The 57,671-nt window shown below is 74.1% G+C and carries 46 protein-coding genes, 1 tRNA gene and 2 pseudogenes (1 of these 49 running past the window's edge); 14 read left to right on the top strand and 35 right to left on the bottom strand.

Annotated features, from left to right (window positions below; genetic code table 11):
* Nucleotides 1-195 precede the first annotated feature (195 nt).
* From BJ968_RS21325 to BJ968_RS21315, 3 genes are all read left to right on the top strand, one after another.
* Nucleotides 196-360, top strand: a complete 165-nt coding sequence (locus tag BJ968_RS21325) for a hypothetical protein (protein WP_179755264.1) — start codon at nt 196-198, stop codon at nt 358-360.
* Between the two features lie 327 nt (nt 361-687).
* On the top strand, nt 688-1,143 hold the full coding sequence (locus BJ968_RS21320) for a hypothetical protein (RefSeq protein ID WP_218885214.1): 456 nt from the start codon (nt 688-690) through the stop codon (nt 1,141-1,143).
* 91 nt (nt 1,144-1,234) lie between these two features.
* The gene (locus BJ968_RS21315) at nt 1,235-1,372 is read left to right on the top strand and encodes a hypothetical protein (protein ID WP_179755262.1); all 138 of its coding nucleotides are present in this window, start codon (nt 1,235-1,237) and stop codon (nt 1,370-1,372) included.
* Between the two features lie 120 nt (nt 1,373-1,492).
* Here the strand turns inward: BJ968_RS21315 and BJ968_RS25205 are convergent, their stop codons facing one another.
* Nucleotides 1,493-1,687 carry a hypothetical protein gene (locus BJ968_RS25205; protein ID WP_246314178.1) on the bottom strand — a complete coding sequence of 65 codons (195 nt, stop codon included), beginning with the start codon at nt 1,685-1,687 and terminating at the stop codon, nt 1,493-1,495.
* Between the two features lie 618 nt (nt 1,688-2,305).
* Between BJ968_RS25205 and BJ968_RS21305 the strand changes: the two genes are divergently transcribed.
* On the top strand, nt 2,306-2,659 hold the full coding sequence (locus BJ968_RS21305; RefSeq protein ID WP_179755260.1) for a hypothetical protein: 354 nt from the start codon (nt 2,306-2,308) through the stop codon (nt 2,657-2,659).
* 103 nt (nt 2,660-2,762) lie between these two features.
* On the opposite strand, the gene BJ968_RS21300 is transcribed toward BJ968_RS21305, so the two are convergent.
* From BJ968_RS21300 to BJ968_RS21290, 3 genes are all read right to left on the bottom strand, one after another.
* Nucleotides 2,763-3,236: a hypothetical protein gene (locus BJ968_RS21300; RefSeq protein WP_179755257.1), complete on the bottom strand. Its 474-nt coding sequence runs from the start codon at nt 3,234-3,236 to the stop codon at nt 2,763-2,765.
* Between the two features lie 194 nt (nt 3,237-3,430).
* A complete protein-coding gene (locus tag BJ968_RS21295) occupies nt 3,431-3,838 on the bottom strand; it encodes a DMP19 family protein (protein WP_179755255.1) in 408 nt (135 codons plus the stop codon).
* Nucleotides 3,839-3,956: 118 nt separating this feature from the next.
* Complete coding sequence (locus BJ968_RS21290; RefSeq protein WP_179755253.1) at nt 3,957-5,066, bottom strand: LysR family transcriptional regulator; 1,110 nt, start codon at nt 5,064-5,066, stop codon at nt 3,957-3,959.
* On the opposite strand from BJ968_RS21290, the gene BJ968_RS21285 reads away from it, so the two are divergent.
* On the top strand, nt 5,035-6,171 hold the full coding sequence (locus tag BJ968_RS21285; RefSeq protein WP_179755251.1) for an alpha/beta hydrolase family protein: 1,137 nt from the start codon (nt 5,035-5,037) through the stop codon (nt 6,169-6,171). The genes BJ968_RS21290 and BJ968_RS21285 overlap by 32 nt on opposite strands.
* A complete protein-coding gene (locus BJ968_RS21280; RefSeq protein WP_179755249.1) occupies nt 6,171-6,617 on the top strand; it encodes a hypothetical protein in 447 nt (148 codons plus the stop codon). Before BJ968_RS21285 ends, BJ968_RS21280 begins: the two co-directional genes overlap by 1 nt.
* Before the next feature lie 149 nt (nt 6,618-6,766).
* Here the strand turns inward: BJ968_RS21280 and BJ968_RS21275 are convergent, their stop codons facing one another.
* Nucleotides 6,767-7,069, bottom strand: coding sequence for a hypothetical protein (locus tag BJ968_RS21275; RefSeq protein ID WP_179755248.1), 303 nt, complete (start codon nt 7,067-7,069; stop codon nt 6,767-6,769).
* A 269-nt stretch (nt 7,070-7,338) separates the two neighbouring features.
* Here BJ968_RS21275 and BJ968_RS21270 point away from each other — a divergent pair, with 269 nt between their 5' ends.
* A complete protein-coding gene (locus BJ968_RS21270; protein WP_179755246.1) occupies nt 7,339-8,016 on the top strand; it encodes a methyltransferase domain-containing protein in 678 nt (225 codons plus the stop codon).
* Between the two features lie 121 nt (nt 8,017-8,137).
* Here BJ968_RS21270 and BJ968_RS21265 read toward each other — a convergent pair whose 3' ends face one another.
* Nucleotides 8,138-8,515 carry an SdpI family protein gene (locus BJ968_RS21265; protein ID WP_179755244.1) on the bottom strand — a complete coding sequence of 126 codons (378 nt, stop codon included), beginning with the start codon at nt 8,513-8,515 and terminating at the stop codon, nt 8,138-8,140.
* 239 nt (nt 8,516-8,754) lie between these two features.
* Between BJ968_RS21265 and BJ968_RS21260 the strand changes: the two genes are divergently transcribed.
* A complete protein-coding gene (locus tag BJ968_RS21260; protein WP_343078197.1) occupies nt 8,755-9,228 on the top strand; it encodes an SRPBCC family protein in 474 nt (157 codons plus the stop codon).
* A gap of 86 nt (nt 9,229-9,314) precedes the next feature.
* Here BJ968_RS21260 and BJ968_RS21255 read toward each other — a convergent pair whose 3' ends face one another.
* Together BJ968_RS21255 and BJ968_RS21250 are read right to left on the bottom strand one after the other, a co-directional pair.
* Nucleotides 9,315-9,713, bottom strand: a complete 399-nt coding sequence (locus tag BJ968_RS21255) for a hypothetical protein (RefSeq protein ID WP_179755242.1) — start codon at nt 9,711-9,713, stop codon at nt 9,315-9,317.
* A gap of 650 nt (nt 9,714-10,363) precedes the next feature.
* Nucleotides 10,364-11,149, bottom strand: coding sequence for a peptidase (locus tag BJ968_RS21250; RefSeq protein ID WP_179755239.1), 786 nt, complete (start codon nt 11,147-11,149; stop codon nt 10,364-10,366).
* Nucleotides 11,150-11,605: 456 nt separating this feature from the next.
* On the opposite strand from BJ968_RS21250, the gene BJ968_RS21245 reads away from it, so the two are divergent.
* Nucleotides 11,606-12,952, top strand: a complete 1,347-nt coding sequence (locus BJ968_RS21245) for a nucleotide disphospho-sugar-binding domain-containing protein (protein WP_179755237.1) — start codon at nt 11,606-11,608, stop codon at nt 12,950-12,952.
* Nucleotides 12,953-13,287: 335 nt separating this feature from the next.
* Here the strand turns inward: BJ968_RS21245 and BJ968_RS21240 are convergent, their stop codons facing one another.
* Together BJ968_RS21240 and BJ968_RS21235 are read right to left on the bottom strand one after the other, a co-directional pair.
* Nucleotides 13,288-13,749, bottom strand: coding sequence for a hypothetical protein (locus tag BJ968_RS21240; protein ID WP_179755235.1), 462 nt, complete (start codon nt 13,747-13,749; stop codon nt 13,288-13,290).
* A 181-nt stretch (nt 13,750-13,930) separates the two neighbouring features.
* Entirely contained in the window at nt 13,931-15,211 is a 1,281-nt protein-coding gene (locus BJ968_RS21235; RefSeq protein ID WP_179755233.1) for an aromatic acid exporter family protein, read from the bottom strand.
* A 1,005-nt stretch (nt 15,212-16,216) separates the two neighbouring features.
* On the opposite strand from BJ968_RS21235, the gene BJ968_RS21230 reads away from it, so the two are divergent.
* Both BJ968_RS21230 and BJ968_RS21225 read left to right on the top strand, forming a co-directional pair.
* A complete protein-coding gene (locus BJ968_RS21230) occupies nt 16,217-17,545 on the top strand; it encodes a hypothetical protein (RefSeq protein ID WP_179755230.1) in 1,329 nt (442 codons plus the stop codon).
* Nucleotides 17,546-18,055: 510 nt separating this feature from the next.
* Entirely contained in the window at nt 18,056-18,790 is a 735-nt protein-coding gene (locus BJ968_RS21225) for a hypothetical protein (RefSeq protein WP_179755229.1), read from the top strand.
* 665 nt (nt 18,791-19,455) lie between these two features.
* Here the strand turns inward: BJ968_RS21225 and BJ968_RS21220 are convergent.
* The 23 genes and pseudogenes from BJ968_RS21220 to BJ968_RS21115 all read right to left on the bottom strand — a co-directional run bounded on the left by BJ968_RS21220 (nt 19,456) and on the right by BJ968_RS21115 (nt 52,974).
* Nucleotides 19,456-20,454 (bottom strand): GDP-mannose 4,6-dehydratase, encoded by a 999-nt coding sequence (locus BJ968_RS21220; protein ID WP_179755227.1) that lies wholly within the window; start codon nt 20,452-20,454, stop codon nt 19,456-19,458.
* A 1,183-nt stretch (nt 20,455-21,637) separates the two neighbouring features.
* The gene (locus BJ968_RS21215; protein WP_179755225.1) at nt 21,638-24,571 is read right to left on the bottom strand and encodes a DUF6519 domain-containing protein; all 2,934 of its coding nucleotides are present in this window, start codon (nt 24,569-24,571) and stop codon (nt 21,638-21,640) included.
* A gap of 80 nt (nt 24,572-24,651) precedes the next feature.
* Entirely contained in the window at nt 24,652-27,339 is a 2,688-nt protein-coding gene (locus BJ968_RS21210) for a hypothetical protein (protein ID WP_179755223.1), read from the bottom strand.
* Complete coding sequence (locus tag BJ968_RS21205; RefSeq protein WP_179755221.1) at nt 27,336-30,041, bottom strand: baseplate J/gp47 family protein; 2,706 nt, start codon at nt 30,039-30,041, stop codon at nt 27,336-27,338. Before BJ968_RS21205 ends, BJ968_RS21210 begins: the two co-directional genes overlap by 4 nt.
* Nucleotides 30,038-32,533 carry a baseplate J/gp47 family protein gene (locus BJ968_RS27015; protein WP_179755219.1) on the bottom strand — a complete coding sequence of 832 codons (2,496 nt, stop codon included), beginning with the start codon at nt 32,531-32,533 and terminating at the stop codon, nt 30,038-30,040. Before BJ968_RS27015 ends, BJ968_RS21205 begins: the two co-directional genes overlap by 4 nt.
* Nucleotides 32,530-32,940: a GPW/gp25 family protein gene (locus tag BJ968_RS21195; RefSeq protein ID WP_218885212.1), complete on the bottom strand. Its 411-nt coding sequence runs from the start codon at nt 32,938-32,940 to the stop codon at nt 32,530-32,532. The genes BJ968_RS27015 and BJ968_RS21195 overlap by 4 nt, the downstream gene beginning before the upstream one ends.
* Nucleotides 32,937-33,269, bottom strand: a complete 333-nt coding sequence (locus tag BJ968_RS21190) for a hypothetical protein (RefSeq protein ID WP_179755217.1) — start codon at nt 33,267-33,269, stop codon at nt 32,937-32,939. Before BJ968_RS21190 ends, BJ968_RS21195 begins: the two co-directional genes overlap by 4 nt.
* Nucleotides 33,269-33,790, bottom strand: a complete 522-nt coding sequence (locus tag BJ968_RS21185; RefSeq protein WP_179755215.1) for a phage baseplate assembly protein V — start codon at nt 33,788-33,790, stop codon at nt 33,269-33,271. The genes BJ968_RS21190 and BJ968_RS21185 overlap by 1 nt, the downstream gene beginning before the upstream one ends.
* Complete coding sequence (locus BJ968_RS21180; RefSeq protein WP_179755213.1) at nt 33,787-34,911, bottom strand: hypothetical protein; 1,125 nt, start codon at nt 34,909-34,911, stop codon at nt 33,787-33,789. The genes BJ968_RS21185 and BJ968_RS21180 overlap by 4 nt, the downstream gene beginning before the upstream one ends.
* Complete coding sequence (locus tag BJ968_RS21175; RefSeq protein WP_179755211.1) at nt 34,908-35,240, bottom strand: hypothetical protein; 333 nt, start codon at nt 35,238-35,240, stop codon at nt 34,908-34,910. The genes BJ968_RS21180 and BJ968_RS21175 overlap by 4 nt, the downstream gene beginning before the upstream one ends.
* A complete protein-coding gene (locus BJ968_RS21170; protein ID WP_179755209.1) occupies nt 35,237-35,893 on the bottom strand; it encodes a hypothetical protein in 657 nt (218 codons plus the stop codon). Before BJ968_RS21170 ends, BJ968_RS21175 begins: the two co-directional genes overlap by 4 nt.
* Nucleotides 35,890-41,286, bottom strand: coding sequence for a hypothetical protein (locus tag BJ968_RS26010; RefSeq protein ID WP_281372752.1), 5,397 nt, complete (start codon nt 41,284-41,286; stop codon nt 35,890-35,892). Before BJ968_RS26010 ends, BJ968_RS21170 begins: the two co-directional genes overlap by 4 nt.
* Nucleotides 41,287-41,313: 27 nt before the next feature.
* Nucleotides 41,314-41,520 (bottom strand): annotated as a pseudogene (locus tag BJ968_RS27195) (eCIS core domain-containing protein); the annotation flags it as partial.
* Nucleotides 41,521-41,719: 199 nt separating this feature from the next.
* Nucleotides 41,720-41,989 carry a hypothetical protein gene (locus BJ968_RS21160; protein WP_179755205.1) on the bottom strand — a complete coding sequence of 90 codons (270 nt, stop codon included), beginning with the start codon at nt 41,987-41,989 and terminating at the stop codon, nt 41,720-41,722.
* A complete protein-coding gene (locus BJ968_RS21155; protein ID WP_179755203.1) occupies nt 41,986-43,998 on the bottom strand; it encodes an AAA family ATPase in 2,013 nt (670 codons plus the stop codon). The genes BJ968_RS21160 and BJ968_RS21155 overlap by 4 nt, the downstream gene beginning before the upstream one ends.
* Nucleotides 43,995-45,275 (bottom strand): Pvc16 family protein, encoded by a 1,281-nt coding sequence (locus BJ968_RS21150; RefSeq protein WP_179755201.1) that lies wholly within the window; start codon nt 45,273-45,275, stop codon nt 43,995-43,997. The genes BJ968_RS21155 and BJ968_RS21150 overlap by 4 nt, the downstream gene beginning before the upstream one ends.
* On the bottom strand, nt 45,272-45,973 hold the full coding sequence (locus BJ968_RS21145) for a hypothetical protein (protein ID WP_179755199.1): 702 nt from the start codon (nt 45,971-45,973) through the stop codon (nt 45,272-45,274). Before BJ968_RS21145 ends, BJ968_RS21150 begins: the two co-directional genes overlap by 4 nt.
* Entirely contained in the window at nt 45,970-46,707 is a 738-nt protein-coding gene (locus tag BJ968_RS21140) for a hypothetical protein (RefSeq protein ID WP_179755197.1), read from the bottom strand. Before BJ968_RS21140 ends, BJ968_RS21145 begins: the two co-directional genes overlap by 4 nt.
* Complete coding sequence (locus tag BJ968_RS21135) at nt 46,685-47,200, bottom strand: phage tail protein (RefSeq protein WP_179755195.1); 516 nt, start codon at nt 47,198-47,200, stop codon at nt 46,685-46,687. The genes BJ968_RS21140 and BJ968_RS21135 overlap by 23 nt, the downstream gene beginning before the upstream one ends.
* A 28-nt stretch (nt 47,201-47,228) precedes the next feature.
* Complete coding sequence (locus BJ968_RS21130) at nt 47,229-48,830, bottom strand: phage tail sheath family protein (protein WP_179755193.1); 1,602 nt, start codon at nt 48,828-48,830, stop codon at nt 47,229-47,231.
* Between the two features lie 10 nt (nt 48,831-48,840).
* The gene (locus BJ968_RS21125) at nt 48,841-51,600 is read right to left on the bottom strand and encodes a glycosyltransferase (RefSeq protein ID WP_179755191.1); all 2,760 of its coding nucleotides are present in this window, start codon (nt 51,598-51,600) and stop codon (nt 48,841-48,843) included.
* Nucleotides 51,597-51,950, bottom strand: a complete 354-nt coding sequence (locus BJ968_RS21120) for a hypothetical protein (RefSeq protein WP_179755189.1) — start codon at nt 51,948-51,950, stop codon at nt 51,597-51,599. The genes BJ968_RS21125 and BJ968_RS21120 overlap by 4 nt, the downstream gene beginning before the upstream one ends.
* A gap of 70 nt (nt 51,951-52,020) precedes the next feature.
* Nucleotides 52,021-52,974, bottom strand: a complete 954-nt coding sequence (locus BJ968_RS21115; protein WP_179755187.1) for a LuxR C-terminal-related transcriptional regulator — start codon at nt 52,972-52,974, stop codon at nt 52,021-52,023.
* Between the two features lie 699 nt (nt 52,975-53,673).
* Here BJ968_RS21115 and rraA point away from each other — a divergent pair.
* Nucleotides 53,674-54,026, top strand: a pseudogene (gene rraA / locus BJ968_RS21110) (ribonuclease E activity regulator RraA); the annotation flags it as partial.
* 1,030 nt (nt 54,027-55,056) lie between these two features.
* Here the strand turns inward: rraA and BJ968_RS21105 are convergent.
* Nucleotides 55,057-55,365, bottom strand: a complete 309-nt coding sequence (locus tag BJ968_RS21105) for a hypothetical protein (RefSeq protein ID WP_179755185.1) — start codon at nt 55,363-55,365, stop codon at nt 55,057-55,059.
* A gap of 294 nt (nt 55,366-55,659) precedes the next feature.
* Nucleotides 55,660-55,744, bottom strand: a tRNA-Leu gene (locus BJ968_RS21100).
* Nucleotides 55,745-55,896: 152 nt separating this feature from the next.
* On the opposite strand from BJ968_RS21100, the gene BJ968_RS26005 reads away from it, so the two are divergent.
* Nucleotides 55,897-56,892, top strand: a complete 996-nt coding sequence (locus BJ968_RS26005; RefSeq protein ID WP_343078195.1) for an AAA family ATPase — start codon at nt 55,897-55,899, stop codon at nt 56,890-56,892.
* Nucleotides 56,889-57,671: the 5' portion of a DUF58 domain-containing protein gene (locus BJ968_RS27010; RefSeq protein ID WP_179755181.1), read on the top strand. 282 nt of this gene lie beyond the right edge of the window; 783 of the gene's 1,065 nt are visible here — the first part of the coding sequence; the start codon lies at nt 56,889-56,891; the stop codon falls past the right edge of the window. The genes BJ968_RS26005 and BJ968_RS27010 overlap by 4 nt, the downstream gene beginning before the upstream one ends.

Here is a 57,671-nt window from a genome sequence, read left to right as displayed (position 1 = left end):
GATCACGGCACGCCACCTGACTGGTAGCGGCCTACGGCCATCTCCATCGCCGCCGAGCACGAAGAGGACGCTCACCCCTGGGACCGCTCACCCGGCAGAACCGGCGGTCTGGATCCCTCTGTCCTCACCGACCTGGGCGCCAGTGCTGACCTGCTGGACCGTCTGACCACGTGGAACGACACCTCCGGCCAGCTGGTGATCACCGACTTCCAGTGGCGCGCCGAGCAGAGCGAAGCGGAACGGGGCCAGGAGGGGCTGCATCTGGCCCTGCAGCTGCAAGGGCAGCTGCAACGGCAGCTGCTGACATCGAGGTGCACCACGGCAACGACGGGGTCGTGGTTGAACGACGCCACCCACTGACCGCACGAGCCCGGTGAGACTTCACCCGAATGATCGATGGGCTTCGCCGCCTCACCACGTCCTTCCAGTCATGGCGCAGTCTGCGCAGTCGATCTGCGGCGATCGTCGATGCCTGGCAGTGCGGGTCTTCGAGCGCCCTGCAACGCCACTGACAGGGTGCCACCTCCCCTGCTGCTGGTCCCAGACCTCTTCGATCAGGCAGTCAACCGGTCGATGCGAAGGGTCGGCACTCGACGGACCAGCGGGCGCTTGTCATTTGGCGTCCTGGTCGCCACCCTTGCCGTCAACCGGACCCGTGATGGCCACAGCGACGACGGAGGCACCCCCATGCCGGGCAAGACTGTCCCTCACCAGGCCTCCGAAGTCCCCACCGGAGCGCAGGTCGATGACGAGCTGAGCGACGTCGCACCAGAAGGCAACCTTGCGACCATCGGCAGCAGCGCGGTGGTCGGCAGCGCTGCCACTGCGTACAGCGTTGCTGTCGTCGGTAGTGCTGGCAGCGCTGCATCGGTCGCTGTCGTCGGCAGCGCGGCCACCGCGGCGAGCACGGGGGTGGGGATGAGCGCCGGGGTCGTTGCCAGCGCGGCAGTGATTGGTAGCGCTGGTGTCGCACTCAGCATCGGCGTCGTCGGCAGCGCCGGCGTTGTCGCCGGTCTTGCCAACATCGGCTGCGCCGCGTGCGTGGGCTGCATCGCGTGCGTCGACTGCATCGGGTGCGTCGGGTGCGTCGGGTGCTCCGGTCTTCGCGGCGCCGTGGGCGCGATCGGAGTGCGGCGAGGGTAGGGCTCGACTCGCTGCTCCGGGCGGTCCTGCCCGGCCGCGGACCTGGACCCGCACCACCGCTGCCGTCGCAGGCGAGGACCACGCACTGCGGATGCACCGCACCGGCGAAGGCTTCGCCGCGTGCGCTGACCTGGGCCACGCCCTGCTCAGCGTGCACGGGGTGAAGCTGCCGCCGACGTTCGTCTTCCAGCGCCTCACCCCCGCGCAGACGGTGGCTGCTCCCACCTGACGTCTCGCCGTCTGGCCGTTCCAGGACCAGCGCGATCACGGCTGCCCGAGACGTCACGGTCATCCCGCGGTGCGCGCGGGCGCACGGTCATCCCGCGATGTGGGTAAGGTCGCGCCGCTCCTACCCCAGGCCGACAGCCACGCGGTCGTTCACCAGCACCTCCACCGAGGCCCGCGGCGGACGTGCGCTCATCACCGTCACGTTGAAGTCCGCAGCACCCTCACCGGCCCCGGGCCAGCGGTACGACCACGCCAACCGCGTCACCCCCCGCTGGTGCTGCACCCCCACGACGGTCGAACCCACCAGCACCGTCATCGAGTCACCACTGGTTGGATCGCGCCCGATCCCCGCCAACGCCCTCGTGCCCCCCGGCCAGGGCACCCCGTAGCCGGCCTGCAACCACAAGAACGTCAGCCCCTGCCGCCGGGCTTCGACGAAGGTCGTCCCCTAGGACCCACTCCACACCGGGTGGAAGGTAGAACACGTACACCGCCGCACTCTCCCCACGGCCCAGCTCAGTACGCGGGATCAGCTCCCAAGCTCCCCGGCGGGCGAAGTACCGGCTGAAACCGACTGCTTCCAGGCTGGGCAAGGTGGGCGGGTCGAACCCCAGCCATTGCCGTGCCGCGCCCTCGCTCACCGGCTTGAAGTTCCCCAACCGGCCCCGCTCTCCGGGCCCACGGGTGGGCCGTCCCCGCGGCGGCATCAACGACTCCAGCGCCACCGCCACGAGCCGCGGCAGCGGCAAGTCAAGGAGGGGCTGCGACCGGGCCTGCTCGCCGTCAGGACTCACATCCCCACCGTGCCAGTACGCGCGCACTCCAGAAAGGCGACTCCTCACCCGCTCCCGCCCATCCGGTCATGGCGCCGGCCGGGCGCTCACACCACAAGAGAGCGGCTCCGATGCAGAGCGGGCTGCCTCACACTGGACGCATGCTGGACTGGGGTGGCTACCCGCTGAGAGCCGGGGAACCGGACTACACCGAAGACGACCAGTTCTGGGATGGCGCCCGGGTGTACCAGCTCACCCACGGCGACGTCCGGAAGCGGCAGAGCCGAGTGCTCGACGAAGCCGACGTCATGGTCAACAACCTGCTCGACTGCACCCCCAACAGTTCCCGCCCGGGGTCCAAGCACCTGATCACTGAGTCGCAGCGCCGTCGAATCATCGACGCCGGCACCGTGCGCTTCGTCGAGCCGGAGGGATGCCTGCAGCGCTGGGAGAGCAGCGACGGTGCGGTGCTGGCTCTCTTGGTGGGCGAGATCCGCAGCCCGCGCCTGCACTGACTTCAAGCACCGCCTAGCAAGGCGCCGCTACGACGTCGCGGTCATGGCGCCCTCCGGGCGGTCAGCCACCTGCGGTCGGCAGACGAGCACCTCAGCGCCAGGCTCAGGGCCCTGTCACCGTCAGCGTCAGCACTACCTCTGCTCGCTGCGGGCCAGGTCCCCACTGCACCGGCGCGGTGGCGGTGAACGTCGCCGGTCCCGTGAAACCACTGGTGAAGTCCGCCCACACCCACCACCCGTCGAAGGGCCAGCGCATCCCCCAGTCCTCCGCATCCCAGCCCAAGGCTTTCGGTCGCGGCTGCCACGGCTCACCTCCTGAGGCACTGTCGAGCACCAACGCCGCCCCGGCCGAGGTCACCCGCTGCGACAACGTCTGGACCACCGCGTAGCGCCCCCCGCCTGAGGAGCTGGCGAAGTCCACGCTGACCGGGAAGGGCCACTCCCGCAGATCGTCCTTCTCGTCACGGTCGTGCTGCAGCGGCCGGTCTGGAGCGGCGATGAGCCCCACCCGCGGCAACGGTAGGTCAGGACCGGTGCCGCGCACCTGCACCGACGCCGTGACCGAGAAGCCGCTCATACCGGCCAGGCTGCCGCACCGGTCCGGTCCGTGGTGGGACGAGTCTCCATGAGGGCGACGTCACGGTCATGGCGCTGATCGGTTCGAGGCGAGCACCAGAACAACCACACGGTCATCCCGCTCTCCGGGCGACGTCGCGGTCATCCCGCCGTCCGCGCGGTCGCGCCAAGAGCCGGATCGGAGCTGGTGCCCTCTCAGCCGAGCGGGGCGAAGCTCTGCGGGGAAGCCTGCACGGTGGCGCGGACAGCGGCGCTGAGGGCGCCGCTGTCCAGCACGTACGAAGCGTTGATGCGCTCCTCCGCGACGTCACCGCGCGCGTCGTCGGCCATGGCGCTGAAGCCCTCGAACTCCTGGCGCGCCCGCGCGATGATCGAGGCGGCGTCCTCCAGACCCAGGAAGCGGTAGGCCTGCAGCACCCGGGGCAGGGGGTACTCGGGGTCCTCGCCGTAGGTCGCCACCGCGTTGAGCAGGCCACCGTTGTGGACGCTGCCGTCGAAGGTCAGGACCACGTGCAACGCCTCGTCCCCGCGGTGCGTCCTGATGGCTGGTGCGTCCCACTCGCAAGCCCGGTTCCACAAGGCGTCGAACTCCTCATCGGTCACGGACACGACGGTAGCGAGACATCCCTGCTCGAGGACGTGCTTCTCACGTGGAGATGGGTGAGGCCACCTACCAGGACAGTCCTCCCGGGACATCCGGTCATCCCGCCTTCCGGGGGATTCAGTCCAGCTCGAGGAACGCCCGGTCAGCTGCCGGCATCCAGATGTCGGGGTCTGGGCAAGGGGCCGGCGTGGCGAAGCCCATCCCCGTCAGGACCGCCGAGACGGTCTCGACGGGCAGCTCATCGCGCCACAGCAGGGACCACGGGAAGACCGGGGTGGGGTTCACGATGGGAACGGTGCGCATCCGCGGATCGGGTGTGCGCATGGCTTCGCCGATGAGCGAGGGAGCGCAGACACCAGTGCTGACATCCTCAGCCCACTGCTGGAAGCCGAAGGTGGAACCGGTGGTGTCCAGGTCGATGCCGGCGAGCAGGCACAGCTCGCTGGTGTAGCTGCGCCACTCCAGCGGCGCTGCAGCCATCGGGAACCACAGGTGCTGCCCGGTCAGCTGCTCCAGCGCGAGCTCCTCGAGCTGAGCCCACCGGTGGTGTCCGGGCACCAGGACGGCGAGGGGCTCCAGCAGTACCAGCCGGTGGTGGATGCCGGTGGGCCACGGGGTGGGCACGGCACCGGAACGGCCGAAGGCGAGGTCCGTGCCGCCCGAACGCAACAGGTGCTCGGCTGTCGTCTCCACAGGCCGGTGCACGACGTCGAGCGGGAGGCCGTGCGTGCGGGTGGCCCGGCGCACCCAGGCCGTCGTGGCGAGGTCGGCGCTCATCACGTCGACGCGGAGACGCCCGGCGCGCTCTCGAGCGAGGTCCAGACGGTCCACCGCGGCGAGGACCTCGCGCGCGGTGGGGAGAGCGTGCTGCCCCGCCGCGGTCAGGCGGATCCGGCGCCGGTCGTCACGGTCCACCAGCAGCGCACCCACCTCGGTCTCCAACCGCTTGATGCGCTTGGACAGCGCCTGCTGGGTGAGGTCCAGCCGGTCGGCCGCGCGACCGAAGTGCGACTCCTCGGCGAGGACGACCAGCGCACGCAGCAGCCCGGTGTCGATGTCCACCCCACGAACAAGCGCACGACAACCACCGGTTGTCAATGGCGGGAGGGGTTGTTGGACCCGCCTCGCCCTTGCTCGGTCTACTCGAGCGCGTGATCGGGAAGCCCGCAGCAACCGCAGCACCTGCGGTGTCGTCGTGAGGAGCACCCGCGCCAGCGGCGTCCTCATCGTGCTGGCCCTCACCCTGCAGGGCGCCGCACTGCTCAGCGCTCCTGCGGCACCCGTGCTGGCGGCCACGCCGATCACGCCGACCACGCCGAGCACGCCTCCGGTCCAGCGCCAGCTCCACGACCCCCCCGCGCGGGAGGACCTGCCCCACCGCTCCACCGAGACCACGGTCTCCACCGCTGCAGGAGCACTCGCGGCCACGGTGCTGCAACCCGAGACGAGCGGGGCGGTGCCGGGCGTGGTCCTGATCGCCGGCAGCGGTGCAGGCTCTCGCACGTCGCTGGCCCACGTCGCAACAGCCTTCGCCCGCCGCGGCATCGCGGTGCCGACCTACGACAAGGACCTGAGCGCCTACACGCCCTTCTCCCGCGACCACGCCGCGCTGGGTCGCGATGCCGCCGCCGCCGCAGTCGTCCTGCGGCAGCGGTCCGGCGTCGACCCGACACGCGTGGGCGTGTGGGGCATCAGTGAAGGCGGCTGGGTGGCCGCCGCAGACCCGGCGATCGCGTTCGCGGTGATGGTCTCCGCCCCGACCGTCACCCCCGGCCAGCAGCTGGAGCACACCATCGCCCGGTTCCTGCACGAGCACGGCCTGGGCGCCGTGCGCCGACCGCTCACGCTGCACCTGGCGCTGGGACGCCGTGTCGTCGACCACACCACCTGCACGCCGCCCCTGGCGCAGGTGCGGCAGCCGGTGCTGGCGATCTTCGGCGCCGAGGACGCGACCGTGCCGATCAACACCGCCGTGGCGATCCTGGCGCAGGAACTGTCGACGGCCCCCGCGATCGCCGTGCTGGCCGGAGTCGGGCACGACCTCACCACCAGCCCCGCAGCGGTCGAGCGTGCCGGCACCTGGATGCACCACCCCGACCAGGAACGCTCCTTCGACACCTCGGTCAGCCAGGGTGTGCCGGTGGTGGCCATGCCGGACCCCTCACCTGCCACTGCCGCGCTGCTGCACGGGGCGAACCTGCTGATGCTGGCCGGGCTCGGGCTCGCCGTGGTCACCGGGCTGGGTCGTGCTCTCGACCGCCTGACCGCGGCTCGCCTGGGTGCTGCTCGCCTCAGCACTGCTCCCCGCAATGCTTCTCAGGAGGCCACCTGATGCACGCTGTCCTGATCGCCGTCCACGCCGCCGCCGCCACCGTGGCCCTCGCCGCCGGCTTGGCCGCGTTGCGGTACCCCGTCCTCATCGGCACGCACGCGGTGGGGACCGTGCTGATGGGCGTCACCCTCGCCGGGGCCCTGTGGGTGGGGCGGGCAGGCAACACGACCGTCTTGAACGTGGTGTTCCTGGCTCTGCTCGTCCTGTCCCTGGTCATGAGCTGGCGCAGCGTCCGCGCCTGGCAGCACCGCCCAGCCGTCGGCGAGAGCACGTCCGCCAGCTACGTCGCTGCTGTTGGTTTCAACTGCATCAGCCTGGTCACCGGGCTGCTGGCCATCGCCGCGCTGCGCACCGACTGGGGGCCGGTCGCCATCATCGCCGCGGGTGTCCTGCCCACCCTCATCGGCCGCATCCCCCTCAACCGCGCTCTGCACGCCAGGCAGTGACCACCACTGCTGAAGGCCTGAGGGAGGACGACAGCCGTGAGCTACCCACTGAGAACCACTCACCTCCGGTCGTAGCACCGGGACGAACGCGCTCACGAAGCTCGAGGACGGCCAGTCAGGTCATGAGTGCCGGTTCAGCGACGTCACGGTCATCCCGCAGATGAGGACGTCCGCTCCCGTCCCCGACTCGTCTGCAGCACCGCGACGGTGAGCCCCGCGGCAACGACCGCAGCCAACATCCACGGCAAAGCTGGCCACGCCGGAGGGTGGTTGTCGCTGCTGTCCGCGATCACCACGCTCTTCGCCGTCCACACCACTAGCAACACCACGCTGAGCAGGTACAGCCCCACCACCCACAGGCTCCAGCAGCGCCAACGAACAACCGCCAGCACCGGCAGCCCCAGGACTCCTAGAGCCACCAGCCCCGGACCGACAGCATTGATCAGCTCCACAGTCCAGCCCTCCCCTTCGACACGACCTGCACGTCCTCACCGTGGCAGGAGCAACGCGTGTCAACCGGCGATCAAGCCCTCCTACACAGCTCCTCCGCTTCAGACAACCTCACGGTCATCCCGCTGTCGCGGACGCCAGCGACCGCTCTCACACGGCGATGTCCGCGTGACGGCGAAGCTGCCTGTGCCGGCCTTGCTGATCTTGTTCGTGGGTGCTCATGACTGCTTAGGTGATCCGGGATGCGACGTGGCAGCGGAGGTTCGGCACGGTGACGGCAGCGGTCGGTCAGCGCGCCTTGGCCTGGTGCGGTGCGTGGAACCAGGCGCACCCCTGGGACCACAACGCCCACCACCACGGCTGGATCGAGCGGCACCTGCCCTCCCACCTCAACGCTGCCCTAGATGTCGGCTGCGGCACCGGCGACCTGGTCCGCCGCCTCTCCCGACGCGCCAGCCACGTCACCGGTCTTGACGCCGACCCTGCCAGCATCGACACCGCACGACGCCTCTCCCACGAGCAGCACAACGTCGACTTCCGCTGCGAGGACCTGCTCACCGCCGACCTGCCCAGCGGGTACGACGCGATCACCGCCCTGGCGGTACTGCACCACGTGCCCTTCGAGCCGGCACTGGTCCGACTGCGGGACCTCCTGACCCCAGGCGGCACGCTGATCGTCCTGGGCGTCTACCGCGAAGAGACTCCCTCGGACTACCTGCTCAGCGCTGCTGCCGTCCCTGCCAACCTCGTGATGGGCACAGCGAAGACGCGCCAACGTCGATCCGCCCAGCGCCCCCTCGCGATGACCGCACCCACCGCCCCCACCACCACGACCCTGCGCGAGGTCCGCGAGGTCGCGCACCGGCAGACGCCAGGGGCCGCCCTGCGCCGGCACCTGTTCTGGCGCTACTCACTGCGCTACACCGCTCCGCTCCACGTCGGTCGGTGACCGCGCTCGGCAGTGACCAAGGCTCGGTCCGGGCGTCCTGCGGGCGAGTTCACGCTCATGGCCCCTCCCGGGCGCGATCACGGGCAGCCGGCGACGTCCTGACATGTCGAGAGACGCGCGGTCAGCGACGCGGGTGCAACGCCCGCGCGGCTCGACCAGCCGCCACCGCAGCCTGCAGCAGCACTCCCACCACGGCGATGTAGCTGACCCCGAAAGCCGTCACGGTCACCACCTCGCCCCACGAACGCCCGGAGCTGACCACGGCGAGCACCACGCACACCACCACAGCCACCGCCGCGACCCAGCCGGCACGACGCAGGCCCGGCTCCGCCGCCCGGTGAGCCAGCCGCCAGCACTCATCGCAGTGCATCGTCGCCTTGGTACGCACACCCATCAGGCCGTTGCGCTCCAGTCCCCTGGAGTGGACGGCCCGGGCCATGACCAGCAGCAGCCCCGCGAGCACCACCAAGCCCCACGCGGCCGAGACGACAGCTCCCACCGGCACGCTCGCACCCCTTCCAGCACCGTTGATCGACGACCCTCAGCCTGGCATCCGGGCGATCACCGTCCGCACTCACCCGTGCAGCGCCAACACCTCAAGCCTGGCGAAGGCCCCCGGACGCAAGACGGGTCGAACGCACGGTCATCCCGCGTTGTGCGCGCTCCTACCGGACGGCGATGACGCCGCGATCACGCCGACCCGCCAGCGGTCCGCGAGCTGACACCTAGCCTTCAGCGGTGCCCGTGCTGATCGAGGTCGTCACCGTCATCCACGCCCCACCCGCCGTCGTCTTCGACCTGGAACTGGACGTCGACGTTCACACCGCCTCCCTCGCCGGCAGCGGTGAGACGGCCACCACCAGCACCGGCCTGCGCCGGCTCCACCTCGACGACGAGGTAACCCTCCACGCCCGCCACCTCGGACTGCCCTGGCGCACGACCAGCCGCGTCACCGCCTACGACCGCCCGCACCGCTTCGTCGACGAGCAGACCCGCGGCCCCTTCCGCGCCCTGCACCACGAGCACCTCTTCGACGACCTCACGTCGGGAGGGACCCGCATGACCGACCGCATGAGCATCACCGCCCCCGCGGGCGCCCTCGGCGACGTCGTCGCCCACCTGCTGCTCGCGCCGTACCTGCGCCGGCTCCTGCAACGACGCGGGAGTCACGTCAAGGCTGTCGCCGAGGCAGGCCGAGAGCACCCCGCCTGACTGCGTCCGGACGTCACGGTCATCCTGCGTCATGCGCAGTCGCCTGGGGTCGGCAACGGGCTCTCGTGACGATGAGCAAGCGGGAGTCACCAGGTGCTGATGTCCGTGCTGATGTCCGTGGAGGCGGGGAACACCTTGATGCTGTCGCCCGCCAGGGGTGCGAGTTCCAGGTAGCTGAGTCGGTCCTCCTCGACGAAGAGCATCAGCAGTGCCCCGGGAGCTTCGGCTTGCAGCACGACGCGACCATCGACGGTGGCCGGGGTGTGGCCCTCGGCGTCGGTGAGCTCGATCGAGGGGCAGATGCCGCACCCGCACGAGCGGCCGGCCAGGGTGTGGGGCACCTGGCTCAGCCACCGGGCGCGGTCGGCGGTGGTGATGGGAAGGGTCCTGATGCTGCTGGTGCCCCGTTCCAGCAGGGCGACGATCGCCTCGCGCTCACGCGTGGTCAGTGCCCTGGTCCGGTCCGCGGGGGAGGAAGTCGACACGGGTTCCATCTTCGCCCGGTAGGCGCTCGTGCAGCCACCACGAGGGTGCAGTCGCCACAGTGTCGAGCCGTCTGCCGCAGCAGTGCAGCTGGCCTCCGCCGGGTCGGCTGGTTCTGCTGGTGAACGTGCTCAACTGGCCGGAGTCCTGCCGGGCCTGTCCTGGCCCGGTTCGGTCTGCACGCCGGGTGGTCGCGTGCCAGAACACTCGGTCATGGTCCAGTGAACGAGTAGGCGCCCTGCGGGCGACGTCGCGGTCATGGCGCTGCGTGCGTCGTGGACGGCCGACACCTTCCCAGCTCTGCGACGGTCACCGATGTCCCGACGCGGAACCGTCACCGATGTCCTGGGACACCGCACCCCGACCACCGGCCGCAGGTGGCGGCGCCGGGTTCGTGGCCCTCCCTGGACGGGTGGGTGCTGCGGTTCACCCCGCGCGGGGACCGGCTCGTCGACGTCGCGGGAATCGCCGAGGACGGGCGCTGCGCCCTGTGGTGGAGCCTGCCCAGCGTGCTGGACCGCGGGGAGGTCCAGCACGGTGGCGCGACGGGCCCGGGACGACCGGCGGTGGGGGTTCCGACGCCGCCGCCGGCCGCCCCGGCACGGTCTCCCGTTCCCCCCGTTCGCGACCCGTGCGCGCCGGGTCCGTGCGGTCAGTGGCGCGGGATGGACAGCGACAGCGTGAAGGTGCTGCCCGAGGGCGAGTGCACGTCCAGGCGGTAGGTCCCCGTCTGCGGCAGCGTGACCGTCGCCCGACCCTGCTGCTCGGTCATGGCCGTGTGCAGCGGAGAACCGTCCGGGGCCACCAGCGTCCAGGTCCCCTCGGGTGTGATGTCCTCCAGCCCGACCGTGGCGCGCTGACCGGCGACGGCGTCGAAGCGGAAGTGCGCCGTCTCGGTGGTGCCCACACCGCCGGCGACCCGCACCGCCGTGCTGCCGGGGGCGAAGCGGATCTCCTGCCCGGCCGTGGAGGTGGCGTCCCCGGTCTGCTGGATCGTGGTCGTCCCCGTGGGCGCACCGGTGGTGGCCGGGATGGAGACCGACAGGTCGTAGCTGGCGGCGCGGGTGGAGACGATGTCGACGTAGTACGTGCCGGTGGTGGGCAGGCGGTAGGTGAAGTCGCTCTGGCGCGGGCTGTGCGCGTCGTGCACCGACGGCCCGGTCGGCCCGACCAGCGTCCAGGTCATCGCCGAGGTGCTGCGCGCCAGGTGGAACGTGGCGGTCTGCCCGGCGCGGGCGGCGAACGTGTACCGCCGGTCCCCGCCGGCGACGACGCGGCCGGCCACGTGGGCCGAGGTCGCCCCGCGGGCGAAGTGGATCGTCGTCGCCGTCGGGACGGCGGGCGCGGAGGTGGACGTCGAGGCCGACGCAGCGCCGGCACCGGTGATCCCGGCGACGGCGACGATGGCGGCGGCGGCGGCGGTGATCTTTCCACGCATGGTGGTTCTCCTCGTGCGGATCGGTCCCTCAGGACCTCAGGTCGTGGCCGCCGTTGCGGCCACGACCACGACGTCAGGGATCCGGTGTGGCACCGTGGTGACGGCGCTGACACCGTTCGGGAACCCGGTGTGTCGAACTCGACACACCCGCACCGCGCGACCTGGGGGAAACTGCCGGGGTCGGCGCACCCGCCGGGTGGACGGGGAGCACCGGTGAACCGCGGGGCGTCGCCGCACGTGTGGAGGACGGGGGCGGGAGACGTCACCGGGGGCACCCGGTGACGTCTGCCCCCGGCTCCCGCACCGACGTGGTGCTCGTCCTCGGTCCGCCGGCGTCCAGGAGGTGCCGACGTGCCGAGCACCGGCCCGCTCCACCTCCCGTCGCCGCGCGGGGGCGGGGTGGGGAACCCCGCCGGGTCGTTCCCCTCCGTCGACCGGAATCGAGGTGCACCGATCGTGCGCATCACCATCCTGGCCATGGGTTCCCGTGGCGACGTCCAGCCGGCTGCCGTGCTCGGGGCCGAACTGGTCCACCGCGGGCACGACGTGGTGCTGGCCACCACGGACGACCTCGCGCACTTCGGGGAGGCCGTCGGGTTGCCGGTGGTCCCGTTCGGCTTCGACATGCGCGCCTTCCTGCGCTCGGACCAGGGCCAGGAGTTCCTCCGGAACTCCGACGTGCACGAGTACCTGGCGGGTTTCGTGGCGATGAAGACCACCCACGCGCGGGTCATGCACCCGGCGATGGTCCGGGCCTGCGCGGACGCGGACGTCATCGTGTCGAACACCCTGCTGCTGGACGAGGCGTCGTGCCTGGCCGAGGCCGGCGGCGCCGCCGTCGTCGCGCTGCACCACGCCCCGCGACGGTCCAACTCCCGCTTCCCGTCGTTCATGCTGACCCGGCGCCGCGTTCCCCGGCCGCTCAACCGCGCGACCCACGCCCTGTACGCCCGCTGGGAGTGGAAGGCCACCGCCTCGTGCACCAACGCGTTCCGCCGCTCCCTGGGCCTGCCCCCCACCTCGGTCCCGCTCGCCCGGCGCCTGGCGGCGGTCGGCGCGCTGGAACTGCAGGCCTACGGGGCGGCGCTGGTGCCGGAACTGGTCTCGTGGTCGCCGCGCTTCCCCCTCACCGGGCCCGTCGTGCCGACGCCGGAGCAGCGGGAGCGGTGGGGCGAGGCGACGTGGGACGCGGACCTGGAGGCGTGGCTCGGGGCGGGCGACCCGCCGGTGTTCTTCGGGTTCGGCAGCATGCCGGTCGCCGACCCCGCCGCCCTGTTCACCCTGGTGCAGGGCGTGTGCCGGGAACTGGGGGTCCGGGGTCTGGTGGGGGCCGGGTGGACCGACCTCGCCGCGGCCGACGCGACCGACCGCGTCCGGGTCGTCGGGCCGGTGGACCACACGCTCCTGCTGCCACGGTGCGCGGCGGCGGTCCACCACGGCGGCGCGGGCACGACGGCGGCCTCCGTGGGCGCCGGGCTGCCGACGGTCGTCTGCGCCGTCGCCTTCGACCAGCCGTTCTGGGGACGGCGCGTGCAGGACCTCGGCATCGGCACCTGGTTCCCGTTCCGGGAGCTGACCGCCGCGAAGCTGATCGAGGCCCTCCGCCGGGTGCTGACCGGGCAGACCGCCGAGCGCGCCCGGACGGTCGGCGCCGCCCTGCGGGAGGAGGACGGCACGCAGGCCGCGGCGACGGAGATCGAGCTGGTGCCGAGCCCCCGGCGGTCCTCCGGGTCGGCCGCGCGATCGCCGGTGCAGGCCGGTCGACGGGTCCCCGCGCCGTCCGCCTCCCACGAGGAACCCTGACCACCCCCCTGACCACCCCCTGGACACCGTCCAGGGGCCACCCGCCGCCTCGCGGCCCACCGGTTCGACCACCCGGCCCGAGCCACGACGTCCCGCCCCGACCAGATCAGCGACCTCGCCGTCCCGTGGACCTCCGGCCCGGTGTGCGACCAGGGAACCCTCACGCAGTCGCCGTACGCGGCGCCCTGACGCACGAGCCGCTCGACCGCGGGATCCAGGCGCCGCCGCGCGGGCGACGTGCTGCTCCGGCGGGACGCCTCGCGCGAACGGCTCACCGCCCGGCTCGGCCCGACCGTTCACCGGCCGGGTCGTGGGGCGTCCCGGCTGCCGGACGGTCAGGTGCGGAAGTCGATGGTGGCCCGGCCGCCGTGCTCGTCGAAGTAGCGGCGGGCCCGGTCGTACTGCCGCGGGCTGAGCAGCGGCTGCAACGTCCCCGAGTCGTCCTGCACGCTGAAACCGGCCAGCAGCCGCACGTAGGCGATGTCGATCGGGCACCCCTGGGGCAGCAGGCCGTTGTCCCGGTCGGCCGCGACCTGCGCGGCGAGCGCCGAGGCCGCGACCTCCTCCAGCGAGGCGCTGTCGGCCAGCTCGAGCCCCGGGCCCAGCACGACGCCGAGGAAGGAGCGGTCGCTGACGGTCAGGGACGCCAGGATGCGCGACTGACGCGCCCGGGCCTCGCGGGCCAGCGCCGCACCCGAGACGCTCGCCGTCTGCGCGACGGCCAGCCCGTGGGGGTCGCGGGGCGAGGAGGCCAGGCCCAGCTCGCCGGTGGTCCCCGGCGAGGAAACGTTCATCACGTCGGTGGTCCTCCTGGGTCCAGCTCTCCGGCCGCCGTGCGCTGACTCACTCCCTTCGACCCCTCACGGGGCGTACTTGAGGCTGCCGGGGGCTGGGCCGTCCGCGTCCGGGGCGCGGGCGGGGTGTCACCGTCCGCGACCTGACCACCTCACCGCCGACGCGGTGCCGGCGTCCCCGACCTCACCGGGCACGCCGGCGCAGCCGCGGCCAGCGGCGACGGCGCCCCGGCGGCAGGACGGCCCGGACCAGCGGCTCGAAGGCGAGCCGGGCCCCGGTGGAGGGGTGCGCCTCGCGCGCGCGGGCCCGCTCCTCCAGGTCCAGGGGAGCCAGCACCCGGTGCAGCGCGGTGAGGATCGTCCCGCGCAGCAACCACAACGAGGTCTCCGCCCGCGGGTCGACGAAAAGCAGCTCGGCCAGGATCGCGCGCGCCTCACCGGCCGCCTCGAGGCTGCCGGCGAGCGTGCGGCGCACCTCCTCCTCGGTCCCGGCGGCCTCGGCCTGCACCAGCGCGCCGAAGGTCTGCAGGCACAGCGCCACCTCGGCCAGGGCGACCGCGAAGGCCTGCCGGGCCTCCTCGCCGTACCCGTCGTCGTGCGGGTCCGCGTGGCCGCCCTCGCGCCCGCCCCGGTCCTGCGGCGCCTCGTCCAGCACCACGGCGAACAGGCTGCGCACGGCCCACGCGCTGCGCTCCAGCGCCTCCAGCCCGGTGCTCAGGCTGGGTTCGAGGTCGGGAGCGCGCAGAGCCCGGGGGTTCAGGCGCCGCACGTCCCGCACGGTGCCCAGCAGCTCGGCGGCCTCGGCGGCGGCGTCGTCGGCCCGGCGCGCCCGGGCCAGCCAGTCGGCGACCTCGACGCGGCTGATGGGGTGCGCGGCCATGGAGACGCTGGCGGCCAGCAGGCAGTCGGCCTGCTCCTCGGCGACCGAGGCGACGGCCGCGACCGCCTCCCGCGTCGGCACCGGCGGCGGCAGCAGCAGGTTGAAGGCCATCCCCACGCCGGCGCCGACGAGGGTGGTGACGATGCGGGTCTCGGCGGCGACCTCCTGCCCGCCGACGGCGAGCACCAGCATCGCGCTGATGGGGGTCTCCAGCGCCTGCGCCCCCAACCGCAGCGCAGCCGCCAGCAGCAGGGAGACGGCGATCGCCAGCCCCAGGCTCCACCAGGTCAGCCCGCTCCAGGCGGACAGGGCCACCGCGACCAGGACGCCGGTGACGACCGCACCCACCCGGACCAGGCCCATGCGCAGGCTGGCGCGGGCCGAGGCCTGGATGACCAGCAGCGCCGTCAGCGCCCCGGTGAGGTCGACGGGACCGTCGGTGACCTGCAGCGTCAGCAGGTAGGCCAGAACGGCGGCCGTGGTGAGCCGGGTCGTCGTGGCCAGCGTCGGGCGCACCCGCGCCGCCAGCGAGAGCCACGCGCCGGGCAGGCGGGTGCGGCGCGGCAGCCTGCGGGATGCGGTCACCGGCTCCTCCTCCCGGGTCGGCGACCACTGTGGTGCCGCGGGCGCACCGGCGCCACGGGACGGCGGGGGTGGCTCGTCCTGGCGGGTCCCGTCCCCGCAGCCGCCGACGACGGGCAGACCGCTGAGGGCGACCCGCCGACCCGGCGGGACGAGCGCGTCGACGTCGTCCGAACCTCGGGTACACCCGCAGTAGTCCTACGGACGCCGAACGGCCCGGGGGCGGGAACGAAAAAGGCCCCGACCGGCACGGGTGCCGATCAGAGCCTGTCTCGTCGCTGTCTCAACGAGTGTCCGAGGGGACTCAGATAGACACTCTGGGGTCGAGACCCAGCAGGAAGCTGGGTCGACGTGGCCGCACCGTCAGAGGTGGTGGGCCCCGGCACCAGCACCGGTGGAGGGCTGCGCCGCCTCCAGGCCGCGGTGCAGCGCACGACTCCGCGCCGCTGTGCGCAGGTGCAGCCAGGTGGTAGCACAGGGCCCTGCGTCCAGAACGGCACCGTGGTCCTCCCGCTACCGCTCCCGGTCCTCACGCGCGACGGGCACCTGCCGCGCCCGTCGCGCACCTCGGTCCCCGGGGGCGGTGGGTGATGACGGTGACCACCGACACGCTCACGTTCTCCGCGGCGCGCGCGTCCAAGGCGTCCAGGTGCAGCCGCCAGAGCCGCCACGCCGCTGCTGCGAGGGCTCCAGCTACGGCCGTCACGACTGCCGCTGACCCGCACCCGTGTCAGCGGCGCACGCCTGCGGGGCCGTGGGCCACGGGCGCATCGGACGCCGAGCCCGTGCCGCCGGCGATCAGCACCTGCTCGCCGAGGCGGCTCTCGCCAGGATAGGGGCGGGACGACGCTGCACGCCCCTTCCGCACGCACGTGTGCGGGACGATCCTGACGGCACCACCCGCCCGGTCGTCCACCACGAGAGGGGGCAGTCGTGCCGTACGTCTTGCTGTGCCGCCACGGCCCGCACCTGGACGGGGAGCTGACGCGACCCGCGGGTGCCGCGCGCTTGCCCTCCGCGGACGTCGGCGCGGCGCTGGGCGAGGAGCTGCACGCCAGCGACGGAGTGATCCGCCTGCACGCCGTCCTGCACGCTCCATCGCCGGAGGCGGGCGCGAGCGCCGAAGTACTTGTGGACGCGCTGTACGAGTCGGAACACCCCGGTGCAGCGGTCTCCGGGGGCACGCCGGACGGGACGGAGCCCTCCGCCCCGGTGCCCGCCGTCGCTGAGGGCGGACGTCCGCCCGGCACGGTGGGTGGTGAGCACGGCGGGCACGACTCGCAGCCCGGTGGTGCCGGCGGCCAACGGGGCACCGCCGACCCCGCCACCCGTCGAGAACCCGCCCCGTCGCGCGCGCCTCGGCTCCCGGTCGAGGAGTGCCAGCTGCTCGATCCGGCCGAGCAGCGCTCGGACGAGACGCTGGACCAGCTTCGCGAGCGCGTCCACGCACTGCTGAAGCAGTCGGGTGAGCCCTCCTCCCAGCCCTCGACGTCCTTCCCGTCGTCATCACCCGATCGGGGCGCCGACAGCACGGCGATCGCCTTGGTCGGTCACCAGCCCGGCTTGAGCCACCTCAGCGCCACCTTCAACCGGCCGCGACGCTTCAGCCTCTCGCGCTGGCACGCCGGTGCGGTGCCCATCGACAAGGCGGAAGTCGTCTGCCTGGAGGTGCGCGTGCCCGACGAACCGGACGGGCGCTGGAGCGGGCACGTGCTGTGGACGCTGCACCCGGGCGATGCCGCGGCGCTGGAAAGCGTGCGCAAGAAGATCGAGTCGAAGATGGAGACTGCGAAGGTCCTCAGCGCAGTGATCACTCTCATGCTCACCGCGTTGCTCGGTGTCCTGCTCGACGCAGCGAAGTGGCAGGCGCTGGCCAGGTGCCCGCAGCGCGACCCCGACGTGCGGGGGTGCTTGTCGGTGACGCCGTTCGGCGTGGACGCCGCCACCTTCAGCGGCCAGCTCACCGTCCAAGTCGTCTTCGCCCTGCTGCTGGTGGCACTGGCGCTGTTCGTGACCTCGATGTACGCCTACGACAGCTTGCTGATGCCGGTCCGCTTCTGGGCCGAGTCCCCACCGCGCCGCGGCCGGGATCGGGCACGCGCGTGGTTGCCGCGGCGACCGCCCAGCTCCTCGGCGTGGGTGCTGTACCGCAACATGCTGCGCGTGTGGTTCCTGCTCTTCATGCCCGCGACGGTCCTGGTCGCCACCGCCTTGACGCTGCTGGCGGTGGCACTCACCCGCCTGGACGCTCCGGGCTACGTGATCGCCACGGCGGTGCTGGTGCTGCTCGTGCTCCACCGGCGCTTCGCCCGTCCCGTCCTGGGCAGCGAGGACTGACTCGCGTACCGGCTCGAACCGCGGCCCAGCAGGCCCGAGGTCCTGCACCCACCGGTGCCGCACCGCGGGCGGTTCCAGGCGCCGGTCAGCGCGAGCACGCCTCGCCACGGCCGTCGCGGTCCAGCGCGCGCGAGCAGCCCGACTGCCTGGCGCGCAGCGGCGCGGTTCCCGCCCCAGCGCACCGCTGCGCAGTCGGCGTACCCCCACCTCCCCTGCGGCGTCCGGCGCCTGCGTCGGGCACCCGGCTCTCGCGGGCCCGGGCGGGCGCCTGCGGCGAGCACGTCGCCGGGGCCAGGGAGCCACGACCACGAGGTCCTCGCCCGTACGCCCGGCGGGTGCTCAGCAGCGACACCGTCACGCCCACCTGCCCCGCCCGACGTACCACTGCCGGCATCGCCTGCCCGACCTGCGTGAAGACCACCGATCTCGCGGAGAGGGGTCTAACGTTGGCACCACGGAAGCCGCGGAAGCGGAGGTGCCACGTCAACGGTGACTCACCACCACGGGGATGTGCAGCCGCAGCAGGGCTGGCGCACGCACGCGGAGGAGTCACTGCGCCACCTGGCGGCGGTCACGCTCGCCGGTGCCGCGTCCGGCGTCCTGATCGCCGGGGTCGGCGCTCGGCTGGCCATGATGCTGCTGGCCCACGTCAACCCCTTCGCGCACGGCCTGGTCAGCGACGACGGCTTCGTCATCGGTCGCCTGACCTTCACGGGTACCGTGAACCTCCTGGCCGTCGGTGGGCTCCTGGGACTGCTGGGGGGTGCTGTCTGCACCGTCCTGCGCGGTGTGATGATCGGGCCACGCTGGTTTCGAGTCGTCTCCGTGTCCGCCGGCGCCGCTGTCGTCGTCGGGGAGATGCTGCTGCACACCAGTGGCGTCGACTTCGTCGCGCTGGAACCTGCGGCCCTGTCCATCGCGTTGTTCATCGCCATCCCGGGCCTGTACGCCGCGACCCTGACCCTGCTGGCCGAACGGTGGCTCCGTCCCGGCGCCTGGTTCCGGCGAGCACGGCTCCAGCGGGTCGCGCCCCTCCTGCTGATCTGGGTTCTCGCCTTCCCACTGCTGCCGCTGCTGGCCGGCCTGGCCCTGCTGTGGGGGGCACGTGAGCTGCTGCGCCGCTCGGACAGGGGGGCGAGCAGCCTGGACGGCGCCGTGCTGCGCTGGCTGCCGCGCACGGCCCTGGCAGCGGTCTTCTGCTGGAGCGGGGCGCGCTTGGCCTCGGAGGCAGCCGTCCTGATCTGAGGGCCGCAGTCGGCGAACAGCGCAGCAGCTCTTCGAGAGCGTTCGATCAGCACCTTGTTCCACGAGGGGTCTGCGGCGTTGAGCCCTTGTCAGGAACGGTTCTCCAGTCGGACCAGGACGAGGGCCGTGGCGGCGATCGCTGAGGTGCGCCAGGGGCAGACCCCGAGTGGACGCGTCGAGAGCCTGCCTACCGCGAGGACGGCGAACAGGCACCTGAACGCCGGCCCCGGCATCGGTGCACGCCTCGTCAGCCAGGGTTGGGACACCGTCACGAGCAGCGGCGTACGACGCCGACAGAGCGTGGGTGCGCGATGCGGTCAGGTCACGGGTGCAACCCGGCTCGACCGGTGAGACCCGTAGCGCCCGCCCTTCAGAGCCGATGACGGCCCCTGCAGGGCCGCTGCGGTGGCGGTGCTCTCCGGACCACCAGCGATCACGTCGGCCGCCAGGACCGTGCGCGCGGGCGGTCTCGAGGAGCGGGCCGTCCAAGAGCAGGTGCTCGACGGCGCGCTGCACCGCAGCGGGGAGCATCTCGGGAACTCAGGGGCAACGACCAATGCCCAGCGCACGACGTGTTCGCCGACCAGGCGTCGTTCACCGCCGCCGTCGCTCAGGTGCAAGGAGCCGAGATCGCCTACCGCCTCGAGCTGCTGGTCGTCGTCGCACTACTCACGTCGCTCCGCAGCAGCCCGCTCCAGGGACAGGTCGACATCGACCATCCCCTCGATCAACTGCGCGAACGAGACAGTCGGCTTCCAGTCCAAGCGCTCGCGGGCTTTGGACGCATCGCCCACCAGGTGATCGACCTCGGCAGGACGCATGTGCTTGGGATCCTGCAGCACGTAGTTGCGCGCCGCCCAGTCGTGGATCCCCACACGAGCGAAGGCGACGTCGAGCAGTTCTCGAACGGAGTGCGACTCCCCCGTGGCGACGACGTAGTCGTCCGGCTCGTCCTGCTGCAGCATCCGCCACATCGCACACGTGTAGTCGCCTGCGTAGCCCCAGTCCCGCTCGGCGTCGAGATTGCCCAGGACCACGTGGTCCTGGAGTCCGAGACGTATCCGCGCGACCGCGCGCGTGATCTTCCGCGTGACGAACTCGTAACCGCGCCGTGGGCTCTCGTGATTGAAGAGGATCCCGCTGCAGGCGTAGGCTCCGTAAGACTCCCTGTAGTTCACGGTGATGTGGTGCCCGAAGGCCTTCGCAACGCCGTACGGTGACCGCGGGTGGAACGGCGTGCTCTCGTCCTGAGGAACCCGGTTCACCTTGCCGAACATCTCAGAGCTGGATGCCTGGTAGAAGCGGATGCGCGACATCTCGCCCCCGGTGTACATCCGCAGCGCTTCCAGTACACGCAGCACTCCTGTGCCTGTCACGTCGACCGTCAACGCCGGCTGCTTCCACGAGAGCCCGACGAAGCTGACGGCAGCCAGGTTGTAGACCTCGTCCGGCGCTGCCTTCTCGACGACGTGAACGATCGAGGACAAGTCGCAGAGGTCACCGCTCACCATGCGAACCGATGGGACGAGCTCCTTGACGACGGCTGCGCGTGGGTTGTTCTGGCCCCTCACCATGCCGTAGACCTGGTAGCCCTTCCGCGTCAGGAGTTCTCCGAGGTAAGTACCGTCCTGACCTGTTATCCCCGTTATCAGAGCGCGCGGCACAACATCCTCCTCCATGCTTGCGTCTCACACTGCGCAACTCAGACGGCCTCGCTGCCTGACACCGCGCTGCTGTCTGCGGGCACTCGCGGTCCGAGCGAGCAGCCAGGCGTTCCCGGACGTCCACGTGCCGAAGCGGCATCACCGCATCGATCGCCCGACGCCCCTCATCACGCCGGTCGTGCTCGTTGTGCGCGCGCCCCGGTTCCAATGCGATGGCCGAGCTGTTCACCGCGCCCGAGGCTCACTGCCGACACAGGGCAAACTAGCAGTAGTCGGAGCGTGACGGCAGCCGTTCGCGGGGTTGCCTTCACGGTCCACTGGGCTTGTCACCGTGACCGTCACTCGCGCAGGTGCCGTTCGCCGATCGACGCGCGTGCCTCGGAGTTGCGGCTGGCTCCTCCGGCGTGGACGTCGTCCTGAACCGTTGCTCCCGCACCACCTGCCGACAGCCACGGCCGAGCACCGTCGTGGGGCACCAGGAGGCCTGCGGCGGGGGGCGTGCTGGAGATGCTCAGGACGCGTCACACCCGGGTTTCCCTGAACCACCGGCGGTCACCGGGCTTGCCGGCTCAGCCTGACCACCGCGCACGAACAGACAGGCCCGGCAGCGGATCTCGCCACCGCGAGACACGACCGCCACGCCGCCGGCGGGGATCCGCGCCGGGAACGCCTGTACCGATGACGTACGCGTGCCGGGCGCGTCAGTTCGCCCGGGGACGTGAGAAGGGCTTGCCGGCGACGTGCCCCGCAGACGCAGCACCGATCGCGAGCCTGGGGGCTCTTCCACTTCCCGCCGCTCCGCACGCACCGTGGGATATGCGGCCGAAGTCGTCACCGGTGGCGTCAGGGACCGCGCACACGACGGGAGTTCTGCTGGGTCGGCCGCCTCGCCTGGCCCACGCTGCGCCTGAACACCCGAGAGGTGACCGCACGAGAACCCGACACGGAACCTTCGAACGGCGATGCACACTGACGACGTCGGCGAACTCTCACCGAGAAGCGCCGAAGTGGATTCGGCGCTTCTCGGTGCCGACCCCCGGGACTCGAACCCTGACTCGACTCGGCACGACGATCGCGCAGAACTACGAGAACTGAACGGCCACCGAACCTGCGTCACTACCCCACCTAGGGAAGGAAGGCGCAGTTACTCTCCTCCGGTCGGCACGGCACGTCAAGAGTCCGGTCACACGTTGAGCGGGGTGTCCTTGGGGCCGGGCTGGTTGCCCCGGAACACCACGTGGTCTTTGAGCAGACCTCGTACCACGATCGGGGCGCCGACAGCGGTGACGAAGTTGTCCTCCACCGCGTACATGCGCCTCACCGGCTGCTTCGTCGGACGCTGCAGCAGGAACAGCGCGATGCCGCCGGGTGAGTCGACGACGTTGTCCCGCACCACCAGGGTGCGGGCGACGTACCCGTGGACCCGCAGGCCTTCGGTGGCGAGGCGGTCGTCGTCGACCCGGGTGTGCACGCTGACGTCGTTGTCCGTGATGCGGACGTGGTCGGCGTTCCCCACGAAGATCCCGTGCCGGCCGCGGGCCCCCTCGGGCGGCACCACCACCCGGACCCGGTTCCCGGTCACCGCCGCCCGGCGCACGCTGCACACGCCGGCGCCCCGTGGTTCACGGCGGCTGGCTGCGACGTGGATCCCCTGGACGGCGTCCTGGATGTCGTTCCCGCTGATCAGAACCTCACCCACCTCCTCGCCGGCGACGACGACGGCCTGGGACATCACCGTCGTCCGCCGGTCGACGACCCGGTGGACGAGGAGGTCGGTGAGGGCGGCAGTCCCGGTGACGGGGTTCCCGGCGAGGACAGCCCGCAGGATCCGGTCCACCGCCCGCTGGAACCGGCGCATCGAGGGGTACCGAGGTTCCAGGACGTTCGCCCAGGTGCTCATCGCCGCGGAGGGGGTCGCGAAGGACAGGCTCTGGTTGCCCACCTCGACGGCGACGCGGGACCCCGTGGCCTTGACGGGACGCAGGTCGGCGAACAGCAGCCTCCGTGCGTCGAGGCGCTCGCGCGGCGTGAGCGACCCGAGACCAGACCCGTGCGCGGACCTCGCGCCGGTGTGGAAGCGGTTGGAGGACACCGTCACGGTCGTGGCGTCGACGGCCAGCACACCGATCTGCCGGTCCCCGACCTGGAACGTCGTCGTCTCCACCGTCAGGGAACCGCCCGTCGTCCGGAGGCAGCACCCCTGCCGGGCGTCCACCACCGCGTTCGCCAGGACCGCGTCCCGGACCGTCGCGGTGCACCCGGTGAAGTCCAGCGCACCGCGCAGGTGCGACGCGGCCGCACCTCCCGACCGGACGGTCAGCCGCTCCACGGTCACCGAGGCGCACCGTTCGAACGCGAGCACGGTCTCCGCGGCGCCGGTGAGCGTGGCACCCGGCCCAGCGCCGTGCAGCACGAGGTGTCCCCGGTCCGCGACGACCACCGGCGCGGGGGTCGGGTAGTCACCCACCGGGAAGCACACCTGGGCGTCGGCCCCCGGCGGGATCGCAGCGAAAACGCTCTCCCACCCTGGACCGGGCACGGCGACCGCGGTGCACGCCCCCGTCCCGCTCGCCCGTCCGCGCAGCGCGTCGAGCGCGTCCTGGACGGTGTCGACGCCCGCGTCGGGCCAGGTGACCGAGACGTCGTCCGCCGTGATCGCGCTCAACGGCGGGAAGGTGAGCCGACACTCCCGGGAGCGGGTGAACGCGGTCGCGGTCGCGTCGACGAGCGCGAGGGACGCCGTGTGCCGGCGGATGCCGTGCGGCTCCTGCGCCAGCCACTCCCCGGCGTCGCTCGGCCAGACGATCGTGCCTCCACCGGCGCTGTCCGCGGTGCGGGCCGGGATCAGCCAGTAGTCACCAGGCGTGAAGTCACCCGGCTCCAGGGTGATCTGCAGGCCGCGCTCGAGCACCCGAGTGCGCTCTGTCGCGGAGAGCGTCGGGTCGATGGTCAGCCGCCCGTCCCACCGGCGCGCCTTGGGGTTGTGTGCGGCGGCGGCACGGGTGGGCGCTGCCGCGAGGCGCAGGGTCCGGTCAGCGTCCGGCGGGTCGAGGACCTCCAGCAGGTCACCGCCCCGGTGCTCCAGTTCGAGCGCGTCGTCGGTGACCTCGACGTACGTCGCCGCGGCGAACCCCAGGACGTCGTCGGTCCCGACGGTCTCCAGCCGCAGGACCGCACCGAGCGTCGTCACCCGGCTGGCCGTACTGGCGTTGTCGCGCTGCCACTTGAGGACCACGCCGGGAGAACCGACCTCGTGCACCTCCACCCGGTACAGCTGGTTCTCCAGGCCGCGGAACCCCGCCTCGTCGGGGAGCTCGCACGGGTCGTCGGTCGGGAGGCCGGGCTCCGTGGACGCGATCAACCGGCCCTTCGCGGGTCCGGCCGGGACGGCGCAGCTGCCCCCGCCGGCCGGGCCGGCGTGCGTGAGCCGCACCTGCCAGACCGTCTGCAGACGGGTGGCGCCGTCGGCGTCGCCGAGCGCGACCTCCCGGATGGAGGGGTCCTCGACGGCGGACACGTGACGGTCCCACACGTCGAGCTCGACCCGGTGCGCCCCGGCGGTGAGCGGGGCGGTGGGGTCGAACGGGTCCAGCGGGAGCCGGTGCGGCTGGTGGCGGAAGGACCTCACGGGGATGACCGCCGTCCGGGTCTGCCCGGTGAGCGCGGCGACCGGTGACGTCAGCGTGAGCGACCGGCCCGCCACGGCGCCGACCTGGGCCAGCGTCTCCACTCCGGCGACCACCACGTGGACCCACTGCCCCGATGCGAACGGCACGCCGTCCGGGGCGGCCTGTTCGACGGTGAGCGACGTCGTCGAGGCGACATCGGCACCCACGGTGGGCGGGTCGTTGCGGCACAGGACGCCGTCGACGTGGAAGTGCCCGCGCCCGAGCAGCAGGTCGCGGCCGTCGGGCGCGACGGTGACGGCGAACCCTCCACCGGACCTCGGCGCCCCGGAGGACCCGACGACGTCGGTCACGGTGGTCCGGTGGCGGTCGCGGTCGATGGCGTGCTGCTCGTTGAAGTCGCTGTCGAGGAGCACCTGCCCCTGACCGATCACGACGGCGTCGAAGTGCCGTTCGGGCCGGAAGGTGTCCGCCGAGATGTCAGCCTTCATGACCTCTCCTCCTCCGCGGGCGGCCCGCCGCCGTCCGCCGCTGGTCGCGCACCGGGGTGCGGGTGCCCGGTCGGGGCGTGTCAGTCGGCATCGAGCACGCCCGCCTCGAGGCCGAACCGGAGGGACTCCGCGATGCCCCGCCGGAGGTTGTCGTCGCGCTGCGTCTGCCCCAACCGCGCGTGAGCGCCCATCTCGTACCCGTCCGAGGCCCCGCGCACGAGAGCCGTGGCGCCGGCCCGTCGCAGCCGCCCGTACCCGGGGGTCGCGTACCGGCGGGAGACGAAGCGGGGCGGCGGCGTCTCGGGGCCCTCCGAGCGGCAGTGGTCCCGGGCCGGTGTCGCGCTGCCCGGGGCGACCCACGAGTGGCGCACGCACCCGACCTGGCGACGCTCGGCCCGCAGAGGCCCGGTGACGATCGAGTCGATGACGGTGAGCGACTCCGCGGTGACCTGGCCCAGGACGGTGCACCGGTCGAGGGTCAGCGCCGCGGACGGCGTGCCCGCGGCGTCCGCGGCCACGGCGGGACGCGGCGAGACCAGGCCGAGGGCGTGGGCGGTGGCGCGGTCGTCCGCGGTGACCGTGACCGTCAGCGCCTGCGGTGACGTCGGGAGGACCAGGAGCCGGTCCCCGAGCGCGACGACGGCCGTCCCGGCGAGGTCGGCGACGACGTCGAGACCCGCCTCCAGGAGGCCGGCGAGGCCGGTGGCGTCCACCGCGCCGGCAGCGACGGTCACCCGCCTGTCCCCCGAGCTGGTGGTCACGGTCACCGTCCCGCCCCCGGCGGCCGCCGGCACGTCGGCGTGCTCCCCCAGGACGGCGCGGGCGGTCGACCCCGGGCCGACGAGCCCGAGCACCGCTGCGAGGTCCTCCCCCGGTGTGGTCTCGACCGCCACCGGGCGCCCGTCCCCGACCACGACGACCCGGCCCCGCGCGACCACCGCCCGGGCACCGGTGCCGGTCAGGGCCGCGTCCAGGTCGGCAGCGGCGGTGGCGGCGTCGGTCGGCGGTCCGGGCAGCGCCACGACGATCGGCGCGTCGCCGCCCAGTCGAACGGCGAGGCGTGGCGGACCCGTCGGGAGGGGGAGCGCCCCCAGGGGCGTGGAGGAGCGGACCACCGGGACGACGCGCGCGCCGGGGGGTGCAGTGCCCGCTGGCACCCCGTCGCGTCCCACGGCGTCGACGACGCTGTCCGTGACCGTCAGCGTGTTGCCGTCGGCCGGGACGTGCAGCGGCCCGGTCACGCATTCGCGCACCGTCACCTCCGTCTGCCAGTCGCTGTCGACCGCGAGCACCAGCGAGGGCCCGACCGGCGGCACGGCCTCGGCGTCCGCCGTCAGCCGGTACCCGGGCACGAGGGTGCACCGCGAGATCTCCACCCGGTCCGGCCGGCCGCGGACCACGACCGGCCCCCCGCCGATCGTGAGCCCGTCGAGGACGACGACGCTGCCCTCACCCGCGTCCAGCACCCAGCCGGACGCCAGCCGGACGAGCGGGTGCGCCCCGCGGGCGCTGGTGACGGCGAGCAGGGTCCGCGGGGGGACGGCGACGGTGAGGTCGCCGTCGTAGGTGCCGCTGTCCTCGACCTCGACCACGCCGACGCCGCCGGAGGCGGCGAGACCACCGGCGACCGAGGTCGCGGCCGCGCCGGTCCCCGCGCGCCCAACGGTGGTGACCCGGGGCGCGTCCAGGTCGGGCGGGTCGGCCAGCTCGCTGCCCCCGACGTCGGACGGCGCGGTGGTGGTGAACGTCACCCGGGGCGGGGCCGGCTGAGCACTGCCGAACGCCAGTCGGCCGCGCTCGGGGTCGATGCCGACGGCGGTCGCGGGCAGCCGCGCGACGTTGGACCAGCCACCGGCCGCCGCGTCGCCGAGGTCGCACACCACGACGTCACCGACGGCGACCGGGTCGACAGCTCCGGCCGGCCGGACGAGCACGTCGGTGCCGAGGAACACCCCCGGCTCGGCGGCCACCGCACGCCGGGTCAGGCGGCCGCCGCCGGCCGTCCCGACGCCGGTCCGGGGCGTCGTCGCCAGCGGCCCGTCCACGCCGAGCGGGCTGAACCGGAACCGCCGGTCGTCGACAGCGGCGGCGTCCACCCAAGTGCGTGGGAGGCGCACGTCGCGCCAGACCAGGACGGCGACGTTGCGGACGCCGTACCGTCCGCGTCCCGAGCCGATCCGGCGCACCTCGGGCGTGCTGCCGCGTCGCAGCGCCTGCTCCGCCTCGAGCGCGGACCGCAGGTCCGCCGTCCGCCCGCGCTTGCGCCCCGCGGTCAGCTGCGGCCGTTCGGGCAGGCGGACCGACCGGGTGACCGCCAGGTGCTCGAACACCTCCACCGCGCGCGCCGGCCAGCCCGTCAGGTCGTGCGCGAGGTCGGCCAGCGCGGACGCCGTGCCCTTGCGGCGTCGCAGGGGGATCGCGTCCGCGACGGCACCCCGGGTCAGGACCACGCCGCGGTCGAGCGGCGCACCGGGGGTGACGGCGACGAGGTCGCCGAGGTACGGCAGGACCCACGCCGCGCACGTCTCGACGAACAGGTCCTCGTACAGCTGGTCGATGTCGTCGTGGACGAGGGCGAGCTCGTCCTCGACGAGGCCGACCAGCTCGCGCAGGAACCCCGCGCCGCCGTCGGGCTGGGCGTCCCGCTCCCGATACACCGCGGGCAGCAGGCCGAACGCGGTGCCGCGCCCGCCGGTGCGGGCCGGTTCCGACCCCACGGGGCCGCCGGGGGTCGCCGGCACGGACGGCGGGACGGGCAGCTGGGTCACGGCAGGACCTCCCAGGTCGGCGGCGCGGCGTCGAGGACCAGGAGCGCGGCGCCGAGGGGTGTGTCGAGGGCGGCGCCCGGCCGCGGGGACCGGGCCGTCAGCACCGTGGGGGGTGGCCCCGCGGGCGGCGTGGCGTCGAGGGAGCCGGGCACCCACAGCGCGGTGAGCGTGGCGGCCACCACGCCGGGGACCGCGTGGATCTGCGCGAGCACCTCGCTCGCCGTCACCGGCCGGCCCAGGTCCCGGGCCTCGAAGGCGAACGCCGTGCGGAGCCGGTCGGCGGCGGCGTCCAGCACGTCGGCCCGCACCCGCGCCGGGTCGGTGCGCACCGCCGCGGCGACCCGGAAGGACTGGGGCACGTGGGGCACCAGCGCGAACGGGACCAGCGGGTCGGCCACCTGCCGCAACGCCCCCACCAAGCTCGCGCCGACGCCCTCGGAGGCCGTCAGCACCTCCCCCCGCCGGCCCGCGACGGTGAGCAGCACGCCGCGGTGGCGGGCGGCTCGGGCCCACACGCCCTGGGCCTTCGCGACGCCGGGGAACGCCCGGGCGTACAGGGCGTAGTCCGCCAGGGACACGACCCGGCCGAGGGTGGTCACCCGCAGGGGTGCGCTGACCCGGACGGACGCCACGGACTCGGCGTCGTCGCCGCCCACGGACGGCGCCGGGTTGGTGACGGCCGTGACGCCGGCCGGCCGGGCGGCCAGCAGGGACAGCTGACCGGCGCGCACCCGGCCGGTCAGCCCGCTGCCGGACCGGTACACGGCGCGCACGTTCGCCGCGCCCGTGGGCAGCCGGGCGCCTGTGACGCCGTCACCGAACTGCACGACCGTCTCGTCGCCGTGCCGGCGGACCACGTACACCCGCGCGTCCGGCGCGGCGCCGGTGAACGACTCCACCGGGTCCCACCGCACTCCGTCGACCCGGACGGTCAGCGCGGCGAGCAGGCCCTCGGCGGTGCTCGCGCTGAGGTGGGTCAGCGGCGGCTGGCGCAACCGGAAGGACTGGAACGGCAGCCGGGCGTCGCCGCTGCCGAGGACCTCCGAGCGGGTCTCGCCCATGCTCGCGGTCACGACGTTGCCGTGGATCGTCGTCGACGGCCGGTGGAGGGCGACCGGGAGCGCCTGGGCCAGGGTCACGGTGGTGGTCGGTGCCGACCGGAAGTCGTGGACGACGGCGCTCAGCGTGGTGGTCCAGGCGCGGGTGCGGCCGGGGTCCCCGACCCCGTGGCCGGTGACGACCACCCGCCGGCCCGGCCGCAGCCCCAGGTGCAGACCGTCGAGCTCGATCGTCGCGGTCCCGAGCTCGTCGGGCGCGGGCACGTCGGCCAGCGCCACTCGTTCGGGCTCGGTGTACGCGGTCGTCGAACGCCAGCCGAACGCGTCCAGGCCGGTGGTCGGGGCCACCCGGATCCGGGTCGCCCGGCCGACGGTCGCCCCCAGCGCGACGGACTGCTGCCCGGACGCGGTGATCGGGTAGGCGCCCCACTGGTCCCCGGCGCGGAACACCACGACGGAGCCGACGGCGACGGCGGGCGCGGCGCCGTCGAGGAAGACGTCGCCCCTGGTGCCGGCGGGCGGGGTCGCGAGCGTGGCGGTCGCCCAGGGGAGCGTGCGCGACATGGCCCACTTCCTGACCTCGTCGTGCACCCCCGTCATGGCGGCGACCTCTGTCGCGACGGCGTCCGCCAACGACGTCGACGACGGCGCCTGGCTGCCGAACACGGCGCGTCGCCCCCGCAGGAGGATCACGGTGGCGCGCGTCGGGGTGATGGCGTCAAGGGGGCCCTCGACGTCGTCCGGCGCCAGCGAGCGCGCGAGGAGCGCGGAGTCCAGGTCGGCAGCGGAGATGGTCCTGCCGCCCAGCCAGCTCATCGACGTGCCGACCGTCCCGGGTCGGGCGGGCCGCGGTCCGGCGTCCCCGGGCGAGTCGGCCACCGACGTCGGTACGAGCGCCAGCGTCACGTCGGTGCGGGCCGGCGCACCGGGCCGTCCGGGCAGGTCCGGGACGGCGGCCACGGCGGTCACCGCGGTCACAACCCCGAAAGCGACGGCGGTCCCGGTGGCGGTCGCCGTGCAGTGCAGCACCCCGTCGCCGACGGCGGCCGGTACGGCGCCCGCCAGCGCCAGCGTGGTCCCGGGCTCCTCCGGGTGCGGGCGCCGGGCGCGCGGCCGCAGCGCGCTCCACGCGGCGCGGGCGGTGAGGTCCTCCAGCGTCTCGTACACCGCCGGCGCCTGCCCCGGGTCGGGGCTGCTCTGCACCGCGGTGCCCGCCGGGACGAGCGACTGCGTCGGTGCTCCGGGCGTGGGGTCGAGCGTGAACGCGAGGTCGGCGGTCGGAGCCAAGGCGGGCCGGGGCTGGTAGCCGAGCAGCCGCGCCAGCTCGGTGGCGGACCGGTGCTCGGTGGCGGTCCGCAGGTAGTGCTCGTTGGCGCAGGCCTCGGTGTAGAAGGTGAGCACGTCGGCCACGACGGCGGCGGCGTCGATCAGCGCGATCGCGAAGTCGTCGTCGGTGCGGGCGGTGAGCCGGCGCAGGGCTGGCCGTCCAGGACTGCTCAGGCCGCGCAGCATGCCGGCCTTCGCGGTGGCGTGCGTCGCCACCCGTCGCCGGAGGGCGGGCTGGCCCGGGTCGTTCGCCACCGGCAGCGGCGTCGTGGGGCGCGCCCCGCAGCGGCAGGCACCGGCGTCGTGGGTGCAGGTCATCGTCCACCCACCGGTTCCTCGAGCACGAACCGGCCGCGCTCGGGGTGGTTCGGGTCGTCGTCCAGGCGGGCGATCTCGTACGGCCCGATCTCGATGCGCCCGGCCGCGCGCGCGTCGGTTCCGGGTTGGCGGTAGCGCGAGAAGCGCGTGGCCTCGACCCGGGCGACACCGGGGACCGCCTGCACGGCGGCGAGGAGGGGTCCGAGGTAGACGGAGGTCCCGAACGTGAGCCGGTCGGGGTGGAACAGCCCGAGCCGGCCGTCGGGTAGGCGGCGAGCGGACACCAGGGCGAGCACGGCTGCGCTGACCAGGTCACGTCGGTGCTCGGGATCCACGTGGAGCGCGAGGCTCACCTCCAGGGCGGCGTACTGCGCTGCGACGACTCGCACCTCGTGACCGGCCATCCGGACGACGTCGAGGTGCTCGGCCACCCCGGCCAGGAAGGCGTCGTCCGGCACCGTCCCGCCGGCCGGGTCGACGGCGACCACCACCGCGTGCCAGCTCCCGGTCCACCGGACGGTAGCGGTCGCCCGCTGCACGGCGGGGTGACCGCCCAAGCGGTACGTCGCCGCCCGGTCGGCGTAGTCGGTGGCCGTGACCGCCCGCTCCTGCACGCGCACCGCGAACGGCGCCCGCTGGCGGACCTCCTCGATCGTCTCCGGCTCCGTGCCGCCGACCGCCGGCAGCGGGTTCTCCACCCGGCACCGGCCGAGCTCCGCCCGCAGGGTCGCGCTGGCGCTGCCGTCGTCCAGGAGCGTGCGGATCGCGCCGGCGCCCACGTTCCCGACCACCCCGTTGCCGGTGCGGAAGGTGACGTCGAAGCGGTGCCCGGGGTCCGGCGGGCGCCCGCCGGGGGGCAGCCCGTCGTCCGTGCGGCCGAAGCGCAGACGGCCCATGCCGTCGTCGTCGACCTCGACGACGACGTGGCGCTGCGTGCCGCTGGACAGCAGGTCCCACGTGACGGTCCACGGCAGAGACCGTTCCCCGTCGACGACGACGTCCGGCAGGGCCAGGCGAGGGTCCCCGGTGAGCGCGTCGGCGGCCGGCCCGTCCGGGTCGAAGGGCTGCTCGACGCGCCGGCCCGTGGGGGTGGTCACGACTCGCCGCGCCACCTGGGTCAGCGGTCCCGGTGGCGGCAGGGCGAACCGCACCGGCCCCTGCGCGGGTACCGGTCCCAGGACCACCCGCCGCTCGCTCCCGTGGTCGGCGAGGACGACGTTGCCGAAGGCCAGGGCGCCGTCGTCGTAGGGCTCGACGCCGCCGTCGTCGGCCAGCCGCTCCCCGGCGACGACGAAGGGGGAGGTCAGCGCGTCCCCGGGGTGCCAGGTGATCTCAGTGATGGTCTCCCCGGTCAGCGGGTCGGTGAGCGGGGCGCCGCCGCGCGACGCGACGACGCCGGTGAGCCGGACGGCCTGCCGGCGCGCGGGGTCGGCGTCCTCGCGGGTGTGCCGCGGGCCGCCGGCATCGCGGTGCTCGGCCAGGACGAGCACCTGGCCGGGCGCCAGATCGGGCAGGTGCCCGGTCAGCGTCGCGGCGGTGCAGCCGGCCGGCAGGCACGGCCGGGACCCCGACCAGGTGTGGAACCGCATCGCGGTGTGCGCGCCGGCGACCACCGCGAGCCCGGTCATCGCGCGGAACTCCAGCGCGCCGCCGAGGCGCGCCCGGTGGTCGGCAGCGGCGCCGAGCTCGACGGACGTGGGGGCGTCCGGGGTGCCGGTGAGGAAGCGGGTACCTGCCGGCAGCACCTCGACGGTGCCGCCGCGGATCGGCGCGACGTCGGCCGGCACGATCAGCCGCACCCAGGTGCGGGCGTTCGTCCCGTCGCTCATCCGGTAGCCGACGAGGCGGGCGTGCCGTCGCACCGAGATCCGGCGTCGGGCGGTGCCCAGGTACGCCTCGGTGGCGACGACGTCCTGCTGGTAGGCGGCCCGGTCACCCAGCTCGGCCAGCAGCTCGACGAGGGTCGTGCGGACGTCGGCGGGGTTGCGGGTGGTCCACTGCGGTTGCAGGACGGCCAGGCGGTCGAGCAGCACCGCCCGCAGGCTCTCCCAGTCCCGGGCGAGGTAGTCCAGCCGGGGCTCGGCAGGCGGCTCCGGGACGCAGGCGGGCGCATCCTGGCAGCCGGTGAGGCACGCCAGGTGCAGCGCGACCGAGACCGACGCCAGGACGGGGTCGACCCACGGCGGCGGGGTGTCGTCGAGCGGCGAGGCGACCAGGCGCAGGGTGTACGTCGAGCGGTCCCCGGCACGGGCGAGGCGGACGAGGGCGGTGCGGGGGTCCTCCGTCGGCTCGACCGCGGTGACGCCGAGGGTGGGGATCCGGTCCCCGCCGTCGACCCGGACCTGCCCGGGCGTCGGCGTCACGGCGAGCGGGTTGACGAACGTGACCCGCACCTCGGTGGCCGGCCCGTCACCCACCGGCGGCACCGGCTCGGCGTGGTCGATGCCGTTGAGGGTGCTGTGCTGCTGCAGCAGTTGCCGGCGGTCGGTCACGGCGCGCCCCCGTCGAGGGCGAACCGGACGGTGCCCGGCCGGGCGCTGCGTCGCGCCGCGTAGACGACCTGCACCACGAGGGCGGACTCCTCGGCGGTCACCCGGACCTCCGCGACGTCGAGGAGGTCACCGAGCCACTGCTGCAGCGCGCCCTGGACGACGACCTGCGTGGTGACGGCGACCTCCGGGCCGGTGGGGGCGAACAGCAGCTGGCCGACCCCGGCTCCGAGCGTCGGCCGGTGGAGCCGCTCACCGGCGACCGTGAACAGGACTTGCTCGATCAGGTCACGCAGGTGGCCGTCGTCGTCCGTTCCGGCGGTACCGCCGCGGGCGTCGACCGCGAGCGGGTGGGCGACCGGCCCGCGCCCGCCCCCGGCGGCGCCCGGTGCAGGCAGCACGTCGCTCACTGGGCCACCACCCTGGTCTGCGTGGAGACGACGGTCGGGGGCCCCTGCGGCGCCTGCTCGGCGCTGAGGCACAGGCCGCTCCCGCCCTGGATGACGAGCGGCTGGCCCATGACCTGCACCCGCGTGGCCACGGCGGTCCAGCGGGCGGTCGTGCACGGCTGCGGCTTGGTGCCGACGGTGAACGCGCAGCCCACCACCGGGAAGGTGTCGGACTGGGTCACGGCCGGGGCGCCGCCGAGCACCACGCGGGAGTTGGCCGTCACGGCGCTGACCTGCCCCCCGTGCGGGCACACCACCGAGGCGCCCACCACGACGCCGGGCCCCGGCATCACGTCACCGCCAGGGCGCCGTTGTTGACGGTCACCGTCGCGCCGGTCAGCTGGATGCTCGCCGAGCCGTTGGTGATGGTGATGCCGACCTCGTTGACGAGGACCATCGCGCCGCTGGTCGCCTTGAGCATGATGCCCCCGGCCGGACCCGGGGCGTCGCTGACGGAGATGACGTTCTGCCCCGTCGTCTGGATGACCACGTGCGAGACGGCCGGCGGGACCGCCAGCGCGGGCGCCGGGGCGTCGGCGGCGCTGCCCCAGAAGCAGCCGGACCACACCGGGCGCTCGGGGTCGCCCTGCTCGAACTCCATCCAGACACCGGCTCCCACCGCGGGGACGCACCAGATCCCCGCCTGCGTGCCGGCGAACGGCACGCAGGCCATCGCCCAGGTCGACGGCGTGGCCCCCAGGACGTCCGGCACCGTGGCCTGGATGCGGCCCTGCTGCATGGGGTCGACGTTGCTGGCCACCGTGCCGCGGTACTTGCCGAGGTACCTGCCCACGGACGCCGCCGGGCTCATACCGGCACCACCGGCGTGGTGGACACCAGTCCCTCCCGGGCCAGGGTGAAGCTCTGGGTGTACTCGCCGGGTTTGAGGTCGTGGGTGACGCTCTTGACGTAGTACAGGCCGTCGTACGCCGTGCCGGCGCCGCGCACCCCGACCAGGCCGCGCGGGGACAGCACGTGGCCGTAGCGCAGCACGTTGAGCTGGCCGCTGCCGGTGACGGCGTCGGAGGACTGGGTCTTCCGGGCCAGGCCCTTCGCCAGGGCGAGCACCGGGCTGTCCTTCGCGGTGCCGCTCAGCGGCTCGGTCTTCAGGCGCGGTGCGGGACGCAGCGCGAGCGGCGGCTGCAGCAGGCTGACCTCGGGGACCGGGACCTCGACCGCGATCTTCGTCGTCGGCTCCTGCACCCGCACGGTGACCTGGGTGCCCTGGAGCCCGTCGAGGCTGAAGGTGAGCCGGTCGACGTTGGACGAAGCGTCCATGTCGACCGACAGCGCCGGCTGCGGCACTCCGATCCGGATCTCCGGCCCCCAGTACGCCCGGGACGCGCCCGGCAGCGGGCCGGGGTCGAGGTAGAAGACGTACCCGTTGTCCCTGGCGAGCTTCTGGATGAACTCGAAGTCGGTGCCGTCCTGCGTCTTGATCCGGTCGGTGGGGATGGGCACGTCGGGGAACAGCTCGGGCACCACGGTCGGGACGACGCCGAGGAGCAGGTAGCTCTTGAGCAGCCACAGCACCTGCCCCGCCGCGGGGAGCGGGGGGAACGGCACGCCCTGGCGCTTGTCGAGGTCCATCAGGACGGTGAGGTCCTCACCGGTGAGGGTGACCGCGGACTGGCCGACCTGGTCGGAGAACCCGGCCTCCTGCCGGGTGACGACGCCGTCCATCAGCACGTGCGGCAGGCCGTTCACAGTGACGACGACCACCACGCGCACCCCGGGGTCGAGCAGGCCCGCGGGGAGCATCGTCGTCGTGATCGGGGACGTCTTGCTGGCGGCGAGCACGATCTGGAAACCGCTGCGCTGCCCCGAGGCGACGGTGACCTGCACGCTCTTGACCGCCTGGACGATCGAGGACGGCACGGGCAGCGGGAGCAGCGTGCCGGCGAGCAGGTTGAGCTGCACCCGGTCGATCACCCGGCACCCCCCGGGGCGGGGACGCGCACCACGCGGCCGGGCTCGGCGACGAGCTCGCCGGGGTCGAGCACCCGGTTGGCGTCGGCGATCCGCCAGCTCAGCAGCGAGTCGCCGTAGTACGTGTGGGCGAGCAGGTCCGGACGGTCGCCGGCGATCACCATGTGCTCGGCGAGCGCGGGCCCGGGGTCCTCCGGGACGACGCGGCGGGTCAGGTGCCGCCGCTCGGTGCCGTCCGGCAGCGTCGTGGTCACCACCTCGCACCCCGCGTACCGGCTGTGCGGCGGGAACCGGTCGGGGGCCACGGAGCCGGCGGTGGGCGGTTGCGTCACGGGATCCTCCTGATGCCGAGCTGGGTGAGCGCACCTGGGACGGTCGCCGCCATCTGCTCGCGCGAGCGGTGGTAGGCCATGTAGATCCCCGCACCCCGGTGCCCCAGGCGCAGGTCGTTGGCCGTCAGCACGCGCAACCCGAGGCCGACCCTGGCCCGGACGGGGTTGAGCGCGGGGTCGAACGCCTCCTCCGAGATGCTGAGGTCGGTGACGCGCACCGGGACGATCCGGTGCTCGCTCCACACGAACAACGTGAGCGGCGCCTCCACCGGGGCGATCTCCAGCGCCCCGGTCGCGGCGAGGGACATGTTGCGCTGGACGACATCGGCACGCGGGAAGATCGTCGTCTCCAGCGCGGCCAGTTCCGGGCCGATGCCCTGCCGCACCGCGCGCGGGTTCTGCGCGGGGAGCTCCAGCTGGTCGGCCGCGTCGATCTCGACGTCGAGCTTGATCGTCTCCACCGGTGCGCCCTTCAGGCGCAGCGCGTCGAGCCGGTCCCCCGGGTCCCCGGTCGCGGCTTGCGGCTGGAGGGTGCGGGTCACCAGGTCGGGGTTGTACTGCAGCACGACGACGCGCTCGATCGCGCCCGAGCCGGTGGAGAGCATGACCAGCCCGCCGCGGGTCGTGCGGGGGGAACCGGGGAAGCCGCTCATCGGACGAACCCGATCTTGCGCCACCGCACGTTGAGTCGTGCTCGGTCCTGCGGGGGGTATCGCGCGATGATCTTCTTGATGACGCCGATGGTGTCCTCTTCGAGGTCCGGTGCGATGAATGTGTAGTTGATGATGGCGCCCGGGTAGCGCCTGAACGCTTCGTCGAGCGTCGTCAGTGCCTGCACCTGTTTGTGCACGGCATTCTCCGGGTCGCCGAGAACGAAGTTGGTGACGGTCGTGACCTCGTAGATGTGCACCTGGTCCTGCCCGCCGAGCGTGCGCACCAAGGCCGTCCGAGCGTCCGGCCGGAGCCCCGGGAATCGCTGGGCGAGGACTCGCCCGAACTTCATCTGGAGGTTGACCAGCACCTCTTTGAGCGTCGAGCGGCCCTGCTTCGTCCGCCGTCCACCCCACGCCGGTGCGGTCACCCTCACTGCCCGGCCTGGGAAGTCCTGCTCCGCGATCTGCCGCAGTCGTGACTTGTCTCCGACCTTCTGCGGCCCGAGGATCGCGTGCTCGTACAGCGTCGACGTGGGATCGTCCGCATCCTTGGACAGCGTGACCGGCTTGATGTCCAGCGTCTGCTGCTCGGTGCCCACGAGCGCGGGATCGGTCGAGTGGATGATGACCAACGTCGAGACGGCGGGGCCGATGTTCGCGCGCGGGTTGATTTCACCCATGACGGCTTGCTTCTTCTTCGAGCCCTCCAGCTCGAGTCGTTTCCAGCCCCATCGACGCTTCAACCAGCCGAGCGTGAGTCGCAGCCGCAGCGAGGACACGCCTTTGACGAGCAGTCTGGAGACCGCGGCTCGCGTCCGGGCGATCGCCCTGGCGACTCGCTGCTCCTTCGTCTCCTTGCGGCGCCTGCGCTTGCGGTCCTTCCCTCCGAACACCTTTCGCCTGAGCGCCGTCACCCGTCGCCCGACGCCGCGGACGGCACCGATCACCCGAGAGCGCACGGCCGCCGCGCCGCGCCCTACCGCCGCTGCACCATGCCGCACCGCGGCGCCGGCGCCTCGCGCGCCGCGAGCGGCCACCGCGCCGGCTCGCCGACCGGCGGTGAGGACCGCTCGTCCGGCCCTACGCACGCCCGCGACGGCGGCCCGCGCCCCTCGGGTGACCGCGCGCACGGCCACACGGGCGCCCCGCACCGCCGCGCGCCCGGCTGCCGCCCCCACCGCCCGGAACCGGCCGGCGAGCGCGCGCAGCGTCCCGCCGACCTTCTGGCCGGCGCCCTTGAGCCGGCTCAGGACGAAGTTGGACAGGAAGTCCAGCACGGCCACGGCGGCGGCTCCGACGAGCTGGCCGAACAGGGGTCCGGACGCGCCGCCCCGGACCGCCTTGAGGAAGGCGATGAACTTCTTGAACGCGGCCAGGATCCGCTCGGCGGCGCCCCAGGCGGCCCGGAGGCCGTCGATGATCAGCGAGAGCGCGCCGGCGGCCGGGATGAGCAGGGCGACGAGCTTCTCGATGAGGAGCTGGATGAGGATGCCGGGCAGCGCCTCCTTGATCGCCGTCCACGCCATCGTGACGACCTTCGCGAAGGTGATCCCACCCTTCTTCAGCACATCGAGGATCGCCCTGCCGACGCCGACGACGGACTCCACCTTGGCCTTGAACCACTCCTTGACCGCGGTCACCAGGGCCGGCCAGGTGTGGTTGCTGACGCCGTCCTTCAGCCCGGCACCGAGGTTGCGCAGCCAGCCCAACGGGTCGCCCGCGATGTCCGCGGCGATCGCGGCAAAGTCGAGCAGGGCGTCGACGAACGCCTTGGCGGCCTTGACCACCGTGTCGACGACGCCGGCGACGACGTCGACCGCCGCCGTGTACGCCTTCTCCAGCAGCGTGAGGGCGCCCTTGAGCGCCGCCCCGAGCGCGTCGAGCAGCTTGGTGACGCCAGCCTTCAGCGTGTCGGCGAGCTGGTTCACGGTCTTCGTGGCGGCGGCGACGCCGGCGTCGATCTTCGCCCGGAACTTCGCGCGTGCCTTCGGGAAGCCCGCGAGCACGATGTCGCCCGCCGCCTTCAGCGCGCGCCCACCGAGCTCGATGGCGGCCACCACCGCCCGGCGGCCGAGCTCGATGGCCGCGACGGCGAGCTTCTGGGCCGCGCTGATCGCCGCGTCGACGGCCTTGCGGGCGAGGTCGAATGCCGCACTGATGGCCTTCTTGATCGCGCTGAAGAAGGACGACAGCTTCGATCCCAGCCAGCCGAAGAAGCCGCCGCCCTCCTTCTCCTCCCGGGCCTTCTCGCGCTGCTCGCGAGCGGTCTGCTCGGCCTTGGCGCGCTCCCGGCGGATCTGGTCGTCGCCGCCCTTGATCGCGGCGCGGGAGTCGCCCTCGGCGGTCGAGCGGGCGTCGGTGACGGAGCCGTCGGCGACACGCACGGCCTCGGTCGACGCCCCCCGGGACTCCGAGGCGACCCGGTCCTGCTGCTCCACCCAGGCGCGACGGTCCGCGCCGACCTGGCTGCGGATGGCCCGTCGCTCTTGCGTCTGCTGCTCGCCGTTGGCCGCGATCTCGGCGTTGATCTGCTTCTCGGTCTCCGCCCTCGCGGTCGCGACCTCGGCGGAGTGCGCGTCGGACGCCCGACCGAGCGCGGTCCCCTGCGCGGTGGTCGCCGCGCCGATCTGGGCGCCCCCGCGCTCGGCGGCCACCGCGTCGACCGCCGCCTGGGTGGCGTCGCCCGCACCGGCCTCGGCCGCGGGGCCTGCGCCACCGGGCTCGGCCGCCGGGCTTGCGCCACCGGGCGCGGCGGGTCCGCCGGCCGAAGGTCCAGCAGCGGCCGGTCCGGGTGCCGGCGCTGCCGAGCCACTCACGGTCCCGGCCGCCCCGGGCGCCTCCCCCGCCGGGGCCCCGAGGTCCGCGACCAGCGTCTCCTCCGGGACGTGGGGGAAGACGTCGTTCTCTCCCGTGTCAGTGCGGGCGTCGGCCAGACCCTCGGTCTGCGTGGCGGTCGTCAGCTCCTCGACCCCCTTCGCCTGCGTCGCCACGCGAGCGGGGTCCTCGTCGCCCACCAGCCGCAGCGCGGGGACCGGTCCTGCGGTCACGTCCAGCGCGGGGTCGGTGGTAGGCAGCTCGTCGACGGACCGCTCGACCCGGCGGACGTCCTCCGCGCTGAGCTCCTTGTCGCCGCCCACCGTCGGCTCGGGCACGTGTAGGGCGACCGGCGGACCGGGCGGCGGGGGCGTGGCGGCCTGAGGCGGCGGCGCGCCGGGCCCGCCGGCCGGAACGGGCACCTCGCGGGTGGGCGGCTCGGGCAGCGGCGGCAGGGGGGCCGCCGGAAGGGAGGCGTCGCGGTCGGCGGGCACGCCCGACGGGCGCGGCATGGTCGGCGGGTTCGCGGCCAGCTCAGACTGCTTCTCGCTGACCGTCCGCTGCGCAGCGGCGGTCACGCCCGGCAGGCTCCGCGCGAGCACCGAGGCGGGCAGGGACGCGACCGTGCCCAGCGCCGCCTGCGGGCTCATGGTCGAGACGTCCGGGGCACTGGGCGTCGGGCGGTCCGGCAGGGCGGCACCACCGCCGCCTCCTCCGCCGGTGGGCGCCGGCGGATCGGTCAGCGTCGGCTCCGACTCGGCGGGCAGCGCCTGTCCGACGACGACGCCGGGCTCCCCGCCCGGCAGTGGCGCCCCGTCCGGCGGCGACACGGGTTCCGGCAGTCCCGACCCGGCGAGGACCCCGCCGGCGGCCTCCGGCTCCGCGGACACCGGCTCGGGAGTCACGAGCTCGGCGGTCGTGGACGCGGCCTGCGCCGTCTCGGCGGGCACGGTCTCGGCAGGCACCAACTCGTCAGCGGCCGGCCCGGCGGACGCGGGAGCGCCGGTCACCGGTGAGGTGGGGACCGGACCGGCTGCGGCGCCGTCGGCAGCCTCCGAGCCCGTACCGGCCTCGCCCGCCTCCCCGGTCGCGGGCGGCGGGACGGCGTCATCGGGCACCGGTGTGCCGGCGCTGTCCGAGGTCTCGCCCGGGCCCGGCTCGCCTCCCGGCTCCTCCGGCCCCGACTCCGCCGGCTGGCTGCCCGGTGCGATCTCCTCGGCCGGACCTTCCCCGGGAGCGGCCGTCCCGGCCGGCTCGGCGGGGGCCGTCGCCGTGCCCGCGAGGGCGGCCGCCGCCACGGTCGGCTCCGGCGCGGGGGTGTCGACCGGCGCGGGTCCCGGAGGCAGGTCGGTGGCGGCCGGAGTGGTCACGGACACCGCGGCGGCCTCCGTGTCTCCCGCCTCCTCCACGGGGCCGATCACACCGGCGGTGTCCTCGTCGGTGGTCGCGGCGGGCGGACCCGCGATGCCGCCACCCAGCGCGCCGTCCGCCGCCGACCGGGTGACGCCCGCGGCCGGCTCGGCCGGGCCCTCAGGGGCCGTCGCCGCAGACTCCCCGGTCGGGAGGGCGCCCGGCGCCTCGCCGCCCACCGGCGGAGCCACCGCACCGCCGGCAGCGGGAAGCGCCGCCTCCCCGGTCGGCGCCGCAGCCGCCGGCTGGCCGCCCGGCACCGGCGCTCCGGACGACGCGGCCGGTGGGGCCGCCGACGCACCCGGCACCGCACCGCCCGCCGCCTCGACGGACTCCGTCGGGGGCGTCTCGAGCTGCGCCGGTGCGGGCGCGGGCGCGCCTTCCTCACCGCCCTCCTCACCGACGTCCACCGGCTCCGCAACGCCGGCCGGCGACCCTGCGGCCGCACCGGTCTCGCCGGGCGCCTCGGGCACGGGGGGTGCCTCACCTGCTGGGGCCGCCTCGGGCGCGGCGCCCACCACGAACGGCTCGCCGGCACCCGCGAGCGGGGCTCCAGGGACAGGCGGCACGCCCGCCGCTGGGGCCGGGTCCCGCGCGCCGACGGGAGACTGGGTCCCCGCCGTGCCGACCCCGCCGTCGGCGCCCGCCGGGACCGGCACGTCGACCGGACCGGCCGCGTCATCACCGCCCTGAGCGGGACGACCCGCCCCCGTGGGCTCGGCCGGCCGGTCGCCGATCGCCCTCAGCACGTCGGCGACGTGGCCACCGCTGCGCGCGGCGACGGTCGTGACCACGGCGTCGCGCAGCGACTGCTCGAGCCGGCCCAGCACCGAGGCCAGTCGGCCGGTCCGGTCGTCCGGGTCCGCGCCGACCAGGCGGTCGACCAGCCGGACGAGCGCCTCCCCCGCGGTCACGACGTCGGGCGTCGCCCCGGTTCCCGTGCCGGGCTCTCCCACCTTGTTCCGCCGGGTGAGAGTGGCGGTGGCGAGCCGGCCGAGCCGCGTCCACTTCCCTGGCGGGTCCGCGGCGGGCGCGCCACCCGCCACCCGCTCGACGGGTGCACCGTCCGACTCCGTCGGCGCACCGTCGACCTCCGCAGCGTCCCCGGCGACCGCACGGGCGGACCGCTCGGCCAGCGCCTCCTCGACCGCCGGGGTCCGGCCGGGCACGGTCGCCCCACCGTCGGCGTGGACGAGCTCGTGCGCCAGCAGCTGCGTGCCGACCGGTATGCCCGGCCCGGGCGCGTCCGGGCCCAGGTACACGTCGTCCCCGTGCGTGACGGCTCGGGCGTCCAGGGCCTCGGCCAGCTCGGCGGCGAACCAGTCGTGGTGCAGCCGGACGGCGCTGAGGTCGCGTCCCAGGCGGGAGCCGAGCCGGTCGGCGAGCCGAGGGTCCAGGGGCACGCCGGCGGGCGCGGGCAGCCGGACGACGTGGGCGAGGCGCTGCTCGGCCTCGCGCGGACCCGGCCGCGCGGGGCGACCCCGCTCGCCCGGGTCCTGGCGTGCGGCCACTTCGCGCCCGCGGGCACCGCGACCGGCGTCCGCCCGGCTCCGGTCGGAGCGTCCCGGGTCCGGACGCGTGCGGGGGGAGGACCAGGTGCGCTCAGGCACGTCCCACCTCCGCCAGGAGCGCGGCGTGCACAGCCGCCGCCACAGCGCGGCCGGCACGCACCGGTTCGGTCCGCGGGTCACCGACGGCGTCGTGCGGGCCACGAGCCGAGGCGGTGCGGGAGCCGGGCGGGACGCGGCGCCGTGCGAGCCGGGTCAGCTCGTCGACGAACGCCGCGGCGAGGAGGTCGGCGCGCACGGCGCCGTCGGTCTCCACGACGAGGCGCTCGACGGTCACCCGGACGTCACCGCCGCCCGCGCTCACGCCGCCCACCCCGCCAGCTCGCCGGGCGTGAGGGGCTGGTCGAGCTTGGCGTACTCCACCCGGGCCCCGGCCAGGACGTCGGCCATCTGCACCGGGCCGCCCCGCTCGGCGGCGAGGAAGCAGGCGTGGACGGCGACGTTGCGGATGCTGCCGCCGTTGAGCGTGAGCTGCGCCATGCGCACGGGGTCCAGGTCCCCCACGGGAACCGCCGGGCCGAACGCCTGCTCCCACAACAGCCGTCGCTCGCGGGCCGACGGGAAGGGGAAGGAGATGACGAAGCCCAGGCGGCGCAGGAAGGCGTCGTCGAGGTTGCCGCGCAGGTTGGTGGTCAGGACGGCGACACCGCGGTAGGCGTCCATCAGCTGCAGCAGGTGGCTGACCTCGATGTTCGCGTAGCGGTCGTGGCTGTCGCGGACCTCGCTGCGCTTGCCGAACAGCGCGTCGGCCTCGTCGATGAGCAGCAGCGCCCCGCCGGCCTCGGCGGCGTCGAACAACCGGCTGAGGTGCCGCTCCGTCTCGCCGATGTACTTGCTCAGCACGCCGCCGAGGTCGACCCGGTACAGGTCCACCCCGAGCTCCCGTGCGACCACCTCGGCCGCGAAGGACTTGCCGGTGCCGCTCGGCCCGGCGAACAGCGCGCTCACCCCGCCGGTGCGGCCCACGCCCCACCGCTCGTGGACGGTCGCGCGGTGCCGGGCGTGCCGCAGCACGTCCGCGACCTGAGCCCGCTCGCGGTCCGGCAGCACCAGCGCGTCCCACGTCGCCGCCGGCTCCACGCGCTCGGCCAGCCCCACCAGACCGGTCCGCGCGCGGCGGCGGCACTCGGTCCACAGCTCCGCGCCGACGCTGCCCCTGGTGGTCCGGCCACCCGGCTGGCCGCACGGGCGTGGGCTGCCGGCAGCCTCGCCGCCGACCGCATCGCCGACCGCGTCGCCGACGAGGCCGGCTGCCTCCTGGAGGTCGTCGACCGGCAGCCGGAACTGCCCGGCGAGCCGCTCCACCTGCCTGCCCAGACCCGCGGCGCGCGGTCCCAGGGCCGCTCGCCAGAGCTCGACGTTCTCCGCGAGCGTGCGCGGCGGCAGGTCCACGGCGCACCGCGGTGCCGGCAGGTGCGGTCGCGGGGACGCGCTGGACCACACCACACGTGCCCCGGTGTCGGCCAGGCGCGCCGCGAACCGCAGGCCCGTGTCACCGAGGTCGTCGATCTCCAGGACGACGGGGGCACCGGTCAGGCGCTCCTCGCGCACCAGGCGGCGGGCCAGCCCCTGCCGCTCCAGGGAATCGACGGGCAGGTCACGCAGGTGCCACCAGCGGCGGGCGCCGAGCCGGGCGGCGAGCGCCCGGACGAACGCGACCCGGTCCGCGTGCTGCGCTCCGCGCAGGGCCAGCGCCCCACCGGACCACCGCACGGCGGCCTCCTCCAGCAGTTCCCGGTGAGCGTCGGGCAGCAGCTCGCCCGCCGTCACGCCCGGGCCCGCGTCCGGCTCCGAGTCCCAGGTGCTGTCGGTGTCCGCTGCCGGGGAACCGGTGACGGCGCGCACGGACGCCGCAGCGCGAGGGTCGGCGAACTCAGCCAGCCGCTGGTCCACCGGGTCCAGCCCGACCACGGCGAGCATGACCGACTCCTCGACCCGCAGCCGGACGTCCAGCAACCCGCCGGGGTCGAGGTCCACCAGCGCCAGCCCGCGCAGCGGGCCGTCAGGGAGGACGGCGTCCCAGTGCGGCTGGTCGAGGACCCGCAACGCGAGCCCCAGGGTGGGGAACCGCCGTCCCGGGTCGCCGTGCGCGGCGGCGCACAACGCGGCGATCCCCGGGTCCAGCTCGCAGCCGGCGGCCAGGACGAGCACGTCCCGCTCGAACGGCGTCAGCCCGGCGGCTCGTACGACGCCGTCGAGCCCGTCGTCGGTCGGCGCCGGCGCGGTGACGGGGTCGAGCCGCTGGCCGACCGCGAGGGCCAGGGCCGCCCGGACGGCGGCCAGGCGGGCGGCGAGCGAGGGACCGGCGTTCATCTGAGGTCCACCACCGGCTCGGCGTAGACGCCGTTCACCTGACCGAGCTCGGTCTCGACGCCGTCGACCCGGACGCGTGCCAGGTAGTCACCGCGCGGGACGTCGTCGACCCGGAAGGCGATCGTGTCGGTGCTGTCCGCGGCGGCGGCCGCCCGCGACGGCGCCGCGACGGTGGCGGCGTGCGGGACCGCTCCGGCGGCGGCTCCCGTCTGGGTCAGCAGGAGGCGGACGTCCTGCCGCCGGCCGACGTCGGGGCGCAGCCGCACGGTGACGGTGGCCGAGATGCGGGGACCGCTGGGGGTGCCGCCGCTCACCACGATGCTCGGGATTCCCGCTCCCGTGGTGGTGAAGGCGGGTCGCAGGACGAACGGCGCCACGGTCGACTCCACCCCGGGCCGCTCCTCCCCCTCGAAGAGCGCCGGCTGCTGGACCCGCACCGTGTTGACACCGGCTCTCAGCGTCCCGGGCAGCGGGACCCTCACCCGCAGCGGGGTGGATCCGGGCTGCGGGTCCTCGGCCTCCCCGGAGCCGAACAGAGCCCGCGTGCGCGGAGTCAGCAGGCTGGTCCCGACGAGCTCCAGGTGGGTGGTCGTCCCGGCGGTCGCGACCCGCGGCTCGACCGCGGTGATGGTGGGGTGGATCGACGTGGTGACCCCGAGCCGGCTGATCAGGACGGGGGGTCCGGGGGGTGCCACCGGGTCGTCGGCCCGCAGGAGCAGGACGTGCGCGGTGAAGGCGATCGACGGGCGGTAGCGCTCGCCGAAGACCTGCCACAACCGCGACATCTCCTCCGTGGTCAGCGGTTCCATGGACAGCGAGACGAGCTCCTCCTGGCTCTCCAGCTCGGCGGTCGCGAGCAGCGTCAGGTCCGCCGGGGGCGAGCCGGCGAACGTCTGCTGCACGGCCGCCCGGGTGAGGACCCGCGTCCGGTGGATCACCAGCGCCCCGTAGCCGAGCAGGATTTCGCCGTGGAAGTTGTCCTTGCCGTAGGCGCTGAGCAGGTAACCGAGGTCCAGGGCGAGCGGCGGGTTGGCGGTGCGACGCCCGCTCGCCGCGGCGGAGGGCAGCTCGGCGGTGGACCACCCGGTGTTGGGGCGCACCTGGTACATGAACAGGTTGAGGCGGCTCGTCTCCGCCGACTCCGAGATCCGGTCCGGCGGCAGGGCCGACACGGTGATGGGGCCCAGGACGCCGTTGAGCTGCGCCTCGGGGAGAGCGTTCTGCAGCAGGCTCCGGATGACCGCAGTGGTGGCCGCGATCCCCAGGGAGGTCGTCACGAGGGCTCCTCCCGTCGGCGCAGGTACTCCTCCAGGCTCAGGGCGGGCGCGGCGGCGGGCGGCGCGGCCGGGTCACCGTCGCGCGACGCCCGCAGCGGCGGGTGCAGGCGGACCTCGATGCGGCCCACGGTCACGTGCACGGTCGGCGCAGCGGTGGGTGGCGCCGGCCGGTCGGGCGGATCGGGGAGGTCGGGTGGCCCCGCGGGCGCCGGCCGCGGCGTGAGCACGAGCGCGCCCGTCGTCGCGCTCCGCGGCACCTGCGCTACGGCGACGACGCCGTCCGGGACGGTCCCGCCCCGGAGCAGGGCCACGTCGGGCGGGTCGTCGACGGAGACCGGCAGCGGGCCCGGACGTCCGGCGGGCACGATGACCGGCACGGGGGCGAGCACGGGCGGCGGTGGCGTCCGGTGCGGCGGGTGGGGCGTCGTCGGGACCGGTGTCCGAGGCGCCTCGGGTGCGGGGGTGTCGGCGTGCACCGGTGCGGGCGCCGGCTGCTCGCGGGCCGCCGGCGCCGTGGGAGAGGGCCGGAGGACGGGGGCGGCCGGCGGCGGCACGGGCGCGTGGTCGACGCCGGGGTCGGCGCCGAGCTCGCGGTCGGGGTCGGGGAGCGGCCCGGGGTCCTCCAGCACCCGCGCGTCGACCACCGGCGCACCGACGCCGAGGGCGCGGGCGGCGAGGCGGGTGAACAAGTCCGTCACGGCAGGTCCAGGTAGGCACGTCGGCGCTCCTCGCTCAGCGCCAGGATGTCGCCCTCGGACCACCCGTACCGCCGCGCCAGCACGTCCACCTCGCGGAGCAGCCGGCGCCCGACGCCGCTCACCTGGGCCCACACGAGCTCGGGGACGTCGAGGAGCGCGGCCCAGGCGTGCCCGCACTCCGCGCACACGACGCGGACACGGACGTCGACCAGCGGATCGGACTCCTCCAGGCGCCGGCCGACCTCGGCGACGACGTCGTCGGTCAGCACCGCCCCGGCCGGCGTGACGTCGAGGACGCACCGCGCGAGCAGGGCGGCGCGCGCGGCGGCGACCGTCGGCAGGTGGGAGACCGCGAGGAGGTCGGCGGTCGCCGGTGGTCGCACACGCACCACCACGGCGCCGATCGCGACCGTGACGAGAGCGCCGCCACCGGCGAGCGCCCCGGCGGGACCCGGCCCGACGTACCCGGCCCGCAGGTCGTCGACGGGCAGGTGCACCTCGAGCGTCGTGCCGCACGCGGGGCACGTGGCGAGCGCGTCGAGGTCGGGCCCGCGGACGTCGCGCAGGACGACGAGCAGGTCGGCGTCGCGCGCTCCGAGCGGGCGGTCGGGGTCGGCGTCGGCCGGGTCGAGGAGCGCGAGCGCACGCTCGTGCCCGGCGGTGCCCGCCGCCCGCTCCCACGCCGCCAGCACGGCCGAGGCGTGCACGGCGCTACGAGGCCAGCGTGGGCTCAAGCGGCTCGGCCACCTCGGTGTCCCGCTCGAAGCCCTCGTTCTCGATCTTGAGCCGCTCGATCGCGACCGCGTTCGCGTTCGCGTCGAGTTCCGGCGGCTGGTACTCGGAGACCCAGCAGCGGTAGACCTTCCAGGCGACGACGACCTGGCCGGCTTCGTTGTAGAGCTCGATGATGAGGTCCTTGCGGAAGTCCTTCAACGACGTCTCGGCGCCCAGACCGGTGCCGTAGCTCCACACCTTGTTCGTCCAGTCGTGGAACTCCCGGTCGTGGGTGAGGCCCCGCTCGAGGGTCACGGCGTCGTACTCGGTGCGGCCGGGTGTCTTGCGGCTGCTGCTCGGGTCGCCCCCCTCGCGGTGCTTGACCACCTCGGTGGTGCGCTTGAGGCCGCTGACCTTGCTGACCCCCGCCACGTACCGCCCGTCCCACTTCACCCGGAACTTGAAGTTGCGGTACGGGTCGAAGCGCTGAGCGTTCACGCTGAACTGAGCCATGGTTCCTCCTGGGTGCCCCGCACGCTGCTCACTGCTCGGGCGGACGGGTGAGCTGTTGCAGCTGGATGAAGACGAACTCCGCCGGTTTGAGCGGCGCGAAGCCGACGAGGACGTTGACGATCCCGCGGTCGATGTCGGCCTGGGTCGTGGTGTCGGAGTCGCACTTGACCAGGTACGCCTCCCGCGGCGTGCGCCCCTGGAACGCGCCGCGGCGGAACAGCGACTGCATGAACGCGCCGACGTTGAGCCGGATCTGCGACCACAGCCCCTCGTCGTTGGGCTCGAAGACCACCCACCGCAGGCCCTGCCGCAGGCTCTCCTCCAGGTACAGGGCCGTGCGCCGGACGGGCACGTACTTCCACTCGCTGGTCTGCACGTCCGCGCCGAACAGCGTGCGAGCTCCCCAGCTCACGATCCCGTACACCGGCAGCGTCCGGATGACGTTGACGCCCAGCGGGTTGAGGACCGCGCTGTCGTCGTCGTTGAGCCGGGGGCCGGACGGCGTCACGACTGACCGCAGCTGGGTCGCCGTGCCCGCGGGCGCCTTCCACACCCCGCGGTCGGTGTCCGTCCGGGCGATCAGCCCGGCCAGGGTGCCGCTGCTGGCGACGTCGAGCAGTGCACCGTCCCGATCGGGGTCCGGGTCGACGATCTTCAGCCGAGGGAACGCGACGGCGGCGTTGCGGTCCCGGACGTTGTTCTGGTCCAGCCACGCGACCATCCGCTCGGTCGTGTCCACGCCCTGCGGGATGTCCACGAGGTGGAAGCAGCGGTACCGCTCGCAGAACTCGGCCACCTCGCCGGCGACGGCGGCGAGGTTGGGCGTCGACCCGATGGCGTCCTCGTCCAGCGTCGCCGCGGCCGGGATGCACAGGAGGTTGACCACGGCGGGCTCGATCCGCTCCAGCGCCGCGAGCCCCGTCCGGAGCTGGTCCGCGCCGGGTGCGCCGCCGTCGATCCCCTGGCCGAGGGGGATGAAGCCGGTTGCGGCGGCACTGGTCAGGACGGCGGCCGAGGTCACGTCGCCGGCCGTCTCGGCGGGGCGCTCGCCCACGCCGCCGTCGGCCTCGGTGACGGTGATCAGCGACGATGCGGCGGTCACGACGGCCAGGACGTTGCGCGGTCCGCTGGCGGCCATCCGCACGTTCCGGTGCACCTCCGAGGCGACCACGCGGACCCGTCCACCGACCGTCGCGGTGCGCCGCACGACGAGGTTGAACTGCGTGGTGCGGTCGTCCACCCGGTAGTCCACGCCCACCTGGAGGCTGTCGCCCCACTCCCCCGGGCTGATGGCGGACACCACCAGGGTCGGCCCACCAGGTCCCGACCCGCCGGTGTCGAGCGTGGCGGAGGAGGGCTGCGCCGAGTCCGTGGCGACCCGGACGATCCAGGCGACCTGCCCACCGTTGGTGAAGTACTGCATGACGCCGTAGCCGGCTGAGCTCTTCGGGGTGAGCGCACCGAACCGGCGCGTGAACTCGTCGAACCCCCCGACGCGGGTGGCGACACCGACGGGACCTTCGAGGAAGAAGTCGACGAACGCGGTGTCGGAGGTGCTCACCCCCGCGATGGGGTGCACCCCGCTGGGGATCTCCTCGACGTAGACCCCGGGGTAGGTGGGAGTTCGCATCGTCCGTCCCTCAGTTCTCGAGCGTGTTCCAGAAGTCGACGTAGCGCGCGGCCGTGCGGGTCCACGAGTTCGCCTCGCAGTGCTCACGCGCCGCCGTGACGGTCGCGGCCCGGAGCTCGTCGTCGGCGAGCAGGCGCTCGAGCCCGGCGGCCAGGCCGTCGGCGTCGCGGCCGGCACGCACGACGGCGTCGCCGTGGTCGACGAACCAGGTGGTGTCCGAGGTCAGCACGGGCACCCCGGTGGACAGGCCCAGGAGCACCGCCGAGCTCGCCGAGCTGTGCCCGATCTCGTCGTAGTGGAAGACCAGCACGTCGGCCTCCGCGGCGAGCCGTGCGGCGACCTCAGGCAGCGGCAGCCACGCCGAGTCCCACCGCACCGGGACGTCCGCCGGCCACTCGTCCAGGCTCCCCAGGGCGTCGTGCCCGAAGCCGTACATGACGACCTCGCACCCCCGCACGCGACGCAGGGCGTCGGCCAGGCGACGGTGGCCCTTGTGCGCGCCCGGGAACCCGAAGAACCCGACCGTGCGACCGCGCCGCGGCTTGCGCGGGAAGCGCCACGTCTCGCACCCGAGCGGGATGTGGGCGACGGGCATCCGGGGGTGCCGCGCCCGCAGCCGGGCCGCCCCCGTGCTCGACGCCGCCACGAGCGCGTGCACGTGCTTCTCCCACGGCAGCGCCGAGGGCATGACGGTGTGCGCGGTGACCGCGAACCGGACGCCGTGGCGCGAGGCGCGCACGGCGTACCGCTCCACGCGGTCGGCGTCGATGAGCGACGACTCGTGCTGGAGGTGCACCACGTCCCCGGCCGAGCCGATCGGCGGCTCGTCCCGGGTCAGCGCGGCCCCCGGGACGAAGTCGTGCAGGCGCGAGGTGTAGGCGGCGACGCCGCACGCGGTCCCCAGCGAGGTGACCCACAGCGCACGACCGATCCGGCGATGGCGCGGCTCCCCGTGGTGGCCGACGACGTCCAGCACACCGGGACCGACGGTCCAGACGTTCCGGTTGCGCTGCACCCAGGCGGCACCCTCCCGCCCGCGCGCCCGAGCCTCCTCGCGGTGGTCGGCGATCCACCGCAGTCGCTCGACCACCGCGCCGGCGTCGGGGACGGCTCGATGGCCGTATACCCGACCGAGACTGTCCCGCTCGGCGACCCGCCCGGCCGGTGGGACGGCGTGCACGAGCTCGCCCGCGTCGCGGCACACGTCCGCCTGACCTTCGGCGTTCAGCGCGACCACCGACATCCCGGTCGCCAGGCCCTCGACCAGCGGCATGCCGAACCCCTCGTTGCCCAGGGCGAGCAGGATGTCCGCGGACCGGTACCAGTCCGCGATGCCCCGAGTGCGCTCGATCCGGTCGACGTAGGTGATGCGCGGGTCGTCCGGCACGTAGTCCCGGCCCTCGTACCCGCTCTTGAGGACGAGCCGGGCGGTGGCGTCGTCGGCGAAGGCGCGCTTCCACGCCTCGATGGCCAGCGCGGTGTGCTTGCGCTGGTCGTGCGGGCCGACGAGGAGGGTGGTGAGCCCCTCGCGGTCGGGCCGCGGCTCCCAGTGGTAGACCGCCGGGTCGACGCCCAGCGGTACCACGACCAGCGGACTCGTCACCCCGCTGGCCCGGAAGGCGTCGGCCACGAACGTGGAGGGCACCACGACCGCTCGGGCGCCGGCGAGTCGCGGTACCCAGTCCGGCGGGAGCCGGTCGACCTCGTACATCGTCGAGGCGTAGACCTCCCGTCCGGCGAACCGGTCCAGCTGGGGTCCGACCCATGAGTGGTACACGACCGGCCCCTCCGCCGGGGCGGCGCCGAGGAGGTCGAGGAACTCGGGACTCAGACCCGTCCGGTCGATGCCCAACGGGATCGCCCGCACCGCGGCTCCCGTCCGCGCCAACGACAGCGCCAGGTACTCCCCAGTCGCCCCGTACCCCGAGTGGACGTCGAAGCACGCGGCGACGGTCACCGGAGGTCGTGCCGGCACGGTCGGAGCCAGCGGCACCGGCCGACCGGTGCGGATCGCCGTGTAGAAGGGGGCGTCCGCGGCGATCAGCCGGCTCGGCTCGTCGAGCGTCACGGGGCACCAGCGTGGCGCCGAGGGTCGTGGGGCCGCCGTGTTGCGGTCGTGGACGACGGCGACGAGGAGGGTGCGGTCAGCCAGGGCCAGCACCTGAGCCGGATCCAGCCGTTCGAGGAACACCGCGTCCTCACGCAACGAGACGTCGGGGAAGGGCCCTCGTTCCCACACGGCACGCCGGTAGACCAGCGAGCAGCCGGCCACCTCCCGCCGGTCGGGGTCGCCTCGCAGCAGCCAGGCGTCGGCGCGCATCAGCCGGTAGTGGATCACCTCCAGCAACCCGCACAGGTCGGCGCCGGCGTCGAGCATCGTGCGGACCTGAGTGCGCAGGCGGTGCGGGGCGGACCAGTCGTCGTCGTCCCAGTGCGCGATGACCTGCCCCACGGCCGCGCGGCAGGCGATGTTGCGCTTGGCCCCGAGGGACGCGCGCGCATCGAGTCGCACGTACCGGATTCGTGGGTCGTCCGGCAGCAGGTCGCCGATCGCGTCGTACCCGTCGTCGACGACGACCAACTCGGTGTCGGGGTAGTCCTGGCGGAGGAAGTACCGCACCGCCTGGCCGACGAACCGCCGCCGGTCGCAGGTCGGCATGATGCAGCTGACCCGGGGGAGGTCCTCGTCGGTGCCGCCCTGTGCGACGGCCCTGGCGTCGCGCGGGTCGTCCCTCACGGCGACCGGCGTGTCCGGGACCGGGCCGGTCACGTCGGGTCCTCGGCCGCCTGGCGCACGGCTGCGCACAGGCCCGCCCCGCTCACCTGCTCGAGCGGCCGCACGCACGGGCACCAGGAGTGCAGCCACGCGCTGCGGGCATCGGACGAGACGACCACCAGACCGCGGGGCCGCCCGTGGCGCAGCAGCGCCGACGTCCGGTCGTACGACTCCGGGTCCGGTCCGCTGACGACCAGGAGATCGAGGTCGGCCTCGAGCACGTGGGCCAGGTCGGTGCTTTCCGCGACCACTTCGATGGACACGTCACCGTCGCAGGAGAGCGCGTCCCGCACGACGTCGGCGAGCAGGAGGGGCATGTCCACGAGCGCAACCCGGATGGTCACCGATCCAGTCTGGCGAGACTCCCGCTCGGGGAGAATGGAGCGGACGATCCATCGACCGCAGGGAGGGGGACTAGGACCTGTCGGCGCTCAGCCACCAGGCCGGCATCGTGTCGCGGCCGGTCGGCAGGGTTCCCGCTGCGGTTCCGACCTTCCCCCTCCCGGTCACCGGACCGGCAGGAGCCCGCCCGCGCTCCCCTGCGCCACCGTTCCCGGGCCCGCCTCGCGACGACCCGCTCGCCACGCCTCGCATCAGGGCGACAGCCTGACCCCGCCGGGAGACACCCAGCTTGGCCAGGATGTTGTGCACGTGGTTCTTCACCGTGCGGAGCTCGATGAAGAGTCGGTCGGCGATCTCCTGGTTCGACAAGCCGTGGTCCATGAGTCGAAGGACCTGGTCCTCCCGGTCGGTGAGGACCGGTACCCGCGGCGCGCGCTCGTCGGCCAGCGCGGCGAGCCGACGCATGAGAGCCGCAGACGTGTGCGGTGAGACGACGCTCTCCCCGTTCAGGACGCTGCGCACGACTGTCATGAGGTGCGCGAAGGACTGGCTGCGGAGCACGTACCCGGCCACGCCCGATTCGACGCAGGCGATGATCTCGCTGTCGCTGTCCGCGACGCCGATGGCCACCGTGTGGGTGGTCGGGGCGCGCCTGCGGATGGCACTCACCAGTTCCAGGCTCCCTGGCGTCGAGATGCTGACGAGGACGAGGTCGACGCCCCTCCCCTCCAGCACTGCATCGGCGTCGTGCTGGTCCGACGCGGCGAGGACGCCCGCCACGTCGGGCTCCTTGCCGAGCATCGAGACCAGCCCTTGGCGGTAGAGGCAACAGTCGTCGACGACGAGCAACCCGATGTGCCCGCTGGTCGAGGTCGGCGCCCCCTGCGGACGCCCCGTGTCGCCTTTCCGATCGTCCATCGCGACTCCCGTTGTCGGCACGCGGATCGTCGACGCCGCATCAGCGGCACCAGTCAGGTTGCCGTGACGGTTCGGCGTGTCGCAATGCCCGGAGTGCCCGGCGTTCACGCCGAGGGAGCCCGTCGCTCCCGGCACGACAGCGGCTGCGCCTCGGTCGTCTCGGGGCTCGCGAGCACGGTGGCGCTGGTGGTGCTCGTCAGGTCGGCACGAGGCCTCGGTCCTGGGCAGGCTGCCGGCCGACGCTGCAGGGGCCCGTCCAGGGGCCACCAGTTGCCGGAGCAGGCGCAGCACGGGGTAGGTCCGCTGAAAGCGCTGAGCGCTCGGCAGAGCCGTCGGGGTCCCGCCTCAGCACGCCGATGTCGTCGCTGCCCACCGGGCCGGGTGAGGTCGTGAACGCCACACCACCGGGCGCTCCGACGTGGCGCTCAAGGGGTGTCTGCCGGGTCAGCGCAGCCAGCACCTGATGACGGCAGAGGTGCGCCACGGCAAAGGCTGACGCGGTGCAGCGCCTGCCAGCGGCTCTTCAGGTGGGCGATGCCGTGCTCGACGAAGGCGCGCGCGAAGTTCACGTACGGGTTCCACCCCCGCCTACTTCGATCCAGGACCTGCCCACCTCAGGGTGGTGACGGACAGGGACGCGGATGCCGGCGCCGGCGCCGGTGCAGGCCTCGTCGGCCAGCGTCGGGACGTCGCGGTTGACGGCGACGCGGAGCAGTGGCAAGGCGTGCGAGCGCGGCGTTCAGGTCACGGGTGCAGCCCGGCTCGACCGGTGGGACCCACAACGGCCGCCCGTCGGCGTCGGTGGCGGTGCGGTGCTTCCAGGACGACGCCCTGCTGAAGTCCGTGCTCGGCGAGCCGGGCCGTGGACAGGTCCTCGTCGTCGACGGCGGCGGCTCCCTGCACACCGCGTTGATGGGCGACGTGATCGCCCGGATCGCCGTCGACCACGAGTGGGCCGGGATCGTCATCCACGGCGCGGTCCGCGACGTCGCGGTGCTGGCCGGCGTCCCCCTGGGCATCGAGGCGCTGGGGTCCAACCCGCGCAAGAGCACCAAGACCGGCGCGGGTGAATGCGGCGTGCCCGTGGAGTTCGGCGGCTGCACCTTCTCCCCGGGGACCGGCTGTGGGCCAACGAGGACGGCGTCGTCCTGTCCGCTTGAGTCGACGGCCGGTCTCCTGGCCGGCCCACCGGACGGGCGCTCCAGCCTGGCTACGCCATGTCCGGGCAGGCCGCAGCAGGCCGTTCCCCCGGGAAGTTCCGCCAGGACGTGACTGGTGGAGCCCGCATCCCCGGCGTCGCGGGATCCTGCCTGGGCCGCCGGCGGGACCACCCCGGCCACTGGCCCGTGGCCTCCCCGATGGAGTTCCCGTCGCAGCGACTCGTCGGGTGCCGGGTTGTCCGAGCGGGCCCTCCTCGGCGCGCACCGAGGGCGAAGGGTCGAGACCGTGCTGATGACGACGCGGCGAAGCCCTCACAGCAGAAGAAGAACTTCCTGCACCGCGGACGCTGGTTAAGCCGGGAAGAGCGGCGGCTGAGCGCTGGTGACCCGGATCGAACGGACCCGCCCACCGAGGTCGTCGAGCCCCGGGGCACGCCAGGTGGCCGCCACCTCACCGGGTCCACGACGACCACCAGCTCGTTCAAGGGACACTCTCGGGCTACATCTGCTCCGATGAGCCAACTTCTCTCACAGCGGCGCGGGGCCCTGTTCGCCCGGAACTTCTCGGCCCCGGCACTCACCGTGGTGTGGAGGCGGGGCCTCCGGAGCCGGGCTACGTCGACGATCGGGTCGACGGGGTCGAGGAGCCAGGACCACCCACCCGAACGGTGCGGGGTCCTCCCCGGGGGGGCGGGTGAACTCCTGCTCGCCGCGGACGACCAGGGCAGGACCGTGCTCGCATTCGCATCTGTCGCCCGCGTCCGCGCTCGCAGCTCGGCGGACCGCTGCTTCGTCATCACCGCACAGCCTTCCCGGACACTCCGGCTGAGGACACGGGCGAACAAGTGGCCCGCTGCAGCCGCAGGGCGTGCACGGTCTCGTCGTCGATGGCGATGACGTGGGCCCGGCCGCCCTCGAGGCTGCTCAGGACCGGCACCCCCGTCCGCCGCGGCGGCGCTCCCCCAGGCTGTGCCGCAGCGCGAGGGTGCCGCGCCGGAGGTCGATGCCGGCCCCGTGCAGCCCGAACGCCTCACCGCGGCGGATTCAGGTGGACGCTAGGACCCGCCACAGCTGGTGAGTAGTGGTCGTCGCGGACGACGTGCAGGAAGTGCGCGAGCTCGGCGGCGCTCCGGACCACGCGGTCCAGCCGGTTCAGCTGCGCGGGAGTGATGTCGGTCAGCAACAGCTGGCTCAGGTGCGGGGTGATGTGCAGGCGGACCAGTCGTGCATACCCGGACAGGGTCTGCGGCTCGTGCCGGGAGTGCTGCTGCAGGTAGGTGGCCAGGTGTCCGCCAGAGTCAGGCGGGTGGGGGGCGACGAAGGTGCGGTTGTCGTCCACGGCCGCTCGCCGCGTCGGTCGAGGGTCGTGCGCTCCCGTCTCGGAAGTGGTGTGGTCCGTCGGGTCGTCGTGGTCCGACTCGTAGCTGATGGGCGAGGAGATGCCGTCCACAGTGGTTCTCGACGAGGTCGTCCTCCGGGCGTTCCGGGTACAACCAAGGATCCCCACCTAGCCCAGACCGCCGTCGTACCCGCAGTTGCCCCACGGGCGTCGGAAGGATCGGGACCGGGAACGAAAAAGGCCCCGACCGGCACGGGTGCCGATCAGAGCCTGTCTCGTCGCTGTCTCAACGAGTGTCCGAGGGGGGACTTGAACCCCCACCCACTATACGTGGACTAGCACCTCAAGCTAGCGCGTCTGCCTATTCCGCCACCCGGACGAGTGGTGCTCACCTAGGCCTTTCGGCCCGTGCGAACGAGGAAAACCCTAGCACGCACGGGAGGTCGCCCCGGCCACCGCTGCGCGCGCACCGCTGCTCCGCTCGGGCGACGCCGCGTCGGGTCGGTGGGGGCGGGTGCCGATGCACCGGCTGTGAGTCACGCCCTCCTCGAAGCGCGCCCGTCCCGCGACCCGTCCCTGCTGGCCCGTTCCCTCGTCGAGGGGATCGAGCGGGTCGTGCGCGGTCGCCGCCAAGCCGTCGAACTGCTCGTCACGGCGGTGCTGGCCCGTGGTCACGTGCTGGTCGAGGACGTGCCCGGCAGCGGCAAGACGACGCTGGCGACGGCGTTCGCGGCGTCGCTGGGGGCGCAGTGCTCCCGCGTGCAGGCGACGGCGGACCTGCTGCCGGCGGACGTGACGGGTTCGGGGGTGTGGGACCCGGCCACGGGCGGGTTCCGGTTCGTGCCGGGGCCGGTGTTCGCGCCGGTGCTGCTCGTGGACGAGCTGAACCGGACGTCGCCGCGCACGCAGTCGGCGTTCCTGGAGGCCATGGAGGAGCGAGCGGTCACGGTCGACGGCGTGCGCCACGCCCTGCCGGACCCGTTCGTGCTGGTCGCGACGCAGAACCCCGTGGAGCAGCACGGGACGTACCCGCTGCCGGAGGGTCAGCTGGACCGGTTCGCGGTGCGCCTGGTGCTGGGGCCGCTGGCCGAGGACGTCGAGCGGCAGGTGCTGCGCGAGCAGCTGGCCGGCAACCGCCCCGAGCGGCTGACGCCGGTGCTGGACCTGGCCGACCTGGTCGCGGTGCAGGAGGCGACCGCGCGCGTCCACGTGGCCGACGCGACGCTGGACCTGGCGCTGCGGCTCTGCCGCGCGACCCGCACCGACCCGCGGGTCCTGCTGGGTGCGGGCACCCGCGCGGCGCTGACGCTGGTGCGGTGCGCCCAGGGGCGCGCGCTGCTGGCCGGCCGCGACCACGTGCTGCCCGAGGACGTGCAGGCCCTGGTGGTCCCGGTGCTGGCGCACCGCCTGGTGCCCGGGGACGGGCTCGCCCTGGCCGAGGACGGCGGGGCGGCGGCGCGGACCCTCACGCAGGAGCGGCTGGCGGCCGGTCTGGTCCAGGCCGTGCCGGTGGACCTGCGCCGGTGACCGCACCGGTGACCGCACCGGTCGTCGATCCGGTGGTCGGCCGGGTGGCCGCGCCGGCCGAGCACCTGCTGACCGACCCGGTGACCGACCTGCCCGGCGGGGCGAGCGTGCGGTTCCGCCCGATCCTGCTGGTGACGTCGGGCCCGGCGCTGCTGCTGCTGTCCTTCGGGGTCGGCAACCCCTGGCTGACCCTGGCCGGCTGCGTCCTGGTCGCGGCCGTGCTGCTGGCCGTGGTGACGGCGCCGCCGTTCGCGCACCTGGCCGTCTCGGTGGGCGTGCCCTCCCGGGCCCGTGTCGGCGAGGCCGTCGTCCACGCCGTGCGGGTGCGCAACACCTCCGCCCGGTCCTGCCCCCCGGTGGTGCTGCACCTGCACGGCGACGCGTTCGCGGCCGTGCACGTGGGCCTGCCGCGCCTGGGCGCCGGTGAGGCCGTGGAGCTGGCGGTGCCGCGCACCGCCGTCGCCCGCGGTGCCAGCGCCGGGCCGCTGGCCGTCGTGCAGGCCGCGGACGCGCTGGGCCTGCTGCTGCAGCGGCGCAGCGCGCGCGTGGCCGCGCCGGTCCTGGTGCACCCCGCCCCCACCCGTCCCCCGGCGCTGCCGGTCCCCCCGTCCGCCCGCGGCGTGGAGGACCTCGCCGGGGTGCGCCCGTTCCGGGCGGGCGACCCCGCCTCGGCCGTGCACTGGCGCGCCTCGGCGCGGCGGGGGCCGTTGTCGGCCCCGGCCGGTCCCTCGCTCGTCCCCTCGCTCGTCGTGGTCGAGCGCGAGGCCGAGGTGCGGGGG

The sequence above is a fragment of the Kineococcus aurantiacus genome (genome assembly GCF_013409345.1).
GTDB lineage: Bacteria > Actinomycetota > Actinomycetes > Actinomycetales > Kineococcaceae > Kineococcus > Kineococcus aurantiacus.
Note: the sequence above shows the minus strand (reverse complement) of the source record. Positions and strands in the feature narration are given on the sequence as shown.

Excerpts from the sequence above, each read along its gene's own strand:
- BJ968_RS21205 (WP_179755221.1), bottom strand. The coding sequence starts at position 30,041 with ATGACCTGCACCCACGACGCCGGTGCCTGCCGCTGCGGGGCGCGCCCC.
- BJ968_RS21305 (WP_179755260.1), top strand. The coding sequence starts at position 2,306 with ATGCTGGACTGGGGTGGCTACCCGCTGAGAGCCGGGGAACCGGACTAC.
- BJ968_RS25205 (WP_246314178.1), bottom strand. The coding sequence starts at position 1,687 with ATGACGGTGCTGGTGGGTTCGACCGTCGTGGGGGTGCAGCACCAGCGG.
- BJ968_RS21170 (WP_179755209.1), bottom strand. The coding sequence starts at position 35,893 with ATGAGCGGCTTCCCCGGTTCCCCCCGCACGACCCGCGGCGGGCTGGTC.
- BJ968_RS21130 (WP_179755193.1), bottom strand. The coding sequence starts at position 48,830 with ATGCGAACTCCCACCTACCCCGGGGTCTACGTCGAGGAGATCCCCAGC.
- BJ968_RS21185 (WP_179755215.1), bottom strand. The coding sequence starts at position 33,790 with ATGAGCCCGGCGGCGTCCGTGGGCAGGTACCTCGGCAAGTACCGCGGC.
- BJ968_RS21315 (WP_179755262.1), top strand. The coding sequence starts at position 1,235 with ATGCACCGCACCGGCGAAGGCTTCGCCGCGTGCGCTGACCTGGGCCAC.
- BJ968_RS21320 (WP_218885214.1), top strand. The coding sequence starts at position 688 with ATGCCGGGCAAGACTGTCCCTCACCAGGCCTCCGAAGTCCCCACCGGA.
- BJ968_RS21135 (WP_179755195.1), bottom strand. The coding sequence starts at position 47,200 with ATGGCTCAGTTCAGCGTGAACGCTCAGCGCTTCGACCCGTACCGCAAC.
- BJ968_RS21250 (WP_179755239.1), bottom strand. The coding sequence starts at position 11,149 with ATGCGTGGAAAGATCACCGCCGCCGCCGCCGCCATCGTCGCCGTCGCC.
- BJ968_RS21155 (WP_179755203.1), bottom strand. The coding sequence starts at position 43,998 with ATGAACGCCGGTCCCTCGCTCGCCGCCCGCCTGGCCGCCGTCCGGGCG.
- BJ968_RS21190 (WP_179755217.1), bottom strand. The coding sequence starts at position 33,269 with ATGCCGGGGCCCGGCGTCGTGGTGGGCGCCTCGGTGGTGTGCCCGCAC.
- BJ968_RS21280 (WP_179755249.1), top strand. The coding sequence starts at position 6,171 with ATGCACGCTGTCCTGATCGCCGTCCACGCCGCCGCCGCCACCGTGGCC.
- BJ968_RS21300 (WP_179755257.1), bottom strand. The coding sequence starts at position 3,236 with ATGAGCGGCTTCTCGGTCACGGCGTCGGTGCAGGTGCGCGGCACCGGT.
- BJ968_RS21290 (WP_179755253.1), bottom strand. The coding sequence starts at position 5,066 with ATGAGGACGCCGCTGGCGCGGGTGCTCCTCACGACGACACCGCAGGTG.
- BJ968_RS21215 (WP_179755225.1), bottom strand. The coding sequence starts at position 24,571 with ATGAAGGCTGACATCTCGGCGGACACCTTCCGGCCCGAACGGCACTTC.